The organism is Sphingomonas sp. Leaf412 (genome assembly GCF_001425405.1).
In the GTDB taxonomy this organism is placed as follows: domain Bacteria; phylum Pseudomonadota; class Alphaproteobacteria; order Sphingomonadales; family Sphingomonadaceae; genus Sphingomonas.
In genome coordinates, this window is sequence record NZ_LMQP01000003.1 from 643,117 (window position 1) to 699,672 (window position 56,556).

A 56,556-nucleotide genomic window follows, 5' to 3' on the forward strand; every position below is an offset into this window, starting at 1 on the left:
CCACGCGCGTGGTCGTGGTGCGCGACGGACGCACGCAAACTTATGAGGGCGCGGCGGCCGAGCGGTATATCGCGGCCAATCCCGTGCCGGTGCCGCCCACGCCGCCGGCTCCGCCCGCGATCCCCTCCACCGTCGATCGCGTCGCGATGCCGCCGGTCCCGCCCGTCCCGGCGCTGCCGCCGATGCCCGACGTGCCGGTGGTGGCGGAGCGTTCGTGCGGCCCCTCGTCCGGCGGACGGCACGAGATGGTCGTCAGCCGCAGCGACGGCAATCGCCGCGTCACGGTCATCTGCACCGATCGCATCGACGCCGCCGGGCGCGCCGCCGCCGCGATGGGCAACGCAAGCGCCCGCGCCGCCGCCGCCCGCAGCGACGCCACCGTCCGCGCCGCCGCGGCGCGGGCGAATGCGGAGGGACGGCGTGCCGAGCGACAGGCGATGGCCGCGGAACGCTACGCCATGGTCGCGGAGCGGCAGGGGGTCGCCGCGCGCCGCGCCGGCCTTTCCGCCGGCCTGGCCGGATTGCAGGCCGCGCGCCGCAGCGTACTCGCCAGCGTCCCCGCGGACCATCGGGCCGAGGCGCTGCGCGAGATCGACGACGCGATCGCCGAGATGCGCGACGAGATGACGACCGAGCGCGATTAGTCCCCTCAGACGTGCTCCAACCTCGCCGGCCGCCGTCGATCGCGACGCGGCCGGCACCCTTGCGTCGCGGCCAAGTGCCCGGCAAGGCTGACGGAATGAACGACGCCACGCCCCCGCCCACCGGCATCGCGATGGTGCTGGAACCGCTCATCACCCGCGTGCTGGCGCCCAATCCCTCGCCGTTCACCTTCACGGGCACGCAATCCTATCTCGTCGGCACGCGCGATCTCGCGGTGATCGACCCCGGCCCCGCCGATCCCGCGCACCATGCCGCGCTGCTCCGCGCCATCGCCGCGCGGCCCGTCAGCGCGATCGTCGTCACGCATCATCATCGCGATCATTCCCCCGCCACGCGCGCGTTGCAGCAGGCAACCGGCGCGCCGATCGTCGGCGCCGCACCGGTGTTCGTCGCCGACGACGGGCCGCGGGCCGACGCCGCCTTCGACGCGGATTACGCGCCGGACCGGGTGATGGCGGAGGGCGACAGCATCGCGGGCGACGGCTGGACGTTGCGGGCGATCGCGACGCCGGGGCACACCAGCAATCACCTGGCCTTCGCCTTGCCGGAGACGCGGGCGCTGTTTTCCGGCGACCACGTCATGGGCTGGTCGACCAGCATCGTGTCGCCCCCCGATGGGGACATGGCCGATTACATGGCCAGCCTGGAAAAGCTGATGGGGCGCGACGACCGCGTCTATTATCCCGGGCACGGCGACGCGGTGGACCGGCCGCAGCGGCTGGTGCGCGGCCTGCTGGGTCATCGCAAGCAGCGCGAGGGACAGATATTGCGCCTGCTGACGGACGCGCCGCGCGATATCCCCGCGCTGGTGGAGAAGATGTACGTCGGCCTCGACCGACGTCTTTACCCCGCGGCGGAGCGCTCGGTACTGGCGCACCTGATCGATCTCGACCGGCGTGGCCGGGTGCGCGCGGACGGCGCGATCTGGGTAGTCGCCTGACCGACGGCCCGCTTGGCGACGAAACCATGCGGGTGTAGAATGGGCAGGTCGAACGGCAAGGGGGGCTTGCGATGACGACCGATATCATGACGCCGCCGCGCGCGGCCCGAGTGCCGATGACGCGCGAGCGTCGTTTCTTCCTCGTGCTGGCGCTGTCGATGGTGGCGGTGAACGTGCTCGGCTTTTCGGTCCAGTTCGCGTTCGGAAGATCGTCCTTCCACGCGCCGGCGCTGGTCCATGCGCATGCGCTGCTGTTCATGGGCTGGGTCGGTTTCTTCGCGGTCCAGACGACGCTGGGCGCGCGCGGCTCGCTGGCGCTGCATCGCCGGCTTGGCTGGGTCGGCGCGGGCTGGGCGATCGCGATGGTCGTCGTGGGCACGGTAACGACCGTCGTGATGGTGCGCGAAGGGCGGGCGCCGTTCTTCTTCACGCCGGGCTATTTCCTCCCGATGAACGTGCTGGGCGTCGTCAGCTTCGCCCTGTTGCTCGCCGCCGCGATCCGCCTGCGGCGGCGGCGCGACTGGCATCCGCGGCTGGTGCTGTCGGCGATGGCGGGGATCATGGGCCCGGCGGTCGGCCGGTTGCTGCCCATGCCGCTGCTGGTGCCGTGGTCGGGGCAGGCGGTGATGGCCGCGATCCTGCTGTTCCCGCTGACGGGCGCGATCCGCGACCGGCGTCGCGACGGACGCGTGCATCCGGCATGGTGGTGGGGGATGATCGTGATCGTCGTCACGCAGCTCGCGGCCACGTGGTTGCCGCCGACGCGCGCGGGGCTGGCGCTCTATTCGGCGGTCGTCGCGGGCTCGCCGGGGGAGCGTATCGCGCCGGTCGCCTATCCCGCGCCGCCACCCGCGCCTTGATCCCGCGCCCGCGCCGGGCCATCTGCGCTATATGGAACAGCCGACCAACCTGCGGGGCGTGGACATCCGCGCCGAGATCGATCGCCTCCGCAAGGAGCGCAACGCCGTCATCCTGGCACATTATTATCAAAAGCCGGAGTTGCAGGACATCGCGGACTTCGTCGGCGACAGCCTGGACCTGAGCCGGAAGGCGGCGGAAACCGACGCGGACGTCATCGCCTTCTGCGGTGTGCGCTTCATGGCGGAAACCGCGAAGATCCTGAGCCCGCAGAAGACCGTGATCCTGCCCGACATGGACGCCGGCTGCTCGCTGGAGGACAGTTGCCCGCCCGACCAGTTCGCGGCGTTCCGCAAGGCCCATCCGGACGCGATCGCGCTGACGTATATTAATTGCTCGGCGGAGGTGAAGGGGCTGAGCGACGTGATCGTCACCAGCTCCTCCGCCGAAAAGATCCTGGCGCAGATCCCGAAGTCGCAGCCGATCATCTTCGGTCCCGACCGCAATCTGGGCGGTTATCTGGCGCGCAAGACCGGACGCGACCTGATCCTGTGGCCGGGCGTGTGCATCGTGCACGAGGCGTTCAGCGAGACCGAGCTGCTGAAGCTGAAGGCGCAGCACCCCGGCGCGCCCGTCGCGGCGCATCCGGAATGTCCCGCGATCATCCTCGATCATGCGGATTACGTCGGCTCGACGCGCGGCATCCTGGAATATGCCAATGCCATGCCCGGCGACACGCTGATCGTCGCGACCGAGCCGCACATCATCCACCAGATGGAAAAGTCGATGCCCGACAAGCATTTCATCGGTGCCCCCGGGGCGGACGGCAATTGCAACTGCAACATCTGCCCGTACATGGCGCTCAATACGATGGAGAAATTGTACGTCGCGCTGCGCGATCTGTCCCCACGGATCGAGATCGAGGAAGGCCTGCGACTGCGCGCGAAGAAGAGCCTCGATGCGATGCTGGCGATGGCCAGCGCGACCGTGGGGCAGGGCGACCTTGGTCCCGCGCGGGTGACGGGGGATTGAGAGCTAACCCGTCGCCCCTGCCTGCGCAGGGGCGACGGCTGACTATGTCGCCAGTCTTCCGTCCTTCAATGCCGCCATTTCGAACGCAAACAGCACCTCCGGACTCGGTGCCTTGACCGCTTCGGCCACCTCCGCCGGCGCCAGCGTCCGCAACAGGTGCCGCAGCACGTTGCGCCGCGCGCGTCCCTTGTGGTCGGCGCGCACGCAGGTCCACGGCGCCAGCGGCGTGTGCGTGCGGGTCAGCATCGTGTTGCGCGCGACGGAGTAATCGTCCCATTTCTCCTGTGCCACCGCGTCCAGCGCGCTGACCTTCAACGCCTTAAGCGGATCGGTGCGACGCTTTTCCAGCCGCTTCGCCTGCTCGTCCTTCGATATGTCGAGCCACAGCTTCACGATCGGGATGCCGCTTTCGACCAGCATCGCCTCCAGCCCCGGCACGTCGGAAAGGAAGCGCGCCTGCTCCGCCTCGGTCGAGAAGCCGTTGACCACCTCCACGCCCGCACGATTGTACCAGCTGCGGTTGAAGATCACGATCTCCCCCGCCGCGGGCAGATGCGCGACGTAGCGCTGGAAAAACCACGACGTCCGCTCGCGATCGCTGGGCTTCGGCAGGGCGACGACGCGGGTGTTGCGGACCGACAGATGCTGGGTCAGCACCCTGATGGTCCCGTCCTTGCCCGCCGAATCGCGGCCCTCCAGCACAACGACGGCGCGCGCGCCGCTGTCCGCCATCGCCATCTGCATCCGCACCAGCCCGAGCTGGAGCGCCGCATCTTCCTCGTCATGCTTGTCGCCCATGCACGGCAGCAGAGCCGGATTGCGCCGCGCACGCAAGACCCGCTACGCCAAGGCCATGACAATGCTCCGCTTCGCCGCCCCGCTCCTGCTCGTCGCCGCGGCACCCGCCGCCGATCCGTATCTGTGGCTGGAGGATATCGAAGGCCCGCGCGCGCTGGAGCAGGTGAAGGCGTGGAACGCGGAAACCGCCGCGCGGCTGACGCAGGACCCGCAGTACGAGAAGGATCGCGCGCGGGCGAAGGCGATCCTGGACGACGAGGCGCAGATCGCGGGTCCCGACATAATCGTCGGCGACCGCGTGCTGAACCTGTGGCGCGATGCGAAGAATCCACGCGGCCTGTGGCGCGCGGCGGACCTCGCCGGCTACACCGCGGGCCGCCCGAAATGGACGACGCTGATCGATGTCGATGCCTTGGGGAAGGCGGAGGGGCAGAGCTGGGTCTGGCACGGCGCGCGCTGCCTGGAACCGGATTATACCCGCTGCCTCGTCTCGCTCAGCCCGGGCGGGACCGATGCGGATACGGTGCGCGAGTTCGACCTGTCGACGCAGCGCTTCGTCGACGGCGGGTTCGTCCTGCCGCAATCGAGCCAGTCGGCGGCGTGGATCGACCGCGACACGTTGCTGGTCGCGCGCGACTGGGGCGCGGGATCGCTCGGGCGCACCGGGCGCCCGCGGATCGCGAAGGTGTGGAAGCGCGGCATGCCCTTGTCCGCCGCGACGACGGTGTACGAACAGGGGCCGGAACTGACCCCGATCGGCGTGTCCGCCTATGTCGACGCGACGATGCGCCGCCCGGTCGTTCGCGCGGGAAAGACCTTCTTCGACAGCGATTTCCTGTTCCGTGTCCCCTCGGGCGCATTCGTGAAACTGCCGCTGCCCGAGCGCGCCGACGTGGTCGACGTTATCGACGGGCGCGCGATCGTGCGGCTGAACCGCGCTGCGGCGGGGCAGCCCGCGGGCGCGCTGGTCGCCTATCCGCTCGACGCGCTCGACCGCGGAGAAGCGCCGCGCGCCGAACCCGTGTTCTCCCCCTCCCCGACGCAGGCGGTGGAGGAGGTCGAGGCGACCGATGGAACCCTGTGGGTGAAGGTCCTCGACGACGTGTCGGGGAAGTTGATCGCGCTGACCCGCGGCGCGGACGGACGATGGGCGCAGCGCGCGATCCCGCTGCCCGCCAACAGCACGATCCATATCGTCGGCGCGTCCGGGAAACGCGACATGGCGTTCGCGACGGTGGAAGGGATGCTGACCCCGCCGACCTTGTATTCGGTGTCGGCGCAAGGGCCGGTCGCGAAGGTCCAGTCGCTGCCCGCGCGCTTCGACGCCGCGCAATTCGACGTGACGCAGCGTTTCGCGACGTCGCGCGACGGGACGAAGGTGCCGTATTTCCTCGTGACGAAGAAAGGCGCGAAGCGGCCCGGCCCCGCGTTGATCCATGCCTATGGCGGCTTCCGCAACGCGCAGACGCCGACGTACCTGACCGACCAGCCCTATCGCGCGGGCCCGCTGGCGCTGACCTTCGTCGAGCGCGGCGGGGCCTATGTCCTCGCGAATCTGCGCGGCGGCGGCGAATACGGGCCACGCTGGCACGAGGCGGGGCTGCGCGAGAAGCGGCAGAACGTGTTCGACGATCTCCACGCGGTCGGCGACGACCTCGTCCGCACGGGCGTGGCGACGAAGAAGCGGATCGCGATCTCCGGACGCTCCAACGGTGGGCTGCTGGTCGGCGCCGCGATGCAGCAGCGCCCGGACCTGTACGGCGCGGTGATCGCCGGATCGCCGCTGGAGGACATGCAGCGCTATACGAAAATGTCCGCCGGCGCCTTGTGGATCGACGAATATGGCGATCCGGACAAGCCCGCGGACTGGGCGTTCATGCGGAAATATTCGCCGTATCAGAACGTGAAGGCGGGCGTCCGCTACCCGCCGGTGCTGTTCTACCTGTCGACGAAGGACGACCGCGTGCATCCCGGCCATGCACGCAAGCTGGCGGCCCTGCTGAAGGCCAACGGCAATACCGTCTATTACAACGAATATCTGGAGGGCGGTCACTCGGTCGGTGCCGACCATGCCGAGGATGCGCGCAGGGCGGCGATGTTGCAGGCGTTCCTGACGCGCGAGATCGGCGTCGGGAAATAGCCTAGGGCTTCACCAGCGCCCGCCACGGCAGGTCCGGCCCCACCGGCACGATCCCGCTGGGGTTCAGGTCGCGGTGGCTTGCGTAATAATGGGTCTTGATATGATCCATGTGGACCGTGTCCGCGATCGCCGGGATCGCCAGCATCCGTTCCACGAACGCCTCGAGGTTCGGGTGATCCTGCACGCGGCGCAGGTTGCACTTGAAATGGCCGTGATAGACCGCGTCGAAGCGGACGAGCGTGGTGAACAGGCGGATGTCCGCCTCCGTCATCACGCCGCCGACCAGCCATTCCCCGCCCGCCAATCGCGTATCGAGGTCGGCGAGCGTGTCGAAGAGCGGGAGGACCGCGTCCTCGTACGCATCCTGCGTCGTCGCGAAGCCGGCCTTGTACACGCCATTGTTGACGCGATCGTAGACCAGTGCGTTCACCGCATCGATCGCGGCGCGCAGGTCCGCGGGGTAGAAGTCGCCCGCCGCCGCGCCGAGGCCATCGAACGCGGTGCCGAGCATCCGGATGATGTCGGCGCTTTCGTTGCTAACGATCGTTTCCGTCGCGCGATCCCACAGTACCGGTACGGTCACCTTGCCGGTATAGTCGGACCGCGCGCGCGCATATATTTCATGAAGGAAGCGCGCGCCGTACAGGTCGTCGCCACCCCCGCCGTGTTCGGTGGCGAAGGTCCAGCCATCCTCCCCCATCAGCGCGTCGACGACCGACACCCCGATCATCGGCTCCAGCCGCTTCAGCGCGCGGACGATCAAGGCGCGGTGCGCCCAGGGGCAGGCGTAGCTGACGTACAGGTGATAGCGTCCGGCGGATGCGGGGCGACCCGGCTGCCCGTCCGGGCCGGGCCCGCCGTCGGCGGTCACCCAGTCGCGGAAGCCCGCATCCTGCCGCTTGAACGCGCCGTCCGCGCTATCGTCCGTGACCTTGCCCGGCTGCCACGTGCCATCGACCATTCTGCCCATGCGTCACGATACGCATGGGCAGCACGGTCGATCCCGTCAGTCGATCAGTTCCACCGCGATCGCGGTCGCCTCGCCCCCGCCGATGCACAGCGACGCGACGCCCTTCTTCAGGCCCTTCGTCTTCAGCGCGGCGATCAGCGTCGTGATGATCCGCGCGCCCGACGCGCCGATGGGATGGCCCAGCGCGGTGGCGCCGCCGTGGACGTTGATCTTGTCGTGCGGGATGCCCAGGTCATGCATCGCGAACATCGCGACGCAGGCGAACGCCTCGTTCACCTCGAACAGGTCGACGTCGCCGATCTGCCAGCCGGCCTTCTCCATCAGCTTGTTGATCGCGCCTACGGGGGCGGTGGTGAAGGCGGCGGGCTCCTGCGCATGCGCGGCGTGCGCGACGATGCGCGCGACCGGCTTCTGCCCCTTGGCCGCGGCGGTGCTTTCGCGCGTCAGGACCAGCGCGGCGGCGCCGTCGCTGATCGAGCTGCTGGTCGCGGCCGTGATCGTGCCGTCCTTGGCGAAGGCGGGCTTCAGCTTCGGGATCTTGTCCGGCATGCCCTTGCCCGGCGCCTCGTCGGTGTCGACCGTCACGTCGCCCTTGCGCGTCTTCACCGTCACCGCGACGATCTCGTCCGCGAAGGCGCCCGACTTGATCGCATCCTGCGCGCGGCGCAGCGACTCGATCGAATAGTCGTCCTGCGCGGCGCGGGTCAGTTGATATTCGTTCGCGGTGTCCTGCGCGAAGGTGCCCATCGCGCGACCGGCCTCGTACGCGTCCTCCAGCCCGTCGAGAAACATGTGGTCGTAGGCGGTGTCGTGCCCGATCCGCGCGCCGCCGCGATGCTTCTTCAGCAGGTAGGGCGCGTTGGTCATCGATTCCATGCCGCCCGCGACGATCAGGTCCGCGCTGCCCGCGGCGATCGCCTCGGCGCCCATGATGACGGTCTGCATCCCCGAACCGCACACCTTGTTGACCGTGGTCGCCTGCACGGACTTCGGCAGTCCCGCCTTGATCGCGGCCTGTCGCGCGGGCGCCTGGCCCAGGCCGGCGGGAAGGACGCAGCCCATGTAGATGCGCTCGACGTCCGCGCCGTCGATCCCGGCGCGTTCCACCGCGGCCTTCACCGCGGTCGCGCCCAGGTCGGTCGCCGAGACGTCGGACAGCGCGCCCTGCATCGCCCCCATGGGCGTGCGCGCGTAGGACAGGATGACGACGGGGTCGGTGGCCATGATGCGATGCTCCAGAATGTTGCGCTGCATCTAGACGTTTGCGGCTGTGTTTTCAAACCGCCCGCGCCTACGCGAAGGGATGATGGAAGCGCTGAAATGGTATGCCGCGATCAGCGGCACGATCGCGGCCTTCATGGTCGCGCTCGATTACGGGCGGCGCGTCACTGGATGGGGGATGGTGCTGTTCGTCACCTCCTCGATCGCGTGGATCGCAGGCTCCTTCCTCGCGGACGACGCGCCGCTGGGGTCGCAGAATGCGGTGCTGCTGTTCATCAACGGCTTCGGCGTCTATCGCTACCTGATCCGCAAGCGGGGGGAGTAGGGCCTTCCGTGCCATTGTGTCCCCGCGAAGGCGGGAGCCCAGACTGGGTCCCCGCCTTCGCGGGGACCCAATGGACATCATGTTCCACATGCTCTCGACCGCCGCTGTCTTCCCCCTCCTCCTCGCTCTCCTCGGCGCGATCATCGGCAGCTTCCTAGCCACGCTGGCGATCCGCTGGCCGCAGGGGCGGACGCTCGGCGGGCGGTCCGCGTGCGATGGCTGCGGGCGGACGCTGACCGCGGTGGAATTGCTCCCCGTCATCGGCTGGCTGGCCAAGCGCGGCCGGTGCGGCACGTGCAACGCGCGCATCGATCCTCGGCATCCGGGATTCGAGCTCGCCTGTGCCGCGATCGGCGCGCTGTCGGGATGGCTCGCGCCCGGTGTCGCCGGCGCGTTCGGCGCGGCGTTCGGCTGGCTGCTGCTGACGCTGGCGGCGATCGACGCGGCGGAATTGTGGCTGCCCGATCCGCTGGTCGCGGCGCTGGCGCTGCTCGGGCTGGCGAGCGCACCATTCGCCGCGCCCGAGCTGATCGATCGGCTGATCGGCGGCGCAGCGGGGTTCGCATCCCTGTGGCTGGTCGCAGCGGTCTATCGCATGATGCGCGGGCGCGAGGGGCTGGGGGGAGGGGATCCCAAGCTGTTCGGCGCCATCGGCCTGTGGCTCGGCTGGCGCGTGCTGCCGGTCGTGCTGCTGCTCGCGGCGTTGGTGGGGCTGGGGGTCGTTCTCTTCCAGCATCTGCGCGGTCGCCCTGTCGCGGCGGAGGATGCGTTGCCGTTCGGGACCTTTCTGGCGGTCGCGGCTTACCCCGCGTGGATCGCCGTGATATCCTTCGCCGCATGATCGCCGCGCTCCTGCTCCTCGCCCTTGCCGATCCGCCCGCCACGATCGACGGCCTGCCGATCGGCGGCCTGCCGCGGCAGGTGCTCCCGCCGAAGGGGTGCGCCGCCTACCTGTTCACGATCGGGCAGACGCGGACGCTGGCGGTGATGGCGGGCGCGGACGCGCTGCGTATCGCGCTCGACGGAAAGCCGCTGGATATCGCGCGCGCGACCGCGACGGGGCCGGTCGCGCACGGCCTGTCGCGCGACACGGAATATCGCGGCACCGACGTCACCGCGCGTCTGACCATGACGATCGAGGATCGCGCCGACCTGGCGCAGGGGGCGGCGGTGCCCGATGCGCTGCTGATGCTGGAACGACCCGGCAAGGACGCGGTCGCGATCCCGCTCGCCGGCCTCGTGGGGTGCGCCGCGTAACGACATAACAAGGGGAGAGGGCATGAGGGACATTCTGGACGCGCAGCGCGCCGCATTCATGGCGGCGCTGCCGGAGCCGATCGCGATCCGAAAGGACCGGCTGAAGCGCGCCGCGGCGATGATCGCGGACCACGCCGACCGCTTCTGCGACGCGCTGAGCGAGGATTTCGGCCACCGTAGTCGCGAACAGTCGATGGTCACCGACATCGCCGGATCGATCGCGCCGCTAAAGCACGCGCTGAAGCATGTCGACGGCTGGGCGAAGGCGGAGAAGCGGAAGGTGCAGTTTCCGCTCGGCCTGCTCGGCGCGAAGGCGCGGGTGGAGTTCCAGCCCAAGGGCGTCGTCGGCGTCATCTCGCCATGGAATTTCCCGATCAACCTCGTCATGTCGCCGCTCGCGGGCATCTTCGCCGCGGGCAATCGCGCGATGGTGAAGACCAGCGAGTTCACGCCCGTGACGTCCGCGGTGTTCGAGGAGATCGTCGGCAAATATTTCGCGCCCGAGGAACTCGCCTTCGTCAGCGGCGGGCCGGACGTAGGGAAGGCGTTCGCGGAACTACCGTTCGACCACCTGATCTTCACCGGCGCGACGGGCATCGCGAAGCACATCCTGCACGCCGCGGCCGACAACCTCGTCCCCGTCACGCTGGAACTGGGCGGCAAGAGCCCGGTGATCGTCGGCAAGGGCGCGGATATCGCGCAGACGACCGAGCGGGTGGCGATCGGCAAGATGCTGAACGCCGGGCAGATCTGCCTCGCGCCCGATTACATGCTGGTCCCGTCGGAGCAGGAAGGCGCGGTGGTCGAGGGGCTGAAGGCGGCGGCGACCGCCATGTATCCGACGTTGCTGTCGAACCCGGACTATACCGCGATCATCAACGACCGGCATCACCAGCGGCTGACCGAATGGGTCGCCGACGCGCGTGCGAAGGGCGCGACGGTAGAGGTGGTGAACCCCGCGAACGAGGATTTCGCGACCGCCAATTCGCGCAAGATGCCGCTCCACATCGTGCGCGACGCCACCGACGACATGATCGTGATGCAGGAGGAGATCTTCGGCCCGGTCCTGCCGATCCGGCGTTACGACGGCGGGATCGACCGCGCGATCGCCGAGGTGAACGGCCACGACCGCGCGCTGGCGGTCTATTATTTCGGCACCGACGCGGGCGAGCAGCGCCGCGTGCTGGACCGCACGATTTCGGGCGGCGCGACGGTCAACGACGTGATCTTCCACGTGTCCATGGAGGACCTGCCCTTCGGCGGCGTCGGCCCGTCGGGGATGGGGGCGTATCACGGCCGCGACGGCTTCGTGACGTTCAGCCACACCAAGAGCGTCTATCAGCAGCCGAAGATCGATGTGGCGAAGCTCGCCGGCCTCAAGCCGCCCTATGGCAAGGCGACGCGCAAGGCGGCGGCGCAGCAGATGAAGATGTAGGTGCGGATGCGCCCGGCGGTCTCCCCGCCGGGCAACCCTCAGGCGTCAATGCGCCAGCGAGATTTCTTCCTTCAACCTCAGCTTCTGCTTCTTGAGGTCGGCGATCACCAGCGGGTCCGGCATCGGACGGTGCGACTCGGCGGTGATGCGCTGGTCGAGCACGGCATGCTTGGCCTCGAGGGCCGAGATGTGTGCGGACTGCATGGGCAGATACCTCCTGGTTCATGTTGGTGGGACTCGGGAGTGAACCATGATCCGCGCGAAAAGTCGCGTGTGGAAACATGTCCCGCGACTGACCGTCGTATACGCGCGACAATCTGTGTTAGGGGACCGCGGAAGCGGCGCGGGGATATGATGGACGAACGACAGATCCTGCCGCGGCTGAACCTGCTGCGGATCGAACATCGCGATCTCGACGCCGCGATCGTCGCACTGGCGGAGGGCGGGGTGCCCGACCAGTTGCAGATGATGCGGCTGAAGAAGCGCAAGCTGGCGCTGCGCGACGAGATTTCGCGACTGGAAGACGAGTTGATTCCCGACATCATCGCCTGACCGCCCGATCCGGGACGGATAAAGAGGGTTAACGGCGTCTGCGCATTGGAAACGGGCGGGGGGTTGTGGCATTCAGCCTTCGTGCTCCCCGAAGAACCCACCACGCGCCTCCACCGGCGACTGATCGACACATTCTATGTCGAGGCGATGCTGCTCGCCGACGAGGCGCGGGGCTATTTCGACGAAAGCGGGCGCGTGGAACGCGAATCGCTGGTGCCGATGACGCGCGTGGCATTCAGCTGCGAATCGCTGAAGGTCACGACCCGCCTGATGCACGTCATCGCCTGGCTGCTGACGCAGCGCGCGGTCCACGCGGGCGAACTGAGCGCGGCGCAGGCGCTGGAGCCCTCGCGCCGGCTGGGCGATGCGCCGGTGACCGAGGCCGGCCTGCTCGACGCGCTGCCGCCACAGGCGCGGACTTTGGTGTCGTCCAGCATCGATCTGCATCGCCGCGTGGCGCGCCTGGACGACGCGCAGGCGAGCGTGACAACGACGATGAGCCCCGCCCGTTCGATGCTCGACCGCCTGGCGACTGCGTTCTAACTACACCGGAAAACACAAACCCCCGCCGGCACATGGCCTAGCGGGGGCTGGTGTTCCAATTGGCGCGCCCGGAACGATTCGAACGTCCGACCCTCAGATTCGTAGTCTGATGCTCTATCCAGCTGAGCTACGGGCGCGCATTGGAGCGGCGCTGTTAGACGGCGATTGCGGATCGTGCAAGGGGCGTTGCGCCGCTTTTCGCAGGGTCGTACGGCTGGCGGCGATGACTTGTCGCCCGATCGTGCTCGCTCCCCTGCTGTTCCTCGCCGCCTGCTCGACCGTGGGGGAGGGGGATTTTCCCTCCCTGGCCGTTCGCCCGCAGGAGAAGATGGGGTTCGCGGAGCCGGAGGCGCCGGCGCCGGTGGCCGTCGTTGCCGATTCCGCGCTCGACGCGCGCATCGCCGCGCTGGCGCGTGATCGCGTCGCGGCGGCGGCGGCGTTCGATGCGGCGGCGACGGCGGCCGAACGCGCCGCGGGCCGCACGGCCGCGCCGGGCAGCGATGCCTGGCTCGACGCGCAGACCGCATTGGGCGGTCTGGACGTGGCCAGGGGGCGGCAGGAGGATGCGACGGCCGCGCTCGAGGAGCTGGCCGCGGCGCGGGCAGCCGCGCTGGAGCCTGCCTACCCCCCGCTGGATGCCGCGATCCTTACCGCACGGACCGAAGCGGCGGCGCGACGCGAACGCGCGGACCGCATCGCGGCGCGGCTGAGATAGGATAGCGCCGCGCCCTCCCGCGGGAGGGGCGCAGGTTCGCGTCAGATCCCCACGCGCAGCGTCACGCGCAGGTCGCGCCCCGCCAGCGGGGCGAAGTCCTTCAGGACGCTGGCATGTCGCCGCGCCTCGACGTCGAACAGATTGTTGGCGGACAGCAGCAGGGACCGGCGATCGTCGTCGCCCCACGGCCGCAGCGCCAGCGACGCGTTGACCAGGGTATAGCCGTCGGTGGTCGTCTCGAACGCGGCGGTGCGGCGCTGCGGGAAGGCACGCTCCACCTCCACGCGCGCGGTCGTCGCGGTCCCGCGTGCCTCCAGCGCGCCCATGAGCCGGAGCGGCGGAATGCGCGGCACGGGCCCGCGATCGACGACGGTGGCCTTCACGTAATCGCCGATGACCTCCGCGGTCAGGACCTGACCGCCGACCTGGCCCAGCCGCAGCGCGGCGTCCGCCTCCAGCCCCCAATAGCGCGCATCGGCCTGCTGATACTGGAAGCAGGGCAGGTCGACCTCTCCCCCCGCCGCCGCGGCCTCGCATACCGTGGTCGCGACCTGCGTGTCGTAGATGAAGCCGTCGAACCAGTTGTGGAACGCCGACGCGTCCAGGCTGAACGGCCCGCTATGCGCGTGCAGCGTCGCTTCCAGCCCCCAGCTGGTTTCCTTCCGGGCGAAGGGGTTGCCCAGTTCGTACGCCTGCGTGCCCGCATGTGCGCCGTTGGAGAACAATTCCTCAGCCGACGGCGCGCGCTCGGTGCGCGATCCGTTCAGGCCGATGCGGATGCCGTCGCCTAGGGCGTAGGACGCGCCGAGCGAGCCGGAGAAGGTGTCGTAATCGCGCGCGCCGGCGAAGAAGCGCGGCGCGTCCGCGACGTTCCGGGCGGTCAGGGACGTGCGTTCGTAGCGCACGCCGCCCTCGGCGCGGAAGGCGCCCAGATTGAACTGCTGGAGCGTGAACAGGCCGACCTGCTCGGTCTCGCTGGGCGGGAGGAACGCTTCCTCGCCGATCGCCTCGAAATCGCGTCCCAGATACTGCACCCCGCTCGCCCCGGTCCATCCGCCGCGGGTGGCCTGCACAACCTCAAGCCGCGCCTCCGTACCGTTGTTCAGGAAGGTGGTGCCGATCGCGCCGTCCTCCTCCAGTTCGTCGTGGCGGTAATCGGCATGGCCGATCCGCAGGCGGATCGCCTCGAGCACGTCGCCCCCGGTCTTCACCTCGGCGCGCAGGTCGACGCGGTCCTGCCGCACGTCGATGCGCGGCGCCTCCGCCTCCTGCCCGATCGCGGTCGCGTACCGGATCGGCACGCCGTACAGGCTGTCGTAATGGCCGTAGGATACGCCCAGGGAGCCGCCGTCGGTGACGAGGGCCGCGCCCACGCCCGCGGTCCACGTCTCGACCGCGCTGTTGGGCAGGCGCCCGCGCAGCGTCGTCGGCGCCGCAAGCTCGGGATCGCCCGTCGCCAGTGCGGCGTCGCGCGCGGAACGCGACAGCACGCGCCCGCCGATGCGGGTGTCGTCGGCCTTCAGGTAGGAACCGTTGACGTTGACGACGAACTGCGGCCCCACGGCGACATCGGCCGAGGCGGCGACGTTGCGCTGGTCCGCGGCGGAACCGTAGCCCGCGATCGCGTTCACGCGATAGCCGGCCTCCGGCACGCGCCGCGGGATGCGTGCGTCGATGACGTTGACGACGCCGCCGACGGCGGAGGACCCGTACAACAGCGCCACCGGCCCGCGCAGCACCTCGATCCGCTCGGCCAGCAGGGGATCGATGACGACGGCGTGATCGACCGAACTGCTCGACGCGTCGAACGAGCCGATTCCGTCGGTCAGGATACGGACGCGATCGCCGGAAAAGCCGCGGAGGATCGGGCGCGATGCGTTGGGGCCGAACGACGTCGCCGACACGCCCGGCAGCCGGGCCAGCGTCTCGCCGATCGTGGGCCGCAACTCACGCGTCAACGCCTCGCCCGACAGGACGGACGTTCCTTGCAGCACGTCGGTCTCGCTCTGGCGGATCGGCGCGGTGACGATCAGGTCGTCGGCGCGATGCGTATCGCGGGGACGCTGTTGCGCGGGTACCTGTTGCGCGGCGGCGGGGATGGCGACCGCGAGCGATACGGTAGCGAGGAGCAGGGACTTCATGACGATCTCCGGCGGAATACTGCGACGCCGAATAGCGCAACGTTACAACATATCAAGAGAAGTATTACGGGCAGGGCGACGGTCGACGCCGCGGCGTTACGCCCGTTCGCCTTCGTCCCGGTCGATGGCATCGAGGATGCGTCCGCCCGCCATGAATACCGCGACCGGACAGGCGAGCGCGAGGATCAGCCCCTGATGCCCGGGATATTGATCGAGGTAGTGCAGGCTGCGCTCCACGGCACCGGTGCCCAGACCGTAGATGACCAGAAAGGCCTCGAACTTCGTCTTGATGACGAACAAACGGGAAAGGCGGGTCCACATGCCCGCGTTAACGCAAGACCCGCGCCAATGGCGGAAATCCGCCATCGCGGCGTTAAGGGTTATGGTTACCTGTCAATGAATCCGACAGGTCCAGCGCCGCCAGCAGCGCGTGATACGCGCGTTCGATCGCCGCGATCAGCGCCGGATCGCCGATCGCGCCGGCGTCGATCGCCTCGGGCCAGTGCGCCGTCACGACCGCCGCGATCCGGTCCAGCGTCGCCTCGTCCACCAGGAAACGGGGATCGACCGTCGCGGGATCGCACACGACGCGCAGGCGAAGGCAGGCCGGCCCGCCCCCGTTGGCCATCGATTCGCGCACGTCGACCACCTTCACCCGGCGGATCGGGCCGTTGCCCGCGACATGCGCCTCGATCCAGCGCCACACCGCGGCATTGTCGCGCGCCTCCTGCGGCACGACCAGCGTCGTCGCGCCGTCGGGGGGCGTCACGAGTTGCGCGTTGAACAGGTAGGACGCGATCGCATCGGACAGACCGACCTCCGCCGCGGGCACCTCGACGATCTCCACTTCGGGCAGCAGGCGACGCAGGTCGGCGTGGAGGCCGTCGCGGTCCGCGAACGCCAGTTCGTGCGTCAACAACACGCGTTCGTTCGCGACCGCCACGACGTCGTTGTGGAACGCCCCCGCCGCGATCGCCGCATCCGATTGGCGGACGAACAGCGTCCGCGCCGGATCCAGCCCGTGCGCGCGCGCGACCGCCATGCTCGCGTCGCGATGCTGGCGCGCGGGGAAGGGCCCGCCGCCGACGCCGTAGACGAACACCTCCACGCCCGGCGCATCGTGCGACCGGCACAGCCGCATGTGGTTCGCCGCGCCCTCGTCGCCGAACGGGGCGGGGACGGGGGCATGGACCGCGAAGGCTGGGTGCGCGAAGGCCACGCGCAACTGCGCCAGCGTCGCGGGCCATTCGTGGCTGCGGTGCGGCATGGTGGCCAGGTTGGCGACCGTCAGGTGGCAGCGCCCGTCCGCCGCGTCGGGCGCGGGCGACACGGTCGCCGCATTCGCCGCCCACATCGCCGACGCCGACAGCGCCTGCGCCTTCAGGTGCGGCGAGGCGGCGGCGTAACCGGTCGACAGAAGCGACAGCCAGGCATGGTCCGGGCGCGGGTGCGGCAGCAGGATGCCCTGCACCAGGCCGAGCGCCAGGTTCGCGCGCATCTTCGCGATCCCCTGCAACGCCGCCGCGCGCGGATGTGCGGTCGCGCCTGCATTGGCCGTCGCGGCGAGGTTGCCGGGGCTGAGCCCCGCGTAATTGTGGCTGGGCCCGATCAGGCCGTCGAAGTTGATTTCATGCAGCATGTCAGACCCGCGCCACATGCGTGATCGCCGCATCCTCCCCGATGCGCAGCGTGGTGGCGGCGACGGGATCGATCACCGCGCCACCGTCCCCCGCCTCGCGCACCGCGGCATAGGCGCAGCGGAAATCCCGCAACGCGCCCGTCGCCACCAGCGCCTCCGTCCCGCCGTCGCGGTCGATCGCCACGACCCGCGCATCGCGTGCGGCGCGGATGGTGCGGACCTCGTCGGTACGCGCGGTCATGGTCGGCCCGCCATCGAAGATGTCGACGTAGCTTTCATGCGCGAATCCCTCGTTCTCCAGCATCCGCATCGCCGCGCGCCCGGACGGATGCGGCAGGCCGATCGCGGCCCGCGCGCTTTCGGACAGCATCGCGATATAGACCGGGTGCTTGGGCATCAGGTCGGCGATGAACTGATGGCCGTTCACCGCATTGAATTCGTCCGCCTGCTGGAAATTCATGCCGAAGAAGCGACCCGCGACCCCGTCCCAGAAGGGAGAGCCGCCGCCCTCGTCGATGATCCCGCGCAATTCCGCCAGAATACGGTCCGCGAAGCGGGCGCGGTGCGACCGGATGAACAGGTAGCGCGACCGCGCCAGCAACAGGCCCAGCCCGCCCGCGCGCTCGCCGGGGTGCAGGAACAGCCCGCCGACCTCGCTCGACCCCTCGAGGTCGGTGGTCAGCGACAGCATCTCGGCGCGGAACGTCCGGTCAAGCTCGCGGCTGTGCTGCGTCAGCGTGCCGATGCGATAGCTGTAGAAAGGGTGCTTCTGCCCCACGTGCGTGAACAACTGGCACGTCCCGCGCACCTCGCCCGTCAGGGTGTTCTCCAGCACCAGCACGAACTGCTCGTCGGTGACCGCGCCCGCTTCCTCGCGGCCGAACGCGGCGTCGCTGCGCTCCAGCTTCGCGCGCAACGCGGCGCGATCGGGCGGCAGGTTCGTGAAGCCTCCTCCGGTCAGCTTCGCCATCTCGTACAGGTGCGGCAGGTCGTCCGCGGTCGCGGCGCGGATGACGAAGGGGGCGGCGGGGGTCATGCAAGGGCTCCGTCGGCGATTCGCAGCATCGTGACCGCGGAAAGGGCGGCGCGCTCGGCCAGGCTTTCCACGATCAGGAATTCGTCCGCGGAATGGATTGCGCCGCCGCGCGCGCCCATCGTGTCGACGACCGGCACGCCGCAGGCGGCGATGTTGTTGCCGTCGCACACCCCGCCGGTGGCGCGCCACGCGATCGACTGGCCCAGGTCCGCGCCCGCCGCCTTGACGAGGTCGAACAGCCGCGCCGCACCCGCATCGATCGGTTTGGGCGGACGATTGAAGCTGCCGTGCGCGTGGATCGCGACGTCGTGCGCGGCGGCGACGTCGGCCACCGCGCGATCGATGGCCGCCTGCGCGCGCGCGATCGCGTCGCGGTCGGCGGGACGGAAATTGATGCGTAGCACGGCGTGATCGGGCACCACGTTGTTCGGCCCGCCCCCCTCGATGCGCGCGGGGTTCACCGCTAGCCCGACGCCCTTCGCCCCGTTCAGCCGCAGCGCGAGGTCCGCGGCGGCGACGATCGCGTTGCGCCCCTCCTCCGGATTGCGCCCCGCATGTGCCGACCGTCCGGCGACGACGAGCGAGAAATTCCCCGTCCCGCCCCGCGCCCCTGCCAGCGTCCCGTCGGGCAGCGCGGGTTCGTACGTCAGCGCCGCGATCTTCCCCCGCGCGGCCTCGGCCAGCAGGGCGGCGCTGGAAAGGGACCCCGTTTCCTCGTCGGAATTGATGACGACCTGATAACCGAACGCGGCACCCGCCGCCTCGACCGCCAGTAGCGCCTCCAGCATCAGCGACAGGCCCCCCTTCATGTCCGCGGCACCGGGGGCGTTGAGCGCACCGTCGTCGCGCCACCTGAGCGACTGGAACGGGTGATCGACCGGATAGACCGTGTCCATGTGCCCGGTCAGCAGCAGCTGTACGCGCGCATCCGGCCGAACGGTCAGGCGCAGGTGACGGCCATGGTCGATTCCCGTCACCCGGCCATCGGCCGCCACCGCGTCGACCGGCGCGGGATCGACCAGCGCGATGTCGCCGGGCAGGGCGGAAAAGGCGTCGACAAGGCCGCTCGCCATGGCCGCGACGCCGGCCAGATGGCGGGTGCCGCTGTTGATCGCGCACCAACGCTCGGTACGCGCAAGGATCGCGGCGGCATCCAGATGCGCGATCGCGGTTCGTTCGGTGGGGGAGAGGGTCTGCACGGAATGACCGTAGTGGGAGAGAGCGGGGAGGGGAACACCCGCCGATCCCACACTACGTCATGACGGACGATGGCCGGTCCGTCGCCCGGCCCGGCCTTGCGCCTGTCAGGCGTGTCCCGCGGACGGATAGAACATCGCGCGCAGGCCCTCGCGATGGAACGGCCGCCAGCCGTCTTCGGGCAGCGCGAGCCGGTCCGCGACGGCGTAGAGGACCGCGGGGTTCACCCCAAGGCCGCAATGACTGCCGTGGACCTCGATATTGTCGCTGTTCTCCCCGAAGGGCTCGACGCAATTCTGCCACGCGACGATGCCGTCCTCGCGGCTCCAGATCGCGGTCGACGGCACCGGCGGCGGCGTCGCGCCCTCGCGCAACTGCTCCTTCGTCTGCGTATCGTCGATCCGCTGACCGGTCAGCAGTTCGTACGCGCGCCACACGTTCGTCGCGCGCGGGGTGCCCGTGAAGGGGGAGCCGAGCGAGATTACCTGTCGCACCGCGTCGGGCCGCATCCGGCTGACCAGCCGCGCCATCACGCCGCCCAGCGACCAGCCGACCAGGCTGACCTTGCGTCCCGTCGCCTCGTGCACCGCGTCCAGCCGCGCCGCCAGCTTCTCGCCCTCGCGACCGATCGCCTTCGGCCCCAGGTTCCGCCCGAGGTCCCAGGTATGCGCATCATAGCCCAGCCGCGTCAGATACCGGCGCAGCACCGCGGTCGACTTGTCGGTGGTGGTGAAGCCCGGCAGGACCAGCACCGGATGCCCGTCGCCGCGCGGCGCGGTGTAGAGCAGCGGCGCGGACGGCAGCAGCGTCCCGAATTCCATCATCGCGCGCGGCAGTTCGGTCAGCGCCAGCAACGGGGAAGGGGGCCGGGTGATCGGCACGGGTGCGGCGGTCGCCATGGGTCGTCGTCTCCTGATATCCCGGCGTCAATGCACCGGCGGTTGTATTTGTTCAGTTATCCGAAGCGCGTGAAGAAAACGACGTCCCACCCCGTTCGGCCTGAGCGAAGTCGAAGGCTACGCGCCGGCGCATGTGCTTCGACTTCGCTCAGCACGGACGGAGGAGAAAGCATCAGCTGCCCCCCGCCTCGAACCCATAGGCGCGGTGACGTGCCGCCACCCGCGCCGCATCGTGCGCCATGACCAGCAGGTCGTGCGTCCGCCCCTCGCGATCGCGCACCTGGTCCTTCAGCAACGCCTCGCCCCGGAACCCCAGCGTCTCGAACAATTCCACCGATGCGATCTGGTCGCTCGTCATCGCCGCGGTCAGCTTCGCCAGGCCGCGCTCTCCCGCCACCGCCATCGCCGCCTGCAACAGGTCGCGGCCCAGCCCCGTGCCGCGATGCTCGCGCGATACCAGCAGCCGGACCTCCCCGACATGCGCGCTCCAGCCCAGCGGATCGCGCACCAGCGCCGCGGTCCCGACGATCGCGCCGTCGCGGTCCGCCACCATGCTGTCGATCCACCCCTCCGCAATCGCCGCCAGCCACGCCTCGATCACGCGCGGATGCTTCAGGTCGCGGCCCAGGAACAGCAGGTCGTGGTCGGGCAAAGATTGCGCGAAGGCGGCCATGCCGTCGCGATCTTCGGGGCGGAAACGGCGGATGCGATGTTCGCTCATGTCGATCGTTCCGCCAGCCAGCGTGCGAGGGTGGGCCACATCCGCTTCACCGCGTTCGGCCCCGCGACCAGGCTGACGTGCCCGCCCTTCAGCACCACCTCGCGCTTGTCCGCGCTGCCGATCATGTCGATCAACGGCGCGCTCGCCTCGCGGGGGACGATATGGTCGTGTTCGGCGGCCAGGTGCAGGAACGGCTGCACGATCCGAGACAGATCGATGGCGCGACCGCCGACCTCCATCGTCCGCTCGACCAGCCGGTTGTCCCACATCAATTGCTTGGTCGTCTGGCGGAAATATTCCCCCGCCAGCGGCAACGTGTCGTTGTTCCAGCGCTCGAACATCCGCACCGACCTGACGAAGGCATCGTCCCACAGATTGTCGTACAGCCGGATGTTCTGCGCCGTGCCCGCCGCGGGACGCAGCATGTAGAATGCACTGTACAGCATCTCGCCCGGCACGTTGCCGAGCGTATCGACCAGCCGGTCGACATCGAAATAGCGCCGGTCCGCCCACGACTGGAACAGGTCCATGCGATGGAAATCGACCGGCGTGGTGAAGGTCGCCAGATTGGCGAGCCGCCCGTCCCCCTCCAGCGCGGCCCACAGCAGCGACAGGACGCCGCCGAAGCAATAGCCGACGACGCTGACGTCGGGCTCCCCGGTCTCGTCCGCGATCCGCTCCACCGCCGCAGGAAGGAAATCGAGCACATAGCTTTCGAGCGTCAGGTCGCGTTCGTGCGGGCGCGGGGGTTCCCATTCCAGCATGAAGACGTCGAACCCCGCTTTCAGCAGGAATTCGACCAGACTTTGTCCGGGGACCATGTCGAAGATGAAGCCGCGGTTGGTCGTCGCCATCACCAGCAGGACGGGCACGCGATACACGTCGTCGACGAGCGGGCGGTAATGGTTCAGCCGCATCGTCCCGCGCGCGATCAGCGTGTCCTTCGGCGTGACGCCGACCGCGGGGGCGGGGGAGGTGAAATAATCGAACCCCTTCACCTGCCGCGCCAGCATCCGCTCGAACTCGGCGCTCGCCGCGGCGAAGGGGTCGGCGGTGGCGGCGTCGGTCATGCGATTGCAACCATTATCACGCCGCCAAGCTCCGCTCGGGCTGAGCGCAGTCGAAGCCTAAGCGATGCGCGTGCCCTTCGACTTCGCTCAGGGCGAACGGTTGGTGGTGCCGCACTCATTCCGCCGGCGGCTTGCGCCCGCGGCTGGGCTTCGGCTTCTTCGGCACGTCCGGCTTCGCGCCCACCGCGGCCTCGATCCGCGCCAGCGTCGCCTCCATCGCGTCGACGCGCTTCGCCAGCGCCTCCACATCGGTGCGCGTCGGCAGGTTCGCGGCGGCCAGCGCCTTCTCCATCGCGTCCTTGAAACCCGCCTGCATCTGCAACGTCGCGGCGGTCGCGCCCTGCATCCCGCGCGCGAATTCCTCGCGGCGCATCGTGTCGTTGCCGAAACTGTTGGCCATCTTCTCCCACTGGCCCAGCATGTCGCGGAAAAAGGCGCCGGGATCGGTGGGATTGCTCATGCGGCGGAGTGTTCCCGCGCCGCACGTCCACGTCAAGTCATTGCTGCGGCGTTTGTTGCGCAGCAGGAGCGGCGAGCAACGGTCCCTTGCCGGTCGCCTCCAGCTGCGAATCCCCGCCCAGTACGCGGTACAGCGTGACCAGGTTGGTGGCGCGCACCAGTTCCGCCTGCACCACGTTCTGCTGCGCGGAAAAAAGCTGTCGCTGCGCGTCGAGGCTGGTCAGATACGTGTCGATCCCGCCGCGATAGCGCAGGTCGGTCAGCGCATAGGTGTCGCGCGCCGCAACCAGGAAGCGCCGCTGCGCCGCCAGTTCGGCGGTGATCGTGCCGCGCCGCGCCAGCGCGTCGGCGACCTCGCGGAACGCGGTCTGGATCGCGCCTTCGTATTGGGCGAGCAGCACCGCGCGCTGCGCCTGCGTCTGTTCCACGCCCGCACGCCCGGCGCCCGCGCGGAAGATGGGATAGGCGACGTTGGCGGTCGACGTCTCGGTCAGTGCATTCTTCGAAAACAGCGAGGACAGCGATGTGCTGGCGAGGCTGAGGATGCCCGACAGCGAGATGGTGGGGAACAGCGCCGCGCGCGCCGCCCCGATCTCCGCATTGGCCGCGCGCAGGTCGTATTCGGCCTGCACGACGTCGGGACGGCGCAGCAGCACGCGGCTGTCGATCCCTGCGGGCACCTCCACGACGGTCGTGGCGGCCTCCTCGATGCCCTTGGGCAACAGCGACGGATCGACCGGCGCGCCGACCAGCAGTTGCAGGGCATTGGCATCCTGCGCCAGCGCCGTCTTCTGGCTTGCGATCGACGCTTCCGCCGTCGCCAGCACCTGTTCCGCCTGGCGCAGGTCGCTGCGCGGCGACACGCCCCCCGCGCGGCGGCGATCGGTCAGCGCGACGCCGCGCCGCGCATTGGCCGCGGTCTGCTCCGCCACCGCCAGCAGGCTCCTGTCCGCGGCATAGGTCAGCCACGCACCAGCGACATCGCCGACCAGTGTCAACCGCACCGCGCGCGCCGCCGCCTCCTGCCCGAAATAGCGTGCCAGCGCCGCGTCGTTCAGGGAACGGATGCGGCCGAACACGTCCAGTTCGAACGCGCTGACCCCGATATTGGCCTGGTAGGTCGTGCCGCCGACCGAGAAGGCGCCTCCCGCCGCGCCCGCGCCGATCTCGCGCTGCGTCACAGTGCCGCCGGTGGTGACGACGGGGAACAGTTCGGCGCGCTGGATGCGATAGGTCGCACGCGCGACCTCGATATTCGCGACCGACGCCCGCAGGTCGCGGTTGTTGGCCAGCGCCTGATCGATCAGCGATTGCAACCGCGGATCGCGGAACACGTCGCGATAGCTGACGCTGGGCAGCGCCGCCTCGGTCTGCTTCAGATACGCGTCGCCCGTCGGCCAGGACGGCGGCACCGGCAGTTCCGGACGCACGTATTTGGGGGCCAGCGAACAGGCGCCGACCGTCAGCAATAGCAGGGGGGCGAGGCGACGCATCATGCCGGCTTCTCCTCCGTCTTCGCGACCGTCGTGTCCTCGCTCGGCTCCGCGCCGCGCTTCAGCCCCTTCCACCCGTCGCGGAAGCCGCGACGGACCAGGACGAAGAACAGCGGGATGTAGAATACCGCCAGCACCGTCGCGGTCAGCATCCCGCCGATCACTGCGGTGCCGATCGCGATGCGGCTGTTCGCGCCCGCGCCGGTCGAGATCGCGAGCGGCAGGACGCCGAAGATGAAGGCGAGGCTGGTCATCAGGATCGGGCGAAGCCGTAGCCGCGCCGCCTCCAGCGCGGCATCGATGACGCGCGCACCCTTCTTCTCCGCCTGTTCCGCGAATTCGATCATCAGGATGGCGTTCTTCGCCGCCAGCCCCATCGTCGTCAGCAGGCCGATCTGCAAATATACGTCGTTGGTCAGCCCGCGCAGCGTGGTGGCGAACACCGCGCCGACGAGGCCGAGCGGGATGATGAGCAGCACCGCCAGCGGGATCGACCAGCTTTCGTACAGCGCGGCGAGGCACAGGAAGACGACCGCGATCGACAGCGCGTACAGCAACGGCGCCTGCCCCGACGACAACCGCTCCTGATAGGAGATGCCCGCCCACGCCACGCTCGTCCCCGGGATCTCCGCCGCCAGTTCCGCGATCCGCTCCATCGCGTCGCCCGAACTGTAGCCCGCGGCGGGCGAGCCCTGGAATTCGAAGGCCGCCAGGCCGTTGAAGCGCGACACCGTCACCGGCGCCTGCGACCAGCTGGTCCGCGCGAACGAACTGAACGGCACCATCTGCCCGGTTGCGCCGCGCACGAACCACTGGTCGATGTCGCTCGGCTCGGACCGCGACGGGGCGTCGCCCTGCACGTACACGCGCTTGACCCGCCCGCGGTCGATGAAATCGTTGACGTAGCGTCCGCCCCACGCGGTCGACAGCGTGGTGTTCACATCCGCTTGGTTCAGGCCCAGCGCCGCCAGCTTCTGCTGGTCGATGTCGACCTTCAGCGTGCCGACATCGGGTAGCTCGCTCAGCCGTACCGCGGACAGCAAAGGGTCGTTTTCCGCCGCTTCCAGCAACCTGTCGCGCGCGGCGGCGAACTCCTGCGGGCTCAGCGACCCGGTGTTCTGCAATTCCATCGTGAAGCCGTCGGACTGGCCCAGCCCGCGGACCGCACCGGGCTGCAACGCGAAGACGCGTGCGTCGCGCAGGCCGCGGAACGCGGCGGTGGCGCGCGCCACGATCGCCTCGGCGCCGTTTTCGCTGCCCTTGCGCTCCGCCCAGTCGGTGAGGTTGATATAGCCCCGTCCGACGTTCTGCCCGCTCGCGCCGCCCCCGCCGCCGGTGGTGACCAGCATGACGCGCACGTTCGCGCGCTCGTTCTCGCGCAGGTATTTCTCGACGATCTGCTGCACCTCGAACGTGCGGTTCTGCGTCGCGCCCGCGGGCAGCTGGAACTGGATCTGCACCGATCCCTGGTCCTCGGTCGGCAGGAACCCGGTCGGCATGCGCAGGAACAGGAAGGCCAGCAGGCCGACGGTGCCCAGGTACAGCAGCACGAACACCAGCTTGCGATCGATCACGTAACGGGTCCACGCGATGTAGCGCGCCACCATCCGCTCGAACGCGCCGTTGAACCAATTGCGCGCCCGCTCCAGCGCGTGCGCCACCCGCGGCGCCTTTCGCTCCATCCAGCTTTGCTGTTGCCGCTCGCCGTCCTCGTCGTTGTGCTGCTTCAGCAACGTAGCGGTCAGCGCGGGCGACAGGATGACCGCGACCAGCACCGACAGGATCATCGCCGCGACGATCGTGACCGAGAACTGGCGATAGATGACCCCCGTCGACCCGCCGAAGAACGCCATCGGCAGGAACACCGCCGACAGAACGAGCGCGATCGCGACCAGTGCGACCGTGATCTCCTCCATCGACTGGATCGTCGCCTCGCGCGGGCTCATGCCGGGATTTTCCTCCAGCAACCGCTCGACGTTCTCGACCACCACGATCGCGTCGTCGACCAGCAGGCCGATGGCCAGGACGAGGCCGAACAGGGTGAGCGTGTTGATGCTGAATCCCGCGAGGTAGAAGACCGCGAACGTGCCCAGCAGCACGACCGGCACCGCGATCGTCGGGATCAACGTCGCGCGCCAGCTTTGCAGGAACACGAACATGACGATGACGACCAGGATGACCGCCTCGATCAGCGTCTTGACGACCTCCTCGATCGACAGCTTGATGAAGGCGGTGCTGTCGTTGGGGAAGGTATATTCCAGGCCCGCGGGGAAGCCCTTGGCGACGCGCGCGACCTCCGCCTTCACCAGTTCGGACGTCGTCAGTGCGTCCGCGCCCGGCGCCATCAGCACCGCGATGCCCGCGCCGGGATGGCCGTTGACGCGGCTTATCGCGTTATAGTTCTCCGCGCCCAGCTCGACGCGCGCGACATCGGCAAGCCGCACGGTGGCGCCGTTGGCCTGCGTCTTCAGGATGATGTTCGCGAATTGTTCGGGCGTCTGCAACCGCGACTGCGCGGTCACGATCGCGTTCAGCATCTGGTCCTTGGGCATCGGCTGTCCGCCGATCTCGCCCGCCGCGACCTCGGTATTCTGCGCCTGGATCGCCGCCGTGACGTCGCCGGGCATGAGCTGGTAGCTGGTCAGCCGCGCCGGATCGAGCCAGATGCGCATCGCATATTGCGCACCGAACACATTGGTGTCGCCGACGCCCTGGATGCGGCCCAGCGGATCTTGCAGGTTGGAGACGAGATAGTCCGACACGTCGATGTTCGTCATCTTGTCGGTCGCGTCGTATACACTGACGATCATCAGGAAGTCGGGATTGGACTTGCGGACCGTCAGGCCCTGCTGCTGCACCTGCTGGGGCAGGCGGCTGATCGCCTGCTGCACCTGGTTCTGCACCTGCACCTGCGCGATGTCGGGATCGACGCCCTTCTCGAACGTGGCGGTGATCGTCACCTGCCCGCGCGACGTGCTGGAGGAGTTGAAGTACAAGAGGCCATCGATGCCGGTCAGGGTCTGTTCGATCACCTGCGTGACCGAATTCTGCACGGTTTCGGCGTTCGCGCCGGGATAGCTGGCGCGGACGGAAACCTGCGGCGGCGCGACGTCGGGATATTGCGCGATGGGCAGGGCCAGGATCGCGCCCACGCCCGCCATCATGACGATGATGGCCAGCACCCAGGCGAAGATCGGCCGATCGATGAAGATGCGGGACACTAGCGGCCTCCGCCTCCCTTGCCCTGGGCCTTCATCTTCTCAAGCTCCTCGGGGGAGGGGGCCTTCACCGGCTGCGGCGCACTGGCGGGCACCGGCGCGATCGGACCGCCGGGCTTCAGGTCGGCCAGGCCCTGCGTGATGATGCGGTCGCCGGGGTTCAGCCCCTTCGTCACGACCCAGTCGGCGCCGACGGTGCGGGAGGCGTCGATCGTCCGCTGCTCCGCCTTGTTGTCCTTGCCGACGACGAACAGCGTCGCGCTGCCCTTCGGATCGCGCTGCACCGCGGCCTGCGGCACCAGGAACGCATTCTGCTGCACCGCCTGCGCGAACACCGCGCGGACGAACATGCCGGGCAGCAGCAGTCCCTGCGGGTTGGGGAAACGCGCGCGCAGATTGACGGTGCCGGTCGCCTGATCGACGACGACCTCCGAAAACTCGACCGTGCCGGTCAGGCCGTAGTCGCTGCCGTCCTCCAGCTTCAGCCGCACGGTGGCGCGCGCGGGCGTCACCCCGCCCGACGCCAGCGCGCGGCGCAGCGCCAGCAGGTCGGCGGCGGACCGCTGGATATCGACGAACATCGGATCCAGCTGCTGGATCGTCGCCAGCGGATCGGCCTGCGTGGTGCTGACCAATGCGCCGACGGTGAACAGCGACCGCCCGATCCGCCCCGTGATCGGGGCGGGGACGGTGGTGAAGCGCAGGTTGGTGCGCGCGGTGTCGAGCTGCGCGCGGTTCACGTCGATCGCGGCCTTCGCCTGCCGCTGCGTCGCCAAGGCGTCGGTATAATCCTGCTTGCTGACGGCCTCGGCCGCCGCCAGCGGGCGGAAACGGTCGGCGCGGACCTTCGCCGCCTCGAACGTCGCCTGCGCGCTCGCCACGCCCGCGCGCGCCTCGTTGGCGGCGGCGCGGTAGAGCGAGGGGTCGATCTGGTACAGCGCCTGGCCCTGTCGGACGATCTGCCCTTCCTCGAACAGGCGGCGCTGGATCACGCCGGTGACCTGCGGGCGGACCTCGCTGGACTGGAACGCGACGGTGCGGCCCGCCAGTTCCACCGTGACCGGGACCGACGTCGGCTGGAGCACGACGAAACCGACCGCCTTGGGCCGGTCCTTCGCGCCGCCGCCCTTTTCCTGCGCAGGATCGCCCGCACCGCAGGCGGCAAGCACCAGAAGGCCCGCGCCAAGCAATACCCGGCCCGTCAGCCCGTTCGTCCGCATCGTCATCCCGTCAGAAAGCCTGTCGCACCCCTAGGCGCTGTTTGTCGCAAATGTTTCGCGAATACGAGGCTATTTTGCGAACCGGCCGATACGGATAGCCCCTCTCCTAAAGGGGGGCTTTGATCGAACTCACCCCCGCACGAAATTCCCCGGGCGGCGTTCCGCGGTCGCCCTGATCCCCTCGCGGAAGTCGGCGGTCTGCATCAACCGGTCCTGCTCCGCGCGCTCTTGGTCGGTCTGCGCCTTCACGCCCGCGGCCAGATCGCCGCGCAGCGTCGCACGCGTCGCCTCGATCGCCAGCGGTGCATTGGCCGCGATCTCGGCCGCCAGCCGCTGCGCCGCGGCGCGCACCTCGCCCAGCGGCGCGATCTCGTCGACCAGGCCGTAGCGATAGGCATCCTCCGCCTTCACGCGCCGACCCGTCAGCAGCATCAGCGACGCATGCTGCTGCCCCACGACGCGGGGCAGCGTGTGCGTGATACCGAACCCGGCATGGAAGCCCAGCGTCACGAAACTGGCGGAAAAGCGCGCCTCCGGTGCCGCGACGCGGAAGTCGCCGACCAGCGCGAGGCCGAGGCCCGCGCCGACCGCCGAACCCTGCACCGCCGCCACCACGGGCTTGGGCGCGGCGAACAGGCGGACGGCGTTGCGGTACAGGGCAGGGGTCTCGCTCTCACCGTCGTCGTTCGCCAGCGGCTTGTCCCCCGACAGGTCCGCCCCGCCGCAGAACACCTTGCCCTCGCTCGCCAGCACGATCGCGCGACAGGCATCGTCTCCGGCCAGTTCCTCGAACACGTCGGCCAGCGCGCCGATCAGCGCGGCGTTGACGAAGTTGTGCGGCGCGCGGTCGATGACGACCGTGGCGACGTGACCCTCGCGGGTGACCGAAATATGTTCCTTCATGCCCGTGTCCCCAGCAGGTTGCGGGCGACCACCCAATTGTGGATCTCGGTCGGCCCGTCGTAGATTCGCATCAGGCGGATCTTCCCCGCCATCTGCTGCAACGGCATTTCCTTCGTCATGCCCATCGCACCGAAACACTGCATCGCGTGGTCCAGCACCTCCCACGCCATCTCCAGCGCGTAGGACTTTATCATCGACACCTCGTTGCGCACGTCGCGCCCCTGATCCAGCTTCCACGCGCAATCGTACGTCATCAGCCGTGCGGCGTGGATGCGGATCGCGGCGTCGGCGATCCAGTTCTGCACCGTCTGCCGCTCCGACAGCGGCTTGCCGAACGTCGTGCGCTGCGGGGCGTAGTCGATCATCATCTCCATCGCGCGCTGCGCCATGCCGATCGCGTTCGCCGCCATTTCCGACCGCCGCGTCGCCAGGCGCAGCTGCATCGGCGCGAAGCCCTGGCCCTCGGTGCCCAGCAACTTCCATCCCGGCACGCGGCAATCGTCCAGCGCGACCTCGAACGTCGTCTCCGCGCCGATCATCGGGATCGGCCGCACCACCGAAAAGCCCGGGGCGTCGCGATCGACCAGGAACGCGCTCATCCCCCCGCGCGCGCCCTTCTGCTTGTCGGTCACCGCCATCACGATCGTGAAGTCGGCGCGGTCCGCCTTCGTGATCCAGATCTTGCGCCCGTTCAGGATCCAGTCGTCGCCATCGCGGACCGCGGTCGTCTTCATCCCCGCCGGGTCCGCGCCCGCGCCCGGCTCGCTGATTCCGATCGCGCTGATCGTCTCGCCGCGCACATACGGCGCCAGATACGCCTCGCGCTGCTGGTCGTTTACGGTCGCGGCCAGCATCTTCAGGTTCGGCGAATCGGGCGGCAGCACCCACGGCACGATCGTCCGGCCCAGCGCCTCGTTCACCGCGACCATCGCCACCGCGGGCAGGTCGTGTCCGCCGCAATCTTCCGGCGCGTCGAGGCCCCACAGGCCCAGATCGCGCGACACCTGATCGACGTGCTTCCGCTCGTCCTCCGACAAGCGCAGGCCCTCGCCCGCGATGTCGCGCGCCAGCACGCGGCCCTCCAGCGGCATCAGTTCGTCGTCGACGAACCGGCGTGCCAGTTCCGCGATCATGCGATGGTCGTCGTCCAGCTCGAAATTCATAGCGCCGCATCCTCTCTTGCCGGCTTCATTACCGTCTTTTGCGCGCACGTCCACGCGTCGGCGGAATTGCCGCGCGCGTGCAACCCTTTGCGCGATTCCGCGTTGCGGATCGTTGCGGGGTGTAATGGAATTACCGGCAGCCCGAACAAAAGGGGCGTTCGTGCTGGGTTTTCGTTTTCGTCGTCGTCATCTGCTGTTCGCGACCGCGCTAGCCGCCGTACCGGCGCATGGCCAGATGCAGACCCCGGGGACGGCGCCCGCCACCGGCCCGGACGCGCCCCGGACGTCGCCCACGGTCACCGATCCGCAGGGCGATACGCCGATCGTGCCGGATGCGGCCTTCGACGCCGCGCTGCCCCCCATCGTCGACGACATCGACGCCCCGCTCGAACCCGTCGCCACTCCCCCCGCGACCCCGGCGGCGACCGCCACGACGACGCAGGCGGCGCAGGCCCCCATCGTCGAGGGCGCCTTGCCCCCGCCCACCGCCGCGGATCCCGTGCTGGCGCAACCGCTCGAGCCGCTGGGATCGTTCGATACCGTCCCGTTGCAGACCGTCGCGGATACGGCGACCGGCGAGGATGCGCCCGACATCCGCTACGTCGTCGATGTCCGCGGGCTCGACCCGCTGGGCCTGAACGACGAGTTCAAGTCGCTGTCGGCGCTGAACGAGGGCGGGGGCAAGGCGGACAACGCCACGCAGATTTCGGCCCGTGCGCGCGAGGACGAGCGATTGGCGCTGCGGCTGATGCGGTCGCTGGGCTATTACGACGGCACCGCCATCTCCACGATCGAGAACGTGCCCACCGAGAAGAACCGCATCCGCGCGATCGTCAGTGCCACTCCCGGACCGCTGTACACGCTCGGCAGCATCACCGTCACGACGCAGGCGACGACGCCCCCCGACCTCGTCCGCCGCGAACTGGCGCTGAAGGTCGGCGACCCGATCGAGGCGGCGCGGATCCAGGGCGCGGAGGCGAACGTCAGCCTGAAACTGCCGCAGCAAGGCTATCCCTTCGTCAAGGTCGGAGAACGCGACATCCTGCTGGACGAGGCGGTGCACAAGGGCGACTATACCCTGCCGGTCGACACCGGGCCGCGCAGCAGCTTCGGGGTGCTGCGGACCGAGGGCGATCCGGTCTTCGCGCTCGATCACCTGAACGTCTTCCCGCGGTTCGAGGCCGGGCAGCTGTACGACAACCGCCTCGCCGACGACCTGCGCGAGGCGCTGGTGGCGACGGCGCTCTTTTCCACCGTGTCGGTGGAGCCAGTCCGCACCGGCCGCGTCGCGCCCGACGGGACGGAAGCGGTCGACCTGCTGGTCCGCCAGACGAAGGGACCGGCGCGCAGCCTGTCCGGATCGGGCGGGTTCGGCACGGGCGAGGGGCTGAAGGTCGAGGGCGCGTTCACGCACCGCAACCTGTTCTCGCCCGAAGGCGCGCTGATCGCCACCGCGATCGCGGGCACGCAGCAGCGCGGCGCCAGCGCCACCTTCCGCCGCTCCAACGCGGGCAAGCGCGACCGGACGGTCAGCCTGACCGCGGGCGTCCTGTATCAAAGCTACGACGCGTTCAACGCGTATACCGGCACGATCGCGGGACGGATCGCCTATGATTCGACCCCGATCTGGCAGAAGAAATTCACTTACGCGTACGGCTTCGAACTGACCGGGACGGCGGAAGAGGCGTATGATTTCACGCGACAGGAACGCCGTCGTCAGACCTACGGCATCTTCGCCTTGCCGGCGCAGGCGGTGTTCGACCGCTCGGACAGTCTGCTCAATCCCACGAAGGGCTATCGCCTGAAACTGAACCTAAGCCCCGAAACGTCGGTCAGCGGGGGTGTACGTCCCTATGCGCGCACGATGGTGGAGGCGACGGGCTATTTCCCGGTCAGCGACAGGCTGGTGATCGCCGGGCGCGTGCGCGCCGGTGGCATCTTCGGCATCGACCGCGACGATCTGGCGCCGTCGCGGCGCTATTATGGCGGCGGCGGCGGGTCGGTGCGCGGCTACGGCTTCCAGCGGCTCGGCCCCGTCGAACCCTTGAACGCGCTGACCCCGGACGAGGACGGCAACGTCGACCTTGCCGACCTGCGCCCCGTCGGCGGGCGGAGCATCAACGAATTCGCGATCGAGGCGCGCTACCGCTTCGGCGATTTCGGGATCGTCCCGTTCCTCGACGCGGGCAATGCGTATGAGGGCAGCTTCCCCACCGGCAAGGACCTGCGCTACGGCGCGGGCATCGGCGGGCGCATCTATACCAACTTCGGCCCCCTGCGCGTCGACGTCGCGACGCCGCTCAACCCCCGCGAGGGCGACGGCAAGGTCGCCTTGTACATCTCGATCGGACAGGCGTTCTGATGTCGGACGAGACCGTGGATACCGTCGCTCCGGAAACCGTCGTCGTGGAGCGTCGCCCGTTGTGGCAACGCGTCCTGAAATGGCTGGGCGTCGCGATCCTGTCGCTCGTCGCGCTGCTGCTGGTCATCGTCGTCGGGCTGAACACCGATCCCGGCCGCCGCTTCGTGGCGGACCAGATCGGCGGCTACACCACCGCGTCGGGCCTGAATATCAAGGTCGGACGCATCGACGGATCGCTCTACGGCACCATGCGCCTGACCGACGTGCGCGTCAGCGATCGGAAGGGCGTGTTCCTGACGGCACCGCGCCTGGCGGTGGACTGGCGCCCGTTCGCCTATGCCAGCAACCATATCGACGTGCGGCGGGTGGAAAGCCCGCTCATCACGCTGCGCCGCAATCCCGAACTGACCCCCTCGACCGAGCCGGTCGATCCGAACGCCCCGCTCCTGCCCGATCTGGACATCGACATCGGCCGCCTGTCGGTCGCGCGTTTCGTCATGGAGCCGCCGGTGTCGGGCGCGCGCCACGTCGCGAAGATCGACGGCGAGGCGCATATCGCGGACCGCCGCGCGCAGCTGACCGTCGACGCGGTCGCGCTGCGCGGCCCCGGCGTGGCGGGCGGCGACGTCGCGCGCGTGCGGCTTGACGCGGTGCCGGACGACAACAGGCTGCTGATCGACGCGCGCGTTCGGGCGCCCGCGAACGGCGCCATCGCACAGATCGCGGGCCTGAAGGCGCCGCTGACCGCGACGCTGACGGGGCAGGGAAGCTGGGCCGAATGGCGCGGCAAGCTGGACGCCACGCTGGGCGGCGGCAAACTGGCCGACCTGACCGTATTGGCGCAGGACGGCCGGGTGCGCGTCAACGGGATGACCCGTCCCGGCCTGTATCTGGAGGGGCCGGTGGAGCGCCTGACCGCGCCCGGCCTTAGGATCGAAAGCGATACCCGCCTGGCCGAACGTCGCGCCGACACGCGGATCAAGCTGACGTCCGACGCGCTCGCGGTCGATGCGGGCGGCGTGCTGGATTTCGCCGCCAGCCGCTTCGGCGATTTCGCGGTCGATGCGCAATTGCTGACGCCCGGCGCGATCGCGCCCGGACTGAACGGTCGTGACGTCCTGGCGCGCGTGGTCCTGAACGGCGCCTTCGCGACCCCGACCGTCGACTACAAGCTGCGCGCCGCCGTGCTCGGCTTCCAGCAGACGGCCGCGCAGGGTCTGTATGCGGAGGGTCGTGCCCGCGTGAACGCCGACCGCATCATCGTCCCCGTCCACGCCCGCGCGCGTCGCATCACCGGCCTGAATCCCGCCCTGGGCGGCCTCACGACCAATGCGCGGATCGACGGGGATCTGGCGGTAGCGATGCCCAACATCGTGTCCGACAATTTGCGCATCCGGTCGGACACGATCGATGCCACCGCGGTGGTCGCCGCCAACATGGCGACCGGGCGCTACACCGGCGCATTGCAGGGCCGGGTGAACGACTTCCGCATCGATTCGGTCGGCATCGTCGATCTGAACACGAACGCCGACGTCGTCGCCACACCCACCGGTTTCGGCGTCGTCGGTCGCGTCGCGATCCAGACGAAACGGCTGTTCAACGCCGGCGTGCGCGACTTTCTGGGCGGCAATGCCGTCATGAGCACACGCTTCGGCTATTCGCCCGAGGGGATCGTCACCTTCCGCGACCTGCGCCTGCGCGCGCCCTTGTTCCGTGTGACGCGGGGGCAGGGCCGGTTCGATCCGGCCAGCGGGCGGCTGGCGGTCGACGCCGATGCGGTGTCGAACCAGTACGGCCCGCTGTTCGCGCGGGTGGAGGGCACGACCACCAATCCCGTCGTGCGCCTGCGCGCGCCGCGCCCCGGCGTCGGCGTCGGCCTCGCCGATCTCGACGCGCGCATCGTGGGCCGCGGCGGCGCCTATCAGGTGAACGCCACCGGCGGCACGCAATACGGGCCCTTCTCCGCCGACGTACTGGTGCGTCCCGGCGCGCAACTGGCGGTCGACATCCGCCGCGTGATCTTCGCGGGCATCGATTTCGCGGGCCGCGTGGTGCAGACCGCCGCCGGTCCGTTCGCGGGCGACGTGCGCTTCGCGGGGCAGGGGCTGTCGGGCACGATCGGCCTCGGCGCGCAGGGTAGATACCAGCGCGCGGCCGTCAACGCGCGCGCCTTCGCCGCCACGATCCCGGGGCAGGTCGACTTCACGATCGGCCGCGCGCTGATCGCCGCCAACGTCGTGCTGTACGACACGCCCAGCGTCGTGGCGGACGTGCAGGTCGCGGACATGCGCTACGGCCCGACGGTCATCCAGTCGGCGCGCGCGAAGGTGAACTACGCCGGTGGCCGCGGCACCGCGCAGGCGGTGCTGACCGGATCGAACAGCGTGCCCTTCCGCGTCGCGATCAACAGCCGGCTGTCACCATCGCTGTATGTAGTGGCCGTCCAAGGCGCGGCCAATGGCGTGAACTTCCGCACCCCCACGTCCGCGCGGATCGAGGTCGCGGACGGCGGCTATCGCCTGCTGCCCACGCGGCTCGACTTCGATCGCGGCACGATGCGCCTCGCAGGTCGCTACGGCCGCGCCGGCACCAGCGCGCAGGCGCGGCTCGACCGCCTGGACCTGTCGTTGCTCGGCGCCTTCGTCCCCGATCTCGGCATCGGCGGCAGCGCAACGGGCAGCATCGATTACGTGCAGGCCGCGGGGCAGGCGATGCCGCAGGCGGACCTGAAGGTGAACATCGCCAATTTCACCCGCTCCAGCCTCGCCGCCGTCTCGCAGCCGGTCGACATCGTCCTGCAAGGCCGGCTCGACGCCGCCGCTGGGGAGATGCGCGCGCTCGTCAAGAGCGGCGCGACTCCGGTCGGTCGCATGGTCGCGCGCCTGACCCCCGCGGGCGCCGGCGGCTGGTCGACGCGGCTGATGCAGGGACCCTTGTCGGGCGGCATCCGCTACAACGGTCCGTCCGGCGTACTCTTCAGCTTCGCCGGGCTGGCGCAGCAGCAATTGTCGGGCCCGATCGCGGTCGCGGCGGACTTCGGCGGGACGGTGCAGCAACCGCGTATCAACGGCCTGATCCGCGCCGACAAGCTGACCTACACCAACGAAACCTACGGCACGCGGCTGACCGACATGCGCGTCGCGGCGCGGTTCAACAACGACCGCCTCGAACTGACGCAGGTGCAGGCGCGCGCGGGCAGGGGCAGCGTGACCGCGCAGGGCACCGTCGGCCTCGCCGCGGCGCAGGGCTTCCCGATCGATATCCGCGTCGCGATGCGCGACGCGCAACTGGCGAAGTCCGACGCGCTCGGCGCCACCGCCACGGGCGATGTCCGCATCCGGAACGGCGCCGACGGCGGCCTCATCAGCGGCACGATCACCGTGCCCAATGCCCGCTACCAGATCATCCGCCAGGGCGCGGCCGAGGTCCCCGAACTGACCGGCGTCCGGCGCAAGAGCGACATCCGCGTCGTGCGCCCGACCGACCGGCCGAAGCCCGCGGCGGTCGGGCTGTTCAAGCTCGACCTCAGGCTGCGCGCGGACAATCAGCTGTTCGTGTCCGGCATGGGCCTGGAAAGCGAGTGGGAGATGGACCTGCGCGTCGGCGGCACCTCCGCGGCGCCGGTGGTGACGGGCGGGCTGGACCTCGTGCGCGGCACCTATTCCTTCGCGGGCAAGCGGTTCGAGGTCCAGCGCGGACGCGTCCGCTTCACCGGCCCGGTGCTGACCGATCCCGATATCGACATCCTCGCGACGACCGTGAATGACGGCGTGACGTTCAATATCGCGATCACCGGCACCGGCCAGAAGCCGCAGATCGCCTTCACCTCCACGCCCGCGCTGCCGCAGGACGAGGTGTTGAGCCGCCTGCTGTTCGGCACCAATCCGGAAAACCTGTCCGCGACGGAGGCGATCCAGCTTGCCAGCGCGCTCAATTCCCTGCGCGGGTCGGGCGGCGGGCTCAATCCGCTCGGCAAGCTGCGCAGCGCGACCGGGTTCGACCGGCTGCGCATCCTGGGCGCGGACGAGGCGAGCGGGCGCGGGCAGGCGCTGGCGGCGGGCAAGTATCTGACCGACGACATCTATGTCGAGATCGTCACCGACGCGCGCGGCTTCACCGCGACGCAGCTGACGATCGCTCTGACCCGCACGCTCAGCGTGCTGTCGCAGGCCGGATCGTTCGGCGGCTCCAACGTCCAGCTACGCTATTCGCGGGACTTCTGATCGGGCTTCCCCGGTACTTACATTTCGGTTAGCAACTGGTTCCGAGAGGATGGCTGCATGACCGAACATGTCGACGTGATCGTTGTGGGGGCGGGCCTCTCGGGCATCGGCGCGGCGTGGCACCTTCAGGCCCGCTGCCCCGACCGCAGCTACACGATCCTGGAGGCGCGCGACGCCATCGGGGGGACGTGGGACCTGTTCCGCTATCCCGGCATCCGCTCCGATTCGGACATGCACACCCTGGGCTACAGCTTCCGCCCGTGGACGCAGGCGAAGGCGATCGCGGACGGGCCCTCGATCCGCGACTACGTCCGCGATACCGCGCGCGAGGCGGGAATCGATCGCAACATCCGCTTCGGCCACCGTATGATCGCCGCCGACTGGTCCACCCCCGACGCCTGCTGGCGGCTGGAGGTCGAACGCGACGGCGCGCGGATCGAGATGACGTGCAACTTCCTCTACGTCTGCTCCGGCTATTACGATTACGCCACCGGCCATGCGCCCGCGTTTCCCGGCGCGGCGGACTTCTCGGGTCGGATCGTCCACCCGCAATTCTGGCCGGAGGACCTCGATTACGCCGGCCGGAACGTCGTCGTCATCGGCAGCGGCGCGACCGCGGTCACGCTGGTGCCGGAAATGGCGCGCGAGGCGGCGCATGTGACGATGCTCCAGCGTTCGCCCACCTATGTCGTCACGCGCCCTGCGCACGACAAGTTCGCCAACTGGCTGCGCAGCCGCCTGCCCGCGCGCACCGCCTATGGCGTCACGCGGTGGAAGAACGTGTTGTTCGGCATGTTCTTCTACCGCCTCGCACGGCGGAAGCCCGGGAAGGTGAAGGACCGGCTGATCGGCATGGTCCGCGAGCAGCTCGGCCCCGACTATGACGTCGCGACCCATTTCACCCCGCGCTACGACCCGTGGGACCAGCGTCTGTGCCTCGTTCCCGACGCCGATCTGTTCGCCGCCATCCGGTCGGGCGAGGCATCCGTGGTGACCGACACGATCGAGACGTTCACGCGCGACGGTATCCGCCTCTCGTCGGGCAAGGAGCTGCCCGCCGACGTCATTGTGACCGCGACGGGGCTGAAGCTGACGATGATGGGCGGCGCGCGATTGTCCGTGGACGGCACGGTCGTGCAGGTGGGACAGGCGCTTCAGTACAAGGGCATGATGTTGTCCGACGTGCCCAATCTGGCCTTCACCTTCGGCTATACCAATGCGTCGTGGACGCTGAAGGCGGATCTCGTGGCGGGCTATGTCTGCCGGCTATTGAACGTCATGCGCAAACGCGGATTGCGTCAGGCGACGCCGCGCGTCGATCGGGCGGGCGTGACGCCGGAACCGTTCGCGAACTTCAGTTCGGGCTATATCGAGCGTGCGGAGGCGATCCTGCCCAAGCAGGGGGATCGCAAGCCCTGGCGGCTGAACCAAAATTATGCGCTGGACGTGATGGCCCTGCGCTTCGGTTCGGTCGACGACAGCATGGAATTTTCGCAACCGGCGCGCGCGCGGGCCGCGTAGGGCAGGATCACTGCCCGATCACGCAAGTAATATCGGTCCGGTCATGGCGCTCTTCGCGCGGGCGACCCCGCGGATGCTTCCGCGACCGGACCGACGGTTACGCTTACCAGGGCTTGACAGTGAGCCCACTGACCAGCGCGATGATGTACGCGAGCATGATCTTCTCCCTCTTTGGCGCCCTTTTGGGTGCTTCGAATGGTTAGCCGGTTTTTTACTATTCCTCAACGTCGTTAACCATCCTTAACGATCGCGCGGCTTAATCCCTTCTTCAATCCTCTGCGGTAGCCGGGACAGGTGATTAGCCACCAGGCCGCCCCTGCCGACGTCGCCGTCGCGCCCGCCTGCGACACCCCGCCGCCCTCGGGCGCGCGGTGCCGGTTCAATATCCTGGCCGAGATTCCCCGTTTCGCCGCGTTGCGGCGCGACATGGGACGGCGCGGTGTCCGCGTCCTGATGCGGGACATCGCGGCCCGGCTGCGCGGCGTCCTGCCCGGCGCACGAATTGCGATCATCGATCAGACATTGGTCGAAGTGAACGGAACCACGGCGGATCGCGAATCGGTCGAGGCATTGCCGGGAAGCATCCGCGCGGCGATGGCCGCGTCGTTCGAGATCGCGGGGCGCGTGCATCATGTCGCGCTGATCTTCGGGACGGCACATGGCGCCATCGACGAAGACGACGCGGTCCTCGCGGAGCGGGCGGAGGCGGCGCTGGTCGAGGTTCGCGTCGCCGACGATATCGCGACCCGCGCGGCGGCGGCGAAATCGGACGCGGAGGCGGCGCTTATCGCCGATCTGGACCGCGCGATCGACGCCGACGAGCTGGTGCTGTTCTATCAACCCAAGGTCCATGCGCGCCGGCAGGAGATCGACAGCGCGGAGGCGTTGATCCGCTGGCGCCATCCGGTCCGCGGCCTCGTCCCGCCGGGCGACTTCATCCCCGCGGCGGAGGCGGGAAACCTGATCGACCGGCTGACGCTGTGGACGATCCGGCAGGCCATCGTCGATCAGGAAACGCTGCGCGCGGCCGGTTACGACCTGCGCGTGTTCATCAACATATCGGGTCAGCTGCTGGGCGATCCCGCCTTCGCGCGGCGCGCGTGCGACATGGTCGCCGCAGCGGACACGAAACTGGGGTTCGAGGTGACCGAAACCTCGGTCATCCGCGATCCCGCCAGCGGCATCGCGCATCTTCAGCGTTTCGCCGACATCGGCATCCGAATCGCGATCGACGATTACGGCGCCGGCCTGTCCAGCCTCGCCTATCTCAAGCAACTGCCCGCCAGCGAACTGAAGATCGACAAGCTCTTCATCACCCAGCTGACCAGTTCCAACCGCGACCCGCTGATCGTCCGTTCCACGATCGACCTTGCGCACGCGCTGGACATGGAAGTGGTGGCGGAGGGGGTGGAGACGCACGCCGCGCTCGCGCTGCTGACCGTCATGGGATGCGACATGGTGCAGGGCTTCCTCATCAGCCGTCCCGTCCCCTTGCCCGCGCTGATCGTGTTCCTGGGCGAGGACGGCAATCGCCGCGCGACGATGGATACGCGCGCCTCGTTCAGCCGGCTGGCGAGCGCATGGAAACGCGCCTGAGGTCGCTTCGCCGCGGCATGGCGCCGGGTCTGGCGCTTCTCTTCGCCCTGACCGCTACCGGCGCGACCGCCAGTGCCGCGGATTTCGACCGGGCGATATCGCGCGCGCGAGAGAACATGCTCGTCGCCCCGGCCGCTGCGGCGGCGCAGGCGCAGGCGGCGTTGCGGACGGCGGGACAGGCACCGACGCCGACGCAACGCGCGACCGTCTTGTGGCTGCGCGGCGAGGCGTTCAATCGCCTGGGCCGGACGGAAGAGGCGCTGCCGCTGCTGATCGAGGCGCGCCGGCTTGCGGAAGGCGGCCGGACGTCGTTGCTGCTGGCGGACATTCTGCTGTCGGAAGGCAGCGCGCTGACCGACGCCGGTCGCATCACCGTCGCGCTCGCCACGCTCCAGCGCGCGCATGAGGCCTTCCTGACGCTGAAGCAGGGGCGCAGCCGGGCGAAGGCGCTGATCCTGATCGCGATGATGTACGACGCGGGACGCGATCACGAGGCCGCCTTGCGGTATTTCCGACAGGCGCAGAATGCGTATGCGGTCGATCCGGGCCTGCTCGTCGCCATCCACTACGGTCGCGGCACCGCGTTGCATGCACTCGGACGCTGGCCGGATGCCGAGCGGGAGTTCGTCGCCGCGCTGAAGATCGCGGTCAGGATGGGCGCGCCCGCGGTCGAGGCGCAGGCATGGAGCAACATCGCGAACGAGCGACTGAGCCGGGGGGATGTGGCCTCGGCCGAGCAGGCCATCCGCACCGGCCTTGCGATCGCGCACGGCGGCGCGGCGGTTGCGGTCCGGCCGCAATTGCTCGCCTTCGCGGCGGACGCCGCGCTCCGTCGCGATCATGTCGCCCGCGCCGCGGCCCTCATCGGCGAGCGTTTCGACGGCGTCGACCTGTCGCGGACCATCATCGCCGATCGCGACGCGCACGAGGTGGCGTACCGCATCTATCTGGCCGACGGCGCCGCCGCGCTCGCGCTCCGGCATTTGACCGCGCTGAAGCGCCTGGACGATCAGGCGACGCAGATCGCCCGCTCGACCGGGGCGGCGCTGGCGGCGGCGCGGTTCGACTATGCCAACCAGGAACTGCGCATCGCAAAGTTGAAGGCGACCGACCTGGCGCGGCGCGTGGCGTTCGAGCGCGCGGCGGCGCGGACGCAGTTGCAGATATTCGCGGGCGTCGCGATCGCCACCGCGCTGCTGATCGTGCTGCTGGCCGTCGGCCTGTTCACGATCCGGCGCAGCCGCGACCGCGTCCGCGCGGCCAACGCCGATCTGGCGACGACGAACGGGAAGCTGGAGAAGGCGCTGGCGGCGAAGACCGAGTTCCTCGCCACCACCAGTCACGAGATACGCACCCCGCTGAACGGCATCCTCGGCATGACGCAGGTGATGATCGCGGACCCCGCGCTCGACGCCGCGACGCGCGATCGGCTCGCCGTCGTCCACGGCGCCGGCACGACGATGCGCGCGCTGGTCGACGACATCCTCGACGTGGCGAAGATCGAGACGGGGAAGATGACGGTCGAACGGGTGCCGATCGACCTCGTCGTGACGGTGGACGACGCCGCACGGATCTGGCGCGATCAGGCGTCGGCGAAGGGCCTCGCGTTCGAAACGCGGTGCGACATGGCGACGCGATGGGTGATGGGCGATGCGGCGCGGCTGCGGCAGATCGTCTTCAACCTGTTGTCGAACGCGGTGAAGTTCACTGCCGACGGCGGCATCGTCCTGACGCTGGAGGAAACCGACGGCCGGATCCGACTGTCCGTATCGGACACCGGCATCGGAATCGCGGAACCGGCGCACGAACTCATTTTCGAATCGTTCCGGCAGGCGGACGCCGGAACGACCCGTCAGTTCGGCGGGACCGGTCTGGGCCTGTCGATCTGTCGCAACCTGGCGCGCGCGATGGACGGCGACGTGACGGTGGCGAGCCGCGCGGGGGAAGGAGCGACGTTCCTGCTCGACCTGCCCCTGCTGCCGGCCGACGTGCCCGGGGCCGACGTGGCGCCCGCCGGGCTGCTGGTGGTGGAGCGCAACCCGATCACCCGCGCGATGTTCGCCACGCTCTTCGCCGCGCTGGATCCGGTCGTGTTCGCGGGCGACGCGATCGAAGCGATGCGCACGATCGCGGACCGTACGCCCGCCCGTATTCTGGTCGTCGCCGGCTCGCTCGGCGGCGATCCGCGCGCGGCGCTGCGCCGCCTGCTCGACGCGGCCGGGCCGGGGATCGTCAGCGTGCTGATCCCCGCCGGAACGCGCGGCGACTGGCCGGACTGCGGGTCCGCGCGCCTGATCGAACGGCCCGTCGGTAAAAGAGAGTTGGTGACGCAGGTTATGGAACGCGCCACGCCGCTTGTGCCGCAGGCGGCTTAGGGTGATAAGGCACGCCTATGACCAAGGGGGGGCGTGCGCGGCGCGTCCGAGCGACGGAAGCGTATGAAAGTCCTTTTCATCGAGGATGACAGGATGAACCGGCGTGTCGTCCGCGACATGCTGGACGTTGCCGGCGCGAGCATGGTCGAGGCCGAGAGCGCCGAGGACGGCCTGCAACTGATTGACCGGAACGACGATCTGGACATGCTCCTCGTCGACCTGCGCATGCCCGGCATGGACGGCATGACCGCGATTCGTCACATCCGCGCTCGGAACGATGCGAAGGCGCGGCTGCCGATCATCGTCGTGACCGCCGACACCGCGCTGGACCTGCGCGAACGCTGCATCGAGGCGGGGGCGGACGACGTGATCTTCAAGCCCGTGGCGATGGACGCGCTGTTCGAGGCGATGGGACGCCTGCTCGCCCGCGACGGCGACGACGACCTGATCTAGCGCGATTTGAGCGCGTCGGTCAGCGACGCGGTCGCGCTGCCGCGGCGGGCCGGTCGCGGCTGGTCGGGGGAGGGTGCCCAGCCGGTCAGGAACACGATGTCGAACCGTTCCGACACCCGTCCGTCCGCGTCAGCGCGCGCGGCGAAGCCCGCGGCGGCGGCGGCGAGCGTCGCGCGCGACACCGCATGGCGCTCCGTCAGCACGTTCGCCGCGCCCGCATGGCGCAGGTCGTCCAGCAACCGCGCCATGTCGCGATACCGGACCGTCAGCGTCTCCACGTCCGCCACCGGCAAAGCGAAGCCCGCCCGGACGAGCAGGTCCCCCGCGGATCGCACGTCCACCTGCGGATGCGATCGCGCCACCGCGCGATCCGGCTCCGCCTCGCGCAGGACCGTGCGCAGCGTGGCGAGCGTCGCGCCGCCGGTGAACGCCCCCAGGAAAAGCCCGTCGGGCCTGAGCGCACGGCGGATCAGCGTCAGCGCGCCGGGCAGGTCGCCGACCTGGTCCAGCGTCCCCGCCGCGACCACCAGGTCGAACGACGAATCGGCGAACGGCAGGCGGTCCTCGTCGGCCTGAATCCCGCCCACGCCGCGCGCGAACGCGAAGCCGGGATCGACCCGCGCCACGCGCGCGCCGGGCGCCGCCGCGAATGCGCCGTCGAAACAGCCGAGGTCGAGGACATCCGCGAAGTCGCGCGTCACCAAGCCCAGTCGGTCGACGATCCCGTCCAGCATCGCGGCGCGCAGGAAATCGTGGTCGGCGAAGCGGATGGCCGCGCGGTCGCGCTGGCGCCGGCGGGCGGCGCGATCGAATATGTCGGGCGATGCCATCCGCGGCTTGTGCCGGTCGCGCCCGCGCGCGACAAGCGGGGAATGCGGTGGCCGTCGCTGGGCAGAACGATGATGGACCTGGTGCTGCCGCCGCGGTGCCCGTCGTGCGGCGGCGTGGTCGCGGCGCCAGACCGGTTCTGCACCGGTTGCTGGTCCGCGCTGCGCTTCATCGGCCCGCCGTGGTGCGACGGATGCAACGTACCGCTGGATCACGATGCGGGCGATGCGGTCCGGTGCGACGCCTGCCTGGCGCATCCGCCGGTCCTTGCGGGCGTACGCGCGGCGGTCGCCTACGGCCCGGTATCGCGCACGGTGGCGCTGAAGCTGAAATACGGCGGGCGGATGGGATTGGCGACGACCGCGGCGACGCTGATGCGGCGGCATCTGCCCGACGACGCCACGTTGCTCGTGCCCGTCCCGCTGCATCGCTGGCGCATGTGGTCGCGGGGCTACAATCAGGCGGCGTTGATGGCGCGGGCGCTGGGCCGCCTGGCCGACCTACCCGACGATCCCCACGCGATCGTGCGTCACCGCCCGACCCGAAGCCTGCGCGATGTGGCGCGGGCGGACCGCCGCCGCGTGCTCGCAGGCGCGTTCCGCGCAACGCCCGCGCGGGTGCGCGGCCGGCGGATCGTGCTGGTCGACGACGTCTATACCAGCGGCGCCACCGCGGCGGGATGCGTCGACGCCTTGTTGGCGGCGGAGGCGGCGAGCGTCACGGTGTTGGCATGGGCCCGCGTCCTCGACGACGGCGTCGCGGATTGACTTGGGACCGCCGCGACCACATTTTGGGAGGATGGCACGCATCGAAATCTATACCAAGGCCTTCTGCCCCTATTGCTCCCGCGCGATGGCGCTGCTGGCGTCGAAGGGCGTGGCGGTCGAGGAGACCGACATCACGCTCGACCGCCATGCGCGCGACGCGATGATCCAGCGTGCGGACGGGCGCACCACGGTGCCGCAGATCTTCATCGATGGTCGCCATATCGGCGGGTCGGACGATCTTGCCGCGCTGGAACGCGCGGGCGACCTCGATCCGTTGCTGGCGGGATGATCGTGTTCGACCTGCGCTGCGGCGGCGGCCATGTGTTCGAGACATGGTTCGCGTCGAGCGCGGCGTTCGAGGATCAGCGCGATCGTGGTCTGATCGCTTGCCCGATGTGCGGCGACGGCGACGTCGCAAAGGCGGTCATGGCGCCCCGCGTCACGGCGAAGGGTAACGCAACGTCCGCGTCTGCGCGGCTGAAGGCGGTGCTGGCGGAAATCGCGGCCGCGCAGGGGAAGGCGTTGACGGGATCGCGCTGGGTCGGACGCCGGTTCGCGGAAGAGGCGCGCGCGATGCACGATGGCGCGGCCGAACCGGTCACGATCCACGGACAGGCGACCCGGGAAGAGGCGCGCGCGCTGCTGGAGGACGGCGTTCCCGTCGCCCCCCTGCTGCTGCCCGTCACCCCGCCGAAGGCGTTGAACTGACCGCCGCCGCCGAACCCGCGCTCAGCGGATCCGGCGCGCCACCAGCACCAGCAGAAGGCCGAGCGCGGCGACCGCGGCGCCATAATTGGCCCAGATCGCCTGGTCGATCATGAAGCTGGATCGCGGCCAGGCGATATAGCCCAGTCCCTGGCCGATCCACAGCAGGCCGATGAGCGCCAGCGCGACGCCCACGACCGTCAGGACCGACCGGAACCGCCGCATGTCAGCGCTCGCCGACAGGAACGTAGGCGCGCTGCGTCGGGCCGGTATACAACTGGCGCGGGCGACCGATCTTCTGATCGGGATCGGTAATCATCTCGTTCCACTGCGCGACCCAGCCGACGGTGCGGGCCAGCGCGAACAGCACCGTGAACATCTCGGTCGGGAAACCGATCGCGGACAAGATGACGCCGGAATAGAAATCGACGTTCGGGAACAGCTTCTTCTCGACGAAATATTCGTCGTTCAGTGCGATCTGCTCCAGCTGCAAGGCGGTTTCGAACAGGGGATCGCTGACGTTCAGCGCCTCGAACACCTCGCGCACCGTCTTCTGCATCACGGTCGCGCGCGGATCGTAGTTCTTGTACACGCGATGGCCGAAACCCATCAGGCGGAAGGGATCGTTCTTGTCCTTCGCCCGCGCGATATATTCCGGAATCTTGTCCGGCGTCCCGATCTCGCGCAGCATGTTCAGCGCGGCCTCGTTCGCGCCGCCGTGTGCCGGGCCCCACAGGCAGGCGATGCCCGCCGCAATGCACGCGAACGGGTTCGCGCCCGACGAGCCCGCGAGGCGGACGGTCGAGGTCGAGGCGTTCTGCTCGTGATCGGCATGCAGGATGAAGATGCGGTCCATCGCCCGCTCCACCGCCGGGTTCACGTCGTACGGCTCCGCCGGCACGCCGAAGGTCATGCGCAGGAAGTTGCCGGTGTAGGACAACGAATTGTCGGGATACAGGAACGGCTGACCGACGCTGTACTTGTACGCCATCGCCGCGATCGTCGGCATCTTCGCGATCAGCCGGTGCGACGCGATCATGCGCTGCTTGGGATCGTGGATGTCGGTCGAATCGTGGTAGAAGGCGCTGAGAGCGCCGACGACGCCGCACATGATCGCCATCGGATGCGCGTCGCGGCGGAAACCGCGGAAGAAGGTCGCCAGCTGCTCGTGCACCATCGTATGGCGCGTGATCGTGCGGTCGAAACCCGACAGCTCGTCCGCGCTGGGCAGCTCGCCGTTCAGCAGCAGGTACGCGACCTCCATGAAGCTGGACTGTTCCGCCAGCTCGCCGATGGGATAGCCGCGGTGGAGCAGCACGCCCTCGTCGCCGTCGATATACGTCAGTTTCGACTGGCACGATGCGGTGGAGGTGAAGCCGGGATCGTAGGTGAAGGCCCCGGTCTGTCCGTACAGCTTGCGGATGTCGACCACGTCGGGACCGACCGAACCGGACAGGACCGGATATTCGAAATCCGCGGCCCCGAGCGAGAATTTGGCGGCGTCGGTCATGATCGTCTCCATCAGGCGATGTGGTCCGCGATCCGGGCCAGGCCCTCGTCGCGCCCCAGAAGGATGAGCACGTCGAAGATGCCGGGCGACGTCCTGCGTCCCGTAAGGGCGACGCGGAGCGGCTGGGCGACCTGACCGAGCTTCACGCCCGCATCCTCGGCGACCTTCCGTACCGCGTCTTCGAGCGCTTCCGTATCCCAGTTGTGCAGCGCGTCAAGCGCGGCGTGGAGCCGGGCGAGCAGCATCGGCGCCTCGCCGCCCAGCAACGGCGCCGCATCGTCCGCGATCGGCAACGGACGGGACACGAACAGGAAACCCGCGCCGTCGACCAGATCGCCGATATTCGCGGCGCGCACCTTCAGCACCGGCATCGCCGCGAGCAGGGGCGCCCGCCGCGCGTCGTCGGGGGCGAGGCCCAGCCGGTCCGCGACCATCTCCGCCAGCCGCGCATCCTCGGCGGCGCGGATGTAGTGGCCGTTCATGTTCTCCAGCTTCTTGATGTCGAAGCGGCTGGGCGACTTGCCGACCGAATCGAGGTCGAACCAGCGGATCGCATCCTCGCGCGTGATGAACTCCTCGTCGCCATGGCCCCAGCCCAGGCGAAGCAGGTAATTGCCCAGCGCCTCGGGCAGGATGCCCATGTCGTCGCGATACGCCTCGATCCCGACCGCGCCGTGCCGCTTGGACAGCTTCGCGCCGTCGCTGCCGTGGATCAGCGGGATGTGGGCATACACCGGCTCGGGCCATCCGTTCGCGCAGTAGATCGGCAGCTGGCGGAAGGCGTTGTTGAGGTGATCGTCACCGCGGATGACATGGGTGACGCCCATGTCGTGATCGTCGACGACCACCGCCAGCATGTACGTCGGCGTCCCGTCCGACCGCAGCAGGACCAGGTCGTCCAGTTCCGCGTTCTGGACGGTCACCTCGCCCTGCACGCGATCGTGGATGGTCGTCGCGCCGTCTAGCGGGGCCTTCAGCCGGACGACGTGCGGCTGGTCGAGCGGGCCGTCGGTGCGGTCGCGCCAGGGCGAGCGGATGCGCAGCGGCTTCTTCGCCGCCTGCGCCTCGGCCCGCATCGCGGCCAGCTCGTCCTGCGTCAGGTAGCAGCGATAGGCGTGACCGCCGTCGACCATCGCCCGCGCGACCGCGGCGTGGCGGTCCGCGCGCGCGAACTGGAACACCGCATCGCCGTCCCAGTCGAGGCCGAGCCAGCGCATCCCATCCAGGATCGCGTCGATCGCGGGCTGCGTCGAGCGGGCGCGGTCCGTATCCTCGATCCGCAGCAGGAATTTCCCGCCGTGGTGGCGCGCGAACAGCAGGTTGAACAGCGCGGTGCGGGCACCCCCGATATGGAGGAACCCCGTCGGCGACGGCGCGAAGCGGGTAACGACCGGGCGGCCGCCTGTGATGTCGGTTGCGCTCACGCGCGCTTGCTCCCAGTCTGGATGAGTCGATGGCTTCTTCCGCCGTGCCTGCCCCTAGCAACTCTGCCCCGCCGCGACAAATCGCGGGCCGGGACGCAATCGAGCGCGGGCTGGAGGCGGAGCGCGACCAGCTGGCGGCCTGGATTCCCGTGATGCTGGGGGCGGGGATCGCGGCGTGGTTCGTGCTTCCCGATGCGCGGGCGTGGACGGCCGTGCTGCTGGCCGCGCTGGCACTGGCGTCCGCGGCGCTGGCGACGGCGCAGGGCGGCCGTGCGTCCGTGGTCGTGGCGTGTGCGGCGATGGGGATCGCGGCGGGGGTCGCGCTGGCGTGGTCGCGCGCGGACCGGGTGGCGGCACCGGTGCTGGCGCGCACGGCGATCGTCGACGTCGCCGGACGGGTGGCGGAGATCGAGCCGCTGCCCGCGCGCGGTCTGGTCCGGCTGACGATGGCGGACCTGTCGTGGGCGGCACCCGCCCCATCGCCGGCCCCCCGACGCATCCGCGTAAACTTGCCCGACCCCGACACCCCGCAAACCCTCACCGCCGGGGCGACGATCCGGCTGCGCGCGCGATTGATGCCGCCGCCCCCGCCTGCGGTACCGGGCGCCTATGATTTCGCCCGGGTGGCGTGGTTTCGCCAACTGGGGGCAACCGGTCGCGGGTTCGTACCGGTGCAGGTCCTGCGGCCGGGCGCGGCGGAGGCGGGGCTGCGGCAACGCCTGACCCGGCATATCGAGGATCGGCTGGAGGGCAGCGCGGGCGGCATCGCGGCGGCGCTGGTCACCGGCGCCACGGGCGGGATCGGGGAGGAGGATGCCGAGGCGATGCGTCGCGCCGGGCTGGCGCATCTGCTGTCGGTCAGCGGGCTGCACATCACCGCCGTCGTGGGACTGACGATGCTGCTGGTCGCGCGTCTGCTGGCGCTGTCGCGCCGCGTCGCGCTGACCGGGCGCGTGCCGGTCGTCGCGGCGGGCGCGGCGGCGGTGACGGCGGTGGGCTATACCTGGCTGGCGGGCGGACAGGTGCCCACGATCCGCAGCTGTGTCGCCGCCTTGCTGGTGCTGGTGGCGCTGGCGCTGGGGCGCGAGGCGATCACGATGCGGCTGGTGGCGTTCGGCGCACTGGTCGTATTGGTGACCTGGCCCGAGGCGCTGGTGGGGGCGAGCTTCCAATTGTCCTTCGCCGCCGTGACCGCCATCGTGGTGCTGTACGAACATCCGCGCATCCGCGACTGGTTCGCGCCGCGCGGTGAAGCGTGGTGGCGACGGACGGGGCGGGCCGTCGGGTCGCTGCTGCTGACGGGACTGGTCGTCGAACTGGCACTGATGCCGATCGCGGCGTTCCATTTCCACAAGGCCGGTGTGTACGGAGCGCTGGCCAACATGGTCGCGATCCCGCTGACGACGTTCGTGGTGATGCCTGCCGAGGCCTTGGCACTGATCCTGGACGCGCTCGGACTGGGGGCGCCCTGGTGGTGGGTGACCGGGCAGGGGATCGCGCTGCTGCTATGGATCGCCCGGACGGTCGCGGCGGCGCCGGGCGCGGTGACTGCGGTCCCCGGAATGCCGGGCTCTGCCTTCGCGCTGATGGTGGCCGGGGGCTTGTGGCTGGCGCTGTGGCGCACGCGGATGCGGCGCTGGGGAATCGTACCGTTCGCCATCGGTGCGGCATGGGCGCTGGCGACCCCCGCACCGGACCTGGTGGTGACGGGGGACGGGCGGCATCTGGGGGTGAGGACGGCGGACGGCAGGGTGGCGATCCTGCGCGACCGCGCGGGCGACTATGTCCGCGACGCCCTGACCGAGGGTGGCGGGGTGGACGGGGAACCGGCGTTGCTGTCCGACGTGTCCGCAGCGCGATGCAATGCCGATCTGTGCTGGATCGCGGTGGCGGGGCGGCGCGTGCTGGCGACCCGCAGCCGGCATTTCGTACCCGTGCGCAACCTGGTGGCGTTATGCCGCCGTGCCGACGTGGTGGTGAGCGAGCGCCGTGTCCCCCGCACCTGCCGGGCGCGGTGGCTGACCTTGGACCGCGCGATGCTGGTCCGGACGGGCGGGGTGGCGGTAACCTTCGCGACCGGGCGGGTCGCGACGGTGCGCACGGCGGGGGACCGACATCCATGGGTCAGCCCGGCTGAGGCGGGTGGCCGCGGCGGACGGTAGGTCCTAGAGGCGATGCTGACTCGCGCGACCCGGTCTGTCGTTCCCGATTTCATTGGCGATGTTCCGTAACCCCGCGCCCGGCGGAGGGTTTCGGGAAACGGTGACCGGTGCCGGTGGCCGGAAAGTAGAATCGCGCCGCGGCCATTACCGCATTCCCCGACCTGATCGGTCGATTGACTTCCATTATCTACATATATAGATTATTGCTCATGTCACGGCGTCCTCATACCTCCAGACAAGCGCGTTTCCTTTTCGAGGCGCTCCTCGCGCGGCCGGATATGTGGCGCCACGGCTATGACCTGCTTCAGGAAACGCGGCTCAAATCGGGCACGCTCTATCCGCTGCTGATGAGGCTGGCTGATGACGGACTGCTCGAGTCCGAATGGCGTCCGCCCGTCCCGCCCGCCCGGGCCCCCCGCCATGCCTATCGGCTTACCAATGCGGGTCGCGACTTCGCCCGGTCGATCCTGGCGCAGGCGGACGTCGACGGGCCTCGGATGATCGGAGCAACGGCATGAACGCTCGGTCGCTCCATGGCGCTCATGCTCGTCGGGTGGTGCGCAGCCCTGCTTCCCGCGGATCGCGCATCATGGGCAGCCGCGATGAAAGCCGAGGTTGATGCGATCGACGACGACGGCGCCGCGCTGACGTTTGCGATCGGATGCGTCTGGGGGGCGGCCAAGGAACGGATTCTCTCCCGGTCCTTCGCCGCGCGATCGATGCAGTTCGCCACGATCGCCGGGATGCTGGCGATCTCGCTACTATCGGCGCTGATGACGAAACGGATGATCGCCGCCCATCACCAAAGCACGGTGGTTTTCACGCTGACCTCGGTCCTTTTCGCAGCAGCGGCACTGCGTGGCTACCTGCGGGGACCGATGGCCCTGGTGCAAATCGCCCGTTCGGTGCTCCCCATCTATGTCCTCGCCTATGCCTTTACGTCGTCCGGGCCCGGCCCGGCAGGCGGTTGGATTGATGCGCGATTGTATCAAGCCCTGGCCATCGAAGGGATCGGCATCTGGACTGCCATCCTGTTGGCCGGCGTCTTCATGATCCGTGTCGGGACGCTTCCGACGATCACGCGCATGTGAGTTGAATCGATGAGGAACGTCTGGTTGGTCGCGGCGGGTGTGTTGAGCGCGACCGCATCGTTGTTGCACGTCGCCACTATCGTCGGTGGCCCGAACTGGTATCGGTTCTTCGGCGCCGGGGAGGAAATGGCGCGGGCGGCGGAGCGCGGCTCGGCGATGCCCGGTCTGGTCACCGCCGCGATCGCGACGGTCCTCGCCATCTGGGCGCTGTACGCGTTTTCCGCTGCGGGTGTCGTTCGGCGTATGCCGTTGCTGCGAACGGCGTTGGTCCTCATCACCGGCGTCTATCTGCTTCGCGGTTTGGCACTCATCCCTCTGCTCGCGCTGAAGCCGCACCTGGTCGACACTTTCGCGGTCGTCAGCTCGCTTGTCGCTCTATGCTACGGCGTAACCTATGCGATAGGGACGTGGCAGGCGTGGCCGAGCCTTCGATCGACCGCCTCGTTGCCGCCCGCATAAGCGCGTGCCGGAGGTCAGGGACGGTCCCAGAAGCAGCCATTTGACTGGTCCCGACAGAGCCGATCTGTGATCCTGCTCAGCAAGGCCGGCAAGGCAACCGACGCGACGCCGTGCGCGCGCGCCGGAACACTTCAGCGACCATTTTGCCGTCAATCGTACCGCCGCAGGAGCCCCGCCAGTTTCCCCTGCACGCGCACCTGCGCCGGTGCGTAGCGCTGCGGGTCGTAGGCGCGGTTGGCGGGATCGAGGCGGACCATCGCGCCCTCACGGCGGAAGTATTTCAGCGTCGCTTCCGCATCCTCGATCAGCGCGACGACGATCTCGCCGTCGCGGGCGACCTCCTGCCGGCGGATGAGCGCATAGTCGCCGTCCAGGATGCCCGCCTCGACCATCGAATCGCCCGCCACTTCCAGCGCGAAATGCTCGCCCGCGCCCAGCAAGGCGGCCGGGACGGGGAGCATCGTGCTGCCCTCGAACGCCTCGATCGGCACGCCTGCCGCGATGCGGCCGTGCAGCGGGATCTCGATCACGTCGTTCGCGGGTTGCGGCGGGGCGGCGGCGGGGCGGGCGCGGGGGGTCGGAACACGCTTCGCCTCCGGCCGCTCGGGTACCTTCAGCACCTCGAGCGCGCGGGCGCGATTGGGCAGGCGGCGCAGATAGCCGCGCTCCTCCAAGGCGCTTATCAGACGGTGAACCCCCGACTTGCTCTTCAGCGACAGCGCGTCCTTCATCTCCTCGAACGAGGGGGACACGCCGCTGTCGGCGAGGCGGTCCTGGATGAAGCAGATGAGGTCGTGCTGCTTGCGGGTAAGCATGTCCCGGGTTCCCTGTTTGGCGAACAGACGCGGAACCAATATGGAACGGAATCGTCCCCGTCAAGCGATCATCAGGATTTCCGCCGAGTCGCCTGCGCTCGCCGCGGGCGCATGCGGCGGGCGGACGACGAGGCAGGTAGACCGCGCCAGCGTCATCAGCATCGAACTGTCCTGGATCGCGGCGACGTGGACGCGCCCGTCGACGAGTGCGCCGCGCAGATAGTCGGTACGCGGGCCGTTGGCGGGCAGGTCCTCGCCCAGCGTCGCGGCGACGGCGGCGGGGAAGGGATCGGCGGCGCCTGCGACATGCGCGACCAGCGGGCGGACGAACAACAGGGCGGTGACGAAGGCGGAGACCGGATTCCCCGGCAGGCCGACGACGACCATTCCGTCCGCGCGACGGCCCGCCAGCATCGGCTTTCCGGGGCGGAGCGCGATCCGCCAGAAATCGAGCGCGACGCCCGCCGCCTGCAACGCGGGGCGGACCAGGTCGTGGTCGCCGACCGATGCACCGCCCGTGGTGACCAGAACGTCGGCCTGCACGTCCGCGAACGCCGCCGTCAACGCGTCGAGCCGATCCGGCAGGATGCCGAGGTCGACGATCTCCGCCCCCGTTTCGGCGAGCAGAGAGCGGAGCAGCAGGCGGTTGGACTCGGGCAATTGATCGGCTCCCGCTCCGCCCGGCTCGGCCAGTTCGTCGCCGGTCGCGGCGATGGCGACGCGCACCGGGCGGGCGACCGCGATCGTCGCCACGCCGCCGGTCGCCGCGACCGCGAGGCGGGCGGGCGTCAGGCGTTCGCCGACCGCGACGAGCGTATCGCCTGCCGCGAAATCGAGCCCGTGGGGACGGGTGTTGCGGCCGACATAGGGCGGGCCCTCGCCGTCGAGATGGAGTCGATGCCCCTCCCGCCGCGCCTCTTCCTGCACCAATACCGTGTCGGTTCCGGGCGGCATCGCGGCGCCGGTGAAGATGCGGACGGCCTCCCCCGCGCCGACGGAAAGGTCGTACGGCCGTCCCGCGGCGCTTTCCCCGACGACGGTCCACGGGCCGGGAAGGTCGGCGAACCGCAGCGCGTAGCCATCCATCGCCGACAGGTCGCGCGCGGGCTGGGTACGCCGGGCGACTACGGGCGCGGCGGCGTAAAGGTTCAGCGCATCGACAAGGGATACGTCGCGGGCGGGGACCAGCGTGGCGAGCGCGAGGACGCGGGCCTGCGCGTCGGAGACGGGAAGGAGGGTCATGTCGGCGGGGTAGGGGGCTGGGCCGCGGGCGTCGAGGGGCAGGCGAGCGGGCGGCCTTGTACTGTCGTCATGCCGATCCGGCCTCCCAGGTTAGGCTGACCGGTGACGCCAGTGGACGGCGCATCGCGTCCGACATGACTGTTTGGATAAGCGGCATTCCGCGCGAGCCCTTGCGGCGGAGACGGATGGTTTGCAGGCAGGACGGTTCTGCGGCATCTGCGCGCCCGACGCTTTTGATCGGGATGGACGATGATGGATCGGGACGGCAGTGTGGAAGCGGTCGCCTGGCCGGCGACGCTTGCGGGCGCGGCGGTACTGGGATCGCTGGCGATCGCGTGCATGATGCCGTTCGTCGGAATCGCGCTGGTCGCGGCGGCGACGATGCGACGCGGGCAGGCGGTGGTGACGGTTATCGGCGCATGGGCGGCGAACCAGTTGCTGGGGTTCGGGCTGCTGGGCTATCCGCCGGACGGCTACGCCATCGGCTGGGGCATCGCGTTGGGGATCGCAAGCCTTGCCGCGATGCTGGTCGCGGCGCGCGTCATCGGCGACGGCGCGCTGCGTACCGGGCGGGTCGCCGCCGCATTCGGGATGGCCTTCGCGGTGAATCAGCTGGGGCTGTTCGGGTTCGCATCCGTGGTCGGCGGAACCGATACGTTCACCGTCGGGATCGTCGCGCGGCTGCTGATGAACGATGCCGCGTGGGCGGGCGGTCTGCTGGCGCTGGGACTTGGCCTCGCGCATATCGCGCCGACGCTGTTCGGCCGCCGGGCCGCGCGGGCCTGATGGCGGCGAAGCCCAGGGTCGTATCGCTGCTGCCCAGCGCGACCGAGATCGCGGTTGCCGTGGGATTGGGCGACCGCCTGTACGGGCGCTCGCACGAATGCGACTTCCCGCCGTTCGTCGCGCAATTGCCGGTGTGCACGTCGACGAAGCTGGAGAAGGGGCTGACGTCGCGCCAGATCGACGACCGGGTGCAGGAGATCGTGCGGCAGGGGCTGTCGGTGTACGCGGTCGATGCGCCGCTGCTGCGGTCGTTGCGGCCCGACGTGATCCTGACCCAATCGCAATGCGCGGTGTGCGCGGTGACGCCGGCGGACCTGGTCGAGGCGCTGGCGCAATGGCAGGGCAATGCGCCGACGTTGCTGTCGCTGGCGCCCGATACGCTGGACGACGTGTGGGGCGACTTCCGCCGCGTCGGCGCGGCGACGGGCATGGAAGCGGAGGCGGAGCGCGCGCTGGAAGGCGTGCAGGAACGGCTGGCGCGCTTCGCCGCCCCGGTCGGCGCGCGCCCACGGGTGGCGTCGATCGAGTGGATCGAGCCGTTGATGGCGGCGGGAAACTGGGTGCCCGAACTGGTGACGCTGGCGGGCGGCGATCCGCTGTTCACCGCGGTCGGGCAGCATTCGCCGTGGCTGGCATGGGACGACCTGGTCGCGGCGGACCCGGACGTGATCGTTTTCATGCCGTGCGGCTATCAAATCCCGCAGACGCTGGCGGACCTGTCCCCGGTGGTGAAACGTGACGGGTGGCGCGATCTGTCGGCGGTGCGCGCGGGGCGCGTGTTCGTGGCGGACGGGCACCATTTCTTCAACCGGCCGGGGCCGCGATTGATCGAATCGGCGGAGATCATCGCCGCGTGTCTGGCGGCCGGGCCGGGCGTGGACGCGGGTATGGGGTGGATGCGGTTGCGGTGACCGTCATGCCGGACCCGATCCGGGGTGACGGAACGTTCACGCTCGCCAGTCGCCGGACGCCCCGCCGCTCTTGGCCAGCAGGCGGACACCCTCGATCGTCATGCCTTTGTCGATCGCCTTCGCCATGTCGTAGATCGTCAGCAGCGCGACCGACACCGCGGTCATCGCCTCCACCTCCACGCCTGTCTTCCCGTCCGTCGCCGCGAGCGCGGTGGCGGTGACGGCGGCCTCCCCGACGGTCAGGTCGAGTGTGACCTTCGTCAGCGGCAGCGGGTGGCACAGGGGAATGAGGTCGCTGGTCCGCTTCGCCGCCATGATGCCCGCGACACGCGCGACGGCCAGAACGTCGCCCTTCTTCGCGCTACCGTCGCGGATCGCGGCGGCGGCGGCGGCGGACATCGTGATGCGGCCGGTGGCGGTGGCTTCGCGTCGGGTCGGCTGCTTGGCGCCGACGTCGACCATGCGGGCGGCGCCGGCGGCGTCGATGTGGGTGAGGGACATGCCGCCACCGTGGCGGGTGGGGGCGCGTTGGTCCAGCCTGACCTTCGCCCCCGCCTTCGCAGCGGCGATAGTCAGGACACCAAGGCGCGCGTCGCCGCCTCCACGTCGGGCTGCCGCATCAGTGCCTCGCCGATCAGGAAGCAGCGGATGTCGTGCCTCGCCATCGCGTCCAGGTCCGCGCGCGTGGTCAGGCCGCTTTCGGCGACAAAGGTGCACT

General features: G+C 69.5%; 52 protein-coding genes, 1 tRNA gene and 1 pseudogene (1 of these 54 only partly in view). 27 read left to right on the forward strand and 27 right to left on the reverse strand.

All coding sequences use genetic code 11. The annotated features are described in order from the left end of the window. The 4 genes and pseudogenes from ASG29_RS17055 to nadA form a co-directional block, all read left to right on the forward strand. Positions 1–644: pseudogene (locus tag ASG29_RS17055) on the forward strand (hypothetical protein); the annotation flags it as partial. 95 nt (positions 645–739) lie between these two features. Beyond that, positions 740–1,603, forward strand: coding sequence for an MBL fold metallo-hydrolase (locus tag ASG29_RS10240; protein ID WP_055983416.1), 864 nt, complete (start codon positions 740–742; stop codon positions 1,601–1,603). A 71-nt stretch (positions 1,604–1,674) separates the two neighbouring features. Further along, on the forward strand, positions 1,675–2,463 hold the full coding sequence (locus ASG29_RS10245; RefSeq protein WP_235532864.1) for a hypothetical protein: 789 nt from the start codon (positions 1,675–1,677) through the stop codon (positions 2,461–2,463). Between the two features lie 31 nt (positions 2,464–2,494). Further along, positions 2,495–3,493, forward strand: a complete 999-nt coding sequence (nadA, locus tag ASG29_RS10250) for a quinolinate synthase NadA (RefSeq protein WP_055983417.1) — start codon at positions 2,495–2,497, stop codon at positions 3,491–3,493. Between the two features lie 42 nt (positions 3,494–3,535). On the opposite strand, the gene ppk2 is transcribed toward nadA, so the two are convergent. Next, the gene (gene ppk2, locus ASG29_RS10255; RefSeq protein ID WP_055983419.1) at positions 3,536–4,291 is read right to left on the reverse strand and encodes a polyphosphate kinase 2; all 756 of its coding nucleotides are present in this window, start codon (positions 4,289–4,291) and stop codon (positions 3,536–3,538) included. Positions 4,292–4,346: 55 nt separating this feature from the next. On the opposite strand from ppk2, the gene ASG29_RS10260 reads away from it, so the two are divergent. After that, positions 4,347–6,431: a prolyl oligopeptidase family serine peptidase gene (locus ASG29_RS10260; RefSeq protein WP_055983422.1), complete on the forward strand. Its 2,085-nt coding sequence runs from the start codon at positions 4,347–4,349 to the stop codon at positions 6,429–6,431. A gap of 1 nt (position 6,432) precedes the next feature. On the opposite strand, the gene ASG29_RS10265 is transcribed toward ASG29_RS10260, so the two are convergent. Then, the gene (locus ASG29_RS10265; protein ID WP_055983423.1) at positions 6,433–7,401 is read right to left on the reverse strand and encodes a glutathione S-transferase family protein; all 969 of its coding nucleotides are present in this window, start codon (positions 7,399–7,401) and stop codon (positions 6,433–6,435) included. A gap of 36 nt (positions 7,402–7,437) precedes the next feature. Further along, a complete protein-coding gene (locus ASG29_RS10270) occupies positions 7,438–8,655 on the reverse strand; it encodes an acetyl-CoA C-acyltransferase (RefSeq protein WP_055983425.1) in 1,218 nt (405 codons plus the stop codon). A 49-nt stretch (positions 8,656–8,704) separates the two neighbouring features. Between ASG29_RS10270 and ASG29_RS10275 the strand changes: the two genes are divergently transcribed. The 4 genes from ASG29_RS10275 (at position 8,705) to ASG29_RS10290 (ending at position 11,639) form a co-directional block, all read left to right on the forward strand. After that, positions 8,705–8,947 (forward strand): hypothetical protein, encoded by a 243-nt coding sequence (locus ASG29_RS10275; protein ID WP_055983427.1) that lies wholly within the window; start codon positions 8,705–8,707, stop codon positions 8,945–8,947. A gap of 79 nt (positions 8,948–9,026) precedes the next feature. Then, positions 9,027–9,788 (forward strand): prepilin peptidase, encoded by a 762-nt coding sequence (locus ASG29_RS10280; protein ID WP_082516060.1) that lies wholly within the window; start codon positions 9,027–9,029, stop codon positions 9,786–9,788. Next, the gene (locus tag ASG29_RS10285) at positions 9,785–10,204 is read left to right on the forward strand and encodes a hypothetical protein (protein WP_055983429.1); all 420 of its coding nucleotides are present in this window, start codon (positions 9,785–9,787) and stop codon (positions 10,202–10,204) included. Before ASG29_RS10280 ends, ASG29_RS10285 begins: the two co-directional genes overlap by 4 nt. Positions 10,205–10,226: 22 nt before the next feature. After that, the gene (locus ASG29_RS10290; protein WP_055983432.1) at positions 10,227–11,639 is read left to right on the forward strand and encodes a coniferyl aldehyde dehydrogenase; all 1,413 of its coding nucleotides are present in this window, start codon (positions 10,227–10,229) and stop codon (positions 11,637–11,639) included. A 45-nt stretch (positions 11,640–11,684) separates the two neighbouring features. Here the strand turns inward: ASG29_RS10290 and ASG29_RS16430 are convergent, their stop codons facing one another. Further along, positions 11,685–11,843, reverse strand: coding sequence for a YdcH family protein (locus ASG29_RS16430; protein WP_082515904.1), 159 nt, complete (start codon positions 11,841–11,843; stop codon positions 11,685–11,687). A gap of 150 nt (positions 11,844–11,993) precedes the next feature. Between ASG29_RS16430 and ASG29_RS10295 the strand changes: the two genes are divergently transcribed. Beyond that, a complete protein-coding gene (locus tag ASG29_RS10295; protein ID WP_055985430.1) occupies positions 11,994–12,191 on the forward strand; it encodes a YdcH family protein in 198 nt (65 codons plus the stop codon). Positions 12,192–12,272: 81 nt separating this feature from the next. Further along, positions 12,273–12,734, forward strand: a complete 462-nt coding sequence (locus ASG29_RS10300; protein ID WP_055983435.1) for a DUF1465 family protein — start codon at positions 12,273–12,275, stop codon at positions 12,732–12,734. Between the two features lie 60 nt (positions 12,735–12,794). Here ASG29_RS10300 and ASG29_RS10305 read toward each other — a convergent pair. Then, a tRNA-Arg gene (locus tag ASG29_RS10305) sits at positions 12,795–12,871 on the reverse strand. 86 nt (positions 12,872–12,957) lie between these two features. Here ASG29_RS10305 and ASG29_RS10310 point away from each other — a divergent pair. Next, on the forward strand, positions 12,958–13,449 hold the full coding sequence (locus tag ASG29_RS10310; RefSeq protein ID WP_156457975.1) for a hypothetical protein: 492 nt from the start codon (positions 12,958–12,960) through the stop codon (positions 13,447–13,449). A 41-nt stretch (positions 13,450–13,490) separates the two neighbouring features. Here the strand turns inward: ASG29_RS10310 and ASG29_RS10315 are convergent, their stop codons facing one another. From ASG29_RS10315 to ASG29_RS10380, 14 genes are all read right to left on the reverse strand, one after another. Continuing rightward, positions 13,491–15,590: a TonB-dependent receptor gene (locus tag ASG29_RS10315; protein WP_055983439.1), complete on the reverse strand. Its 2,100-nt coding sequence runs from the start codon at positions 15,588–15,590 to the stop codon at positions 13,491–13,493. 96 nt (positions 15,591–15,686) lie between these two features. Continuing rightward, on the reverse strand, positions 15,687–15,911 hold the full coding sequence (locus ASG29_RS10320) for a hypothetical protein (RefSeq protein WP_055983441.1): 225 nt from the start codon (positions 15,909–15,911) through the stop codon (positions 15,687–15,689). 52 nt (positions 15,912–15,963) lie between these two features. Continuing rightward, on the reverse strand, positions 15,964–17,229 hold the full coding sequence (locus ASG29_RS10325; RefSeq protein ID WP_055983443.1) for an N-succinylarginine dihydrolase: 1,266 nt from the start codon (positions 17,227–17,229) through the stop codon (positions 15,964–15,966). A gap of 1 nt (position 17,230) precedes the next feature. Next, positions 17,231–18,265: an arginine N-succinyltransferase gene (locus ASG29_RS10330; RefSeq protein WP_055983444.1), complete on the reverse strand. Its 1,035-nt coding sequence runs from the start codon at positions 18,263–18,265 to the stop codon at positions 17,231–17,233. After that, positions 18,262–19,464 (reverse strand): hydrolase, encoded by a 1,203-nt coding sequence (locus ASG29_RS10335; RefSeq protein ID WP_055983446.1) that lies wholly within the window; start codon positions 19,462–19,464, stop codon positions 18,262–18,264. The genes ASG29_RS10330 and ASG29_RS10335 overlap by 4 nt, the downstream gene beginning before the upstream one ends. Positions 19,465–19,569: 105 nt before the next feature. Beyond that, entirely contained in the window at positions 19,570–20,361 is a 792-nt protein-coding gene (locus ASG29_RS10340) for an esterase/lipase family protein (RefSeq protein WP_055983449.1), read from the reverse strand. 172 nt (positions 20,362–20,533) lie between these two features. Continuing rightward, entirely contained in the window at positions 20,534–21,082 is a 549-nt protein-coding gene (locus tag ASG29_RS10345; RefSeq protein WP_055983452.1) for a GNAT family N-acetyltransferase, read from the reverse strand. Beyond that, positions 21,079–22,152 carry an alpha/beta fold hydrolase gene (locus ASG29_RS10350; RefSeq protein ID WP_055983454.1) on the reverse strand — a complete coding sequence of 358 codons (1,074 nt, stop codon included), beginning with the start codon at positions 22,150–22,152 and terminating at the stop codon, positions 21,079–21,081. Before ASG29_RS10350 ends, ASG29_RS10345 begins: the two co-directional genes overlap by 4 nt. A 115-nt stretch (positions 22,153–22,267) precedes the next feature. Beyond that, the gene (locus tag ASG29_RS10355; RefSeq protein WP_055983455.1) at positions 22,268–22,612 is read right to left on the reverse strand and encodes a hypothetical protein; all 345 of its coding nucleotides are present in this window, start codon (positions 22,610–22,612) and stop codon (positions 22,268–22,270) included. A gap of 37 nt (positions 22,613–22,649) precedes the next feature. Beyond that, positions 22,650–24,107, reverse strand: coding sequence for an efflux transporter outer membrane subunit (locus ASG29_RS10360; RefSeq protein WP_055983456.1), 1,458 nt, complete (start codon positions 24,105–24,107; stop codon positions 22,650–22,652). Continuing rightward, positions 24,104–27,268 (reverse strand): multidrug efflux RND transporter permease subunit, encoded by a 3,165-nt coding sequence (locus tag ASG29_RS10365; protein WP_055985433.1) that lies wholly within the window; start codon positions 27,266–27,268, stop codon positions 24,104–24,106. Before ASG29_RS10365 ends, ASG29_RS10360 begins: the two co-directional genes overlap by 4 nt. Positions 27,269–27,324: 56 nt before the next feature. Beyond that, entirely contained in the window at positions 27,325–28,548 is a 1,224-nt protein-coding gene (locus ASG29_RS10370; protein WP_055983458.1) for an efflux RND transporter periplasmic adaptor subunit, read from the reverse strand. A 123-nt stretch (positions 28,549–28,671) separates the two neighbouring features. Further along, a complete protein-coding gene (locus ASG29_RS10375; RefSeq protein WP_055983460.1) occupies positions 28,672–29,445 on the reverse strand; it encodes an enoyl-CoA hydratase/isomerase family protein in 774 nt (257 codons plus the stop codon). After that, complete coding sequence (locus ASG29_RS10380; protein WP_055983463.1) at positions 29,442–30,608, reverse strand: acyl-CoA dehydrogenase family protein; 1,167 nt, start codon at positions 30,606–30,608, stop codon at positions 29,442–29,444. Before ASG29_RS10380 ends, ASG29_RS10375 begins: the two co-directional genes overlap by 4 nt. 235 nt (positions 30,609–30,843) lie before the next feature. Here ASG29_RS10380 and ASG29_RS10385 point away from each other — a divergent pair, with 235 nt between their 5' ends. The 6 genes from ASG29_RS10385 (at position 30,844) to ASG29_RS10410 (ending at position 43,138) form a co-directional block, all read left to right on the forward strand. Beyond that, entirely contained in the window at positions 30,844–32,970 is a 2,127-nt protein-coding gene (locus ASG29_RS10385) for an autotransporter assembly complex protein TamA (protein ID WP_082515906.1), read from the forward strand. Next, positions 32,970–37,193 (forward strand): translocation/assembly module TamB domain-containing protein, encoded by a 4,224-nt coding sequence (locus ASG29_RS10390; RefSeq protein ID WP_055983467.1) that lies wholly within the window; start codon positions 32,970–32,972, stop codon positions 37,191–37,193. Before ASG29_RS10385 ends, ASG29_RS10390 begins: the two co-directional genes overlap by 1 nt. A gap of 57 nt (positions 37,194–37,250) precedes the next feature. Then, positions 37,251–38,714, forward strand: coding sequence for a flavin-containing monooxygenase (locus ASG29_RS10395; protein ID WP_055983469.1), 1,464 nt, complete (start codon positions 37,251–37,253; stop codon positions 38,712–38,714). Between the two features lie 294 nt (positions 38,715–39,008). Continuing rightward, positions 39,009–40,310 carry an EAL domain-containing protein gene (locus ASG29_RS10400; protein WP_235532865.1) on the forward strand — a complete coding sequence of 434 codons (1,302 nt, stop codon included), beginning with the start codon at positions 39,009–39,011 and terminating at the stop codon, positions 40,308–40,310. Positions 40,311–40,327: 17 nt separating this feature from the next. After that, complete coding sequence (locus tag ASG29_RS10405) at positions 40,328–42,685, forward strand: ATP-binding protein (RefSeq protein ID WP_055983471.1); 2,358 nt, start codon at positions 40,328–40,330, stop codon at positions 42,683–42,685. Positions 42,686–42,748: 63 nt separating this feature from the next. Continuing rightward, positions 42,749–43,138: a response regulator gene (locus ASG29_RS10410; RefSeq protein ID WP_055985439.1), complete on the forward strand. Its 390-nt coding sequence runs from the start codon at positions 42,749–42,751 to the stop codon at positions 43,136–43,138. On the opposite strand, the gene ASG29_RS10415 is transcribed toward ASG29_RS10410, so the two are convergent. Further along, the gene (locus ASG29_RS10415; protein WP_055983473.1) at positions 43,135–43,968 is read right to left on the reverse strand and encodes a class I SAM-dependent methyltransferase; all 834 of its coding nucleotides are present in this window, start codon (positions 43,966–43,968) and stop codon (positions 43,135–43,137) included. The genes ASG29_RS10410 and ASG29_RS10415 overlap by 4 nt on opposite strands. Before the next feature lie 69 nt (positions 43,969–44,037). On the opposite strand from ASG29_RS10415, the gene ASG29_RS10420 reads away from it, so the two are divergent. From ASG29_RS10420 to ASG29_RS10430, 3 genes are read left to right on the forward strand one after another with little or no spacing between them, the layout of a single operon-like run. Further along, on the forward strand, positions 44,038–44,733 hold the full coding sequence (locus tag ASG29_RS10420) for a ComF family protein (RefSeq protein ID WP_235532866.1): 696 nt from the start codon (positions 44,038–44,040) through the stop codon (positions 44,731–44,733). Between the two features lie 31 nt (positions 44,734–44,764). Next, a complete protein-coding gene (gene grxC, locus ASG29_RS10425) occupies positions 44,765–45,022 on the forward strand; it encodes a glutaredoxin 3 (RefSeq protein ID WP_055983474.1) in 258 nt (85 codons plus the stop codon). After that, positions 45,019–45,441, forward strand: a complete 423-nt coding sequence (locus tag ASG29_RS10430; RefSeq protein ID WP_055983476.1) for a DUF1178 family protein — start codon at positions 45,019–45,021, stop codon at positions 45,439–45,441. The genes grxC and ASG29_RS10430 overlap by 4 nt, the downstream gene beginning before the upstream one ends. 21 nt (positions 45,442–45,462) lie before the next feature. Here ASG29_RS10430 and ASG29_RS10435 read toward each other — a convergent pair whose 3' ends face one another. From ASG29_RS10435 to gltX, 3 genes are read right to left on the reverse strand one after another with little or no spacing between them, the layout of a single operon-like run. Further along, positions 45,463–45,663 (reverse strand): hypothetical protein, encoded by a 201-nt coding sequence (locus tag ASG29_RS10435; protein ID WP_055983478.1) that lies wholly within the window; start codon positions 45,661–45,663, stop codon positions 45,463–45,465. Position 45,664: 1 nt separating this feature from the next. After that, a complete protein-coding gene (gene gltA, locus ASG29_RS10440) occupies positions 45,665–46,948 on the reverse strand; it encodes a citrate synthase (RefSeq protein ID WP_055985443.1) in 1,284 nt (427 codons plus the stop codon). A gap of 11 nt (positions 46,949–46,959) precedes the next feature. Next, positions 46,960–48,372 carry a glutamate--tRNA ligase gene (gene gltX, locus ASG29_RS10445; RefSeq protein WP_055983481.1) on the reverse strand — a complete coding sequence of 471 codons (1,413 nt, stop codon included), beginning with the start codon at positions 48,370–48,372 and terminating at the stop codon, positions 46,960–46,962. Between the two features lie 29 nt (positions 48,373–48,401). Between gltX and ASG29_RS10450 the strand changes: the two genes are divergently transcribed. From ASG29_RS10450 to ASG29_RS10465, 4 genes are all read left to right on the forward strand, one after another. Next, on the forward strand, positions 48,402–50,534 hold the full coding sequence (locus ASG29_RS10450; RefSeq protein ID WP_200932428.1) for a ComEC/Rec2 family competence protein: 2,133 nt from the start codon (positions 48,402–48,404) through the stop codon (positions 50,532–50,534). 209 nt (positions 50,535–50,743) lie between these two features. Then, positions 50,744–51,052, forward strand: coding sequence for a PadR family transcriptional regulator (locus tag ASG29_RS10455; RefSeq protein ID WP_082515910.1), 309 nt, complete (start codon positions 50,744–50,746; stop codon positions 51,050–51,052). 15 nt (positions 51,053–51,067) lie between these two features. Then, positions 51,068–51,625 (forward strand): hypothetical protein, encoded by a 558-nt coding sequence (locus ASG29_RS10460; RefSeq protein WP_156457976.1) that lies wholly within the window; start codon positions 51,068–51,070, stop codon positions 51,623–51,625. A 9-nt stretch (positions 51,626–51,634) separates the two neighbouring features. After that, positions 51,635–52,084 carry a hypothetical protein gene (locus ASG29_RS10465; RefSeq protein WP_055983487.1) on the forward strand — a complete coding sequence of 150 codons (450 nt, stop codon included), beginning with the start codon at positions 51,635–51,637 and terminating at the stop codon, positions 52,082–52,084. A gap of 149 nt (positions 52,085–52,233) precedes the next feature. Here ASG29_RS10465 and lexA read toward each other — a convergent pair whose 3' ends face one another. Both lexA and ASG29_RS10475 read right to left on the reverse strand, forming a co-directional pair. Continuing rightward, positions 52,234–52,899 (reverse strand): transcriptional repressor LexA, encoded by a 666-nt coding sequence (lexA, locus tag ASG29_RS10470; RefSeq protein WP_055983489.1) that lies wholly within the window; start codon positions 52,897–52,899, stop codon positions 52,234–52,236. Positions 52,900–52,959: 60 nt separating this feature from the next. Next, the gene (locus ASG29_RS10475; RefSeq protein WP_055983490.1) at positions 52,960–54,141 is read right to left on the reverse strand and encodes a molybdopterin molybdotransferase MoeA; all 1,182 of its coding nucleotides are present in this window, start codon (positions 54,139–54,141) and stop codon (positions 52,960–52,962) included. Between the two features lie 249 nt (positions 54,142–54,390). Between ASG29_RS10475 and ASG29_RS10480 the strand changes: the two genes are divergently transcribed. Together ASG29_RS10480 and ASG29_RS10485 are read left to right on the forward strand one after the other, a co-directional pair. Continuing rightward, positions 54,391–54,927 (forward strand): hypothetical protein, encoded by a 537-nt coding sequence (locus tag ASG29_RS10480; protein ID WP_055983492.1) that lies wholly within the window; start codon positions 54,391–54,393, stop codon positions 54,925–54,927. Continuing rightward, positions 54,927–55,838, forward strand: coding sequence for a cobalamin-binding protein (locus ASG29_RS10485; RefSeq protein ID WP_055983494.1), 912 nt, complete (start codon positions 54,927–54,929; stop codon positions 55,836–55,838). The genes ASG29_RS10480 and ASG29_RS10485 overlap by 1 nt, the downstream gene beginning before the upstream one ends. Positions 55,839–55,874: 36 nt before the next feature. Here the strand turns inward: ASG29_RS10485 and moaC are convergent, their stop codons facing one another. Together moaC and trpC are read right to left on the reverse strand one after the other, a co-directional pair. Next, positions 55,875–56,339, reverse strand: a complete 465-nt coding sequence (gene moaC, locus ASG29_RS10490) for a cyclic pyranopterin monophosphate synthase MoaC (RefSeq protein WP_055983496.1) — start codon at positions 56,337–56,339, stop codon at positions 55,875–55,877. Positions 56,340–56,410: 71 nt separating this feature from the next. Continuing rightward, on the reverse strand, positions 56,411–56,556 hold the end of the coding sequence (trpC, locus tag ASG29_RS10495) for an indole-3-glycerol phosphate synthase TrpC (RefSeq protein ID WP_055983498.1). Its footprint extends 634 nt past the window's final position; the window shows 146 of its 780 coding nt (coding positions 635–780); its start codon lies off the right edge, out of view — the gene reads right to left on this strand; the stop codon is at positions 56,411–56,413.

Bases quoted from the DNA above. Each gene is read 5' to 3' on its own strand.
- ASG29_RS10240 (WP_055983416.1), top strand. From the start codon at position 740: ATGAACGACGCCACGCCCCCGCCCACCGGCATCGCGATGGTGCTGGAA.
- ASG29_RS10245 (WP_235532864.1), top strand. From the start codon at position 1,675: ATGACGACCGATATCATGACGCCGCCGCGCGCGGCCCGAGTGCCGATG.
- nadA (WP_055983417.1), top strand. From the start codon at position 2,495: ATGGAACAGCCGACCAACCTGCGGGGCGTGGACATCCGCGCCGAGATC.
- ppk2 (WP_055983419.1), bottom strand. From the start codon at position 4,291: ATGGGCGACAAGCATGACGAGGAAGATGCGGCGCTCCAGCTCGGGCTG.
- ASG29_RS10260 (WP_055983422.1), top strand. From the start codon at position 4,347: ATGACAATGCTCCGCTTCGCCGCCCCGCTCCTGCTCGTCGCCGCGGCA.
- ASG29_RS10265 (WP_055983423.1), bottom strand. From the start codon at position 7,401: ATGGGCAGAATGGTCGATGGCACGTGGCAGCCGGGCAAGGTCACGGAC.
- ASG29_RS10270 (WP_055983425.1), bottom strand. From the start codon at position 8,655: ATGCAGCGCAACATTCTGGAGCATCGCATCATGGCCACCGACCCCGTC.
- ASG29_RS10275 (WP_055983427.1), top strand. From the start codon at position 8,705: ATGATGGAAGCGCTGAAATGGTATGCCGCGATCAGCGGCACGATCGCG.
- ASG29_RS10280 (WP_082516060.1), top strand. From the start codon at position 9,027: ATGTTCCACATGCTCTCGACCGCCGCTGTCTTCCCCCTCCTCCTCGCT.
- ASG29_RS10285 (WP_055983429.1), top strand. From the start codon at position 9,785: ATGATCGCCGCGCTCCTGCTCCTCGCCCTTGCCGATCCGCCCGCCACG.
- ASG29_RS10290 (WP_055983432.1), top strand. From the start codon at position 10,227: ATGAGGGACATTCTGGACGCGCAGCGCGCCGCATTCATGGCGGCGCTG.
- ASG29_RS16430 (WP_082515904.1), bottom strand. From the start codon at position 11,843: ATGCAGTCCGCACACATCTCGGCCCTCGAGGCCAAGCATGCCGTGCTC.
- ASG29_RS10295 (WP_055985430.1), top strand. From the start codon at position 11,994: ATGGACGAACGACAGATCCTGCCGCGGCTGAACCTGCTGCGGATCGAA.
- ASG29_RS10310 (WP_156457975.1), top strand. From the start codon at position 12,958: ATGACTTGTCGCCCGATCGTGCTCGCTCCCCTGCTGTTCCTCGCCGCC.
- ASG29_RS10315 (WP_055983439.1), bottom strand. From the start codon at position 15,590: ATGAAGTCCCTGCTCCTCGCTACCGTATCGCTCGCGGTCGCCATCCCC.
- ASG29_RS10320 (WP_055983441.1), bottom strand. From the start codon at position 15,911: ATGTGGACCCGCCTTTCCCGTTTGTTCGTCATCAAGACGAAGTTCGAG.
- ASG29_RS10325 (WP_055983443.1), bottom strand. From the start codon at position 17,229: ATGCTGCATGAAATCAACTTCGACGGCCTGATCGGGCCCAGCCACAAT.
- ASG29_RS10330 (WP_055983444.1), bottom strand. From the start codon at position 18,265: ATGACCCCCGCCGCCCCCTTCGTCATCCGCGCCGCGACCGCGGACGAC.
- ASG29_RS10340 (WP_055983449.1), bottom strand. From the start codon at position 20,361: ATGGCGACCGCCGCACCCGTGCCGATCACCCGGCCCCCTTCCCCGTTG.
- ASG29_RS10345 (WP_055983452.1), bottom strand. From the start codon at position 21,082: ATGAGCGAACATCGCATCCGCCGTTTCCGCCCCGAAGATCGCGACGGC.
- ASG29_RS10350 (WP_055983454.1), bottom strand. From the start codon at position 22,152: ATGACCGACGCCGCCACCGCCGACCCCTTCGCCGCGGCGAGCGCCGAG.
- ASG29_RS10355 (WP_055983455.1), bottom strand. From the start codon at position 22,612: ATGAGCAATCCCACCGATCCCGGCGCCTTTTTCCGCGACATGCTGGGC.
- ASG29_RS10360 (WP_055983456.1), bottom strand. From the start codon at position 24,107: ATGATGCGTCGCCTCGCCCCCCTGCTATTGCTGACGGTCGGCGCCTGT.
- ASG29_RS10365 (WP_055985433.1), bottom strand. From the start codon at position 27,268: ATGATGGCGGGCGTGGGCGCGATCCTGGCCCTGCCCATCGCGCAATAT.
- ASG29_RS10370 (WP_055983458.1), bottom strand. From the start codon at position 28,548: ATGACGATGCGGACGAACGGGCTGACGGGCCGGGTATTGCTTGGCGCG.
- ASG29_RS10375 (WP_055983460.1), bottom strand. From the start codon at position 29,445: ATGAAGGAACATATTTCGGTCACCCGCGAGGGTCACGTCGCCACGGTC.
- ASG29_RS10380 (WP_055983463.1), bottom strand. From the start codon at position 30,608: ATGAATTTCGAGCTGGACGACGACCATCGCATGATCGCGGAACTGGCA.
- ASG29_RS10385 (WP_082515906.1), top strand. From the start codon at position 30,844: ATGCAGACCCCGGGGACGGCGCCCGCCACCGGCCCGGACGCGCCCCGG.
- ASG29_RS10390 (WP_055983467.1), top strand. From the start codon at position 32,970: ATGTCGGACGAGACCGTGGATACCGTCGCTCCGGAAACCGTCGTCGTG.
- ASG29_RS10395 (WP_055983469.1), top strand. From the start codon at position 37,251: ATGACCGAACATGTCGACGTGATCGTTGTGGGGGCGGGCCTCTCGGGC.
- ASG29_RS10405 (WP_055983471.1), top strand. From the start codon at position 40,328: ATGGCGCCGGGTCTGGCGCTTCTCTTCGCCCTGACCGCTACCGGCGCG.
- ASG29_RS10410 (WP_055985439.1), top strand. From the start codon at position 42,749: ATGAAAGTCCTTTTCATCGAGGATGACAGGATGAACCGGCGTGTCGTC.
- ASG29_RS10415 (WP_055983473.1), bottom strand. From the start codon at position 43,968: ATGGCATCGCCCGACATATTCGATCGCGCCGCCCGCCGGCGCCAGCGC.
- ASG29_RS10420 (WP_235532866.1), top strand. From the start codon at position 44,038: ATGATGGACCTGGTGCTGCCGCCGCGGTGCCCGTCGTGCGGCGGCGTG.
- grxC (WP_055983474.1), top strand. From the start codon at position 44,765: ATGGCACGCATCGAAATCTATACCAAGGCCTTCTGCCCCTATTGCTCC.
- ASG29_RS10430 (WP_055983476.1), top strand. From the start codon at position 45,019: ATGATCGTGTTCGACCTGCGCTGCGGCGGCGGCCATGTGTTCGAGACA.
- ASG29_RS10435 (WP_055983478.1), bottom strand. From the start codon at position 45,663: ATGCGGCGGTTCCGGTCGGTCCTGACGGTCGTGGGCGTCGCGCTGGCG.
- gltA (WP_055985443.1), bottom strand. From the start codon at position 46,948: ATGACCGACGCCGCCAAATTCTCGCTCGGGGCCGCGGATTTCGAATAT.
- ASG29_RS10450 (WP_200932428.1), top strand. From the start codon at position 48,402: ATGGCTTCTTCCGCCGTGCCTGCCCCTAGCAACTCTGCCCCGCCGCGA.
- ASG29_RS10455 (WP_082515910.1), top strand. From the start codon at position 50,744: ATGTCACGGCGTCCTCATACCTCCAGACAAGCGCGTTTCCTTTTCGAG.
- ASG29_RS10460 (WP_156457976.1), top strand. From the start codon at position 51,068: ATGGCGCTCATGCTCGTCGGGTGGTGCGCAGCCCTGCTTCCCGCGGAT.
- ASG29_RS10465 (WP_055983487.1), top strand. From the start codon at position 51,635: ATGAGGAACGTCTGGTTGGTCGCGGCGGGTGTGTTGAGCGCGACCGCA.
- lexA (WP_055983489.1), bottom strand. From the start codon at position 52,899: ATGCTTACCCGCAAGCAGCACGACCTCATCTGCTTCATCCAGGACCGC.
- ASG29_RS10475 (WP_055983490.1), bottom strand. From the start codon at position 54,141: ATGACCCTCCTTCCCGTCTCCGACGCGCAGGCCCGCGTCCTCGCGCTC.
- ASG29_RS10480 (WP_055983492.1), top strand. From the start codon at position 54,391: ATGATGGATCGGGACGGCAGTGTGGAAGCGGTCGCCTGGCCGGCGACG.
- ASG29_RS10485 (WP_055983494.1), top strand. From the start codon at position 54,927: ATGGCGGCGAAGCCCAGGGTCGTATCGCTGCTGCCCAGCGCGACCGAG.
- moaC (WP_055983496.1), bottom strand. From the start codon at position 56,339: ATGTCCCTCACCCACATCGACGCCGCCGGCGCCGCCCGCATGGTCGAC.